This is a genomic window from Cryobacterium sp. M96 (genome assembly GCF_002929845.1).
Classification (GTDB): Bacteria; Actinomycetota; Actinomycetes; order Actinomycetales; family Microbacteriaceae; genus Cryobacterium; species Cryobacterium sandaracinum.
Genome location: NZ_PJJS01000035.1, coordinates 1 through 55500 on the forward strand (window position 1 = coordinate 1; position 55500 = coordinate 55500).

58 protein-coding genes, 1 tRNA gene and 3 pseudogenes are annotated in these 55500 nt (G+C 67.8%); 25 read left to right on the top strand and 37 right to left on the bottom strand.

Annotation, left to right across the window (positions count from 1 at the left end; all coding sequences use genetic code 11):
- Positions 1–385 precede the first annotated feature (385 nt).
- From CXY79_RS03225 to dnaK, 5 genes are read right to left on the bottom strand one after another with little or no spacing between them, the layout of a single operon-like run.
- Positions 386–1522, bottom strand: a complete 1137-nt coding sequence (locus CXY79_RS03225) for a class I SAM-dependent methyltransferase (RefSeq protein ID WP_104099723.1) — start codon at positions 1520–1522, stop codon at positions 386–388.
- A gap of 26 nt (positions 1523–1548) precedes the next feature.
- Positions 1549–1983 carry a heat shock protein transcriptional repressor HspR gene (locus CXY79_RS03230; protein ID WP_104099724.1) on the bottom strand — a complete coding sequence of 145 codons (435 nt, stop codon included), beginning with the start codon at positions 1981–1983 and terminating at the stop codon, positions 1549–1551.
- A gap of 2 nt (positions 1984–1985) precedes the next feature.
- Entirely contained in the window at positions 1986–2993 is a 1008-nt protein-coding gene (locus CXY79_RS03235; RefSeq protein WP_104099725.1) for a DnaJ C-terminal domain-containing protein, read from the bottom strand.
- Positions 2986–3606 (bottom strand): nucleotide exchange factor GrpE, encoded by a 621-nt coding sequence (locus tag CXY79_RS03240; RefSeq protein WP_104099726.1) that lies wholly within the window; start codon positions 3604–3606, stop codon positions 2986–2988. The genes CXY79_RS03235 and CXY79_RS03240 overlap by 8 nt, the downstream gene beginning before the upstream one ends.
- Positions 3606–5474 carry a molecular chaperone DnaK gene (gene dnaK, locus CXY79_RS03245; RefSeq protein ID WP_104099727.1) on the bottom strand — a complete coding sequence of 623 codons (1869 nt, stop codon included), beginning with the start codon at positions 5472–5474 and terminating at the stop codon, positions 3606–3608. Before dnaK ends, CXY79_RS03240 begins: the two co-directional genes overlap by 1 nt.
- A 187-nt stretch (positions 5475–5661) precedes the next feature.
- On the opposite strand from dnaK, the gene CXY79_RS03250 reads away from it, so the two are divergent.
- Positions 5662–6990 (top strand): MFS transporter, encoded by a 1329-nt coding sequence (locus tag CXY79_RS03250; protein WP_104099728.1) that lies wholly within the window; start codon positions 5662–5664, stop codon positions 6988–6990.
- On the opposite strand, the gene CXY79_RS03255 is transcribed toward CXY79_RS03250, so the two are convergent.
- Positions 6987–7508, bottom strand: a complete 522-nt coding sequence (locus CXY79_RS03255) for a hypothetical protein (RefSeq protein WP_104099729.1) — start codon at positions 7506–7508, stop codon at positions 6987–6989. The genes CXY79_RS03250 and CXY79_RS03255 overlap by 4 nt on opposite strands.
- A gap of 43 nt (positions 7509–7551) precedes the next feature.
- Positions 7552–8163 (bottom strand): dCTP deaminase, encoded by a 612-nt coding sequence (gene dcd / locus CXY79_RS03260; protein WP_104099730.1) that lies wholly within the window; start codon positions 8161–8163, stop codon positions 7552–7554.
- Between the two features lie 72 nt (positions 8164–8235).
- Between dcd and CXY79_RS03265 the strand changes: the two genes are divergently transcribed.
- The 5 genes and pseudogenes from CXY79_RS03265 to CXY79_RS03285 all read left to right on the top strand — a co-directional run bounded on the left by CXY79_RS03265 (position 8236) and on the right by CXY79_RS03285 (position 11966).
- A tRNA-Gly gene (locus CXY79_RS03265) sits at positions 8236–8306 on the top strand.
- An 89-nt stretch (positions 8307–8395) separates the two neighbouring features.
- Positions 8396–9160: a hypothetical protein gene (locus CXY79_RS03270; protein ID WP_104099731.1), complete on the top strand. Its 765-nt coding sequence runs from the start codon at positions 8396–8398 to the stop codon at positions 9158–9160.
- Between the two features lie 243 nt (positions 9161–9403).
- On the top strand, positions 9404–9982 hold the full coding sequence (locus CXY79_RS03275; RefSeq protein ID WP_104099732.1) for a hypothetical protein: 579 nt from the start codon (positions 9404–9406) through the stop codon (positions 9980–9982).
- Positions 9979–10659, top strand: a pseudogene (locus tag CXY79_RS03280) (ABC transporter ATP-binding protein). Before CXY79_RS03275 ends, CXY79_RS03280 begins: the two are co-directional and overlap by 4 nt.
- 8 nt (positions 10660–10667) lie before the next feature.
- Positions 10668–11966: an ABC transporter permease gene (locus tag CXY79_RS03285; RefSeq protein ID WP_199186714.1), complete on the top strand. Its 1299-nt coding sequence runs from the start codon at positions 10668–10670 to the stop codon at positions 11964–11966.
- Between the two features lie 25 nt (positions 11967–11991).
- On the opposite strand, the gene CXY79_RS03290 is transcribed toward CXY79_RS03285, so the two are convergent.
- A complete protein-coding gene (locus CXY79_RS03290) occupies positions 11992–12882 on the bottom strand; it encodes a LysR family transcriptional regulator (protein ID WP_104099734.1) in 891 nt (296 codons plus the stop codon).
- 118 nt (positions 12883–13000) lie between these two features.
- Here CXY79_RS03290 and alsS point away from each other — a divergent pair, with 118 nt between their 5' ends.
- The 3 genes and pseudogenes from alsS to CXY79_RS03305 form a co-directional block, all read left to right on the top strand.
- Complete coding sequence (alsS, locus tag CXY79_RS03295; RefSeq protein WP_104099778.1) at positions 13001–14743, top strand: acetolactate synthase AlsS; 1743 nt, start codon at positions 13001–13003, stop codon at positions 14741–14743.
- On the top strand, positions 14740–15471 hold the full coding sequence (gene budA / locus CXY79_RS03300; protein WP_104099735.1) for an acetolactate decarboxylase: 732 nt from the start codon (positions 14740–14742) through the stop codon (positions 15469–15471). Before alsS ends, budA begins: the two co-directional genes overlap by 4 nt.
- Positions 15472–15875: 404 nt before the next feature.
- Positions 15876–16037 (top strand): annotated as a pseudogene (locus tag CXY79_RS03305) (PhnA domain-containing protein); the annotation flags it as partial.
- A gap of 8 nt (positions 16038–16045) precedes the next feature.
- Here the strand turns inward: CXY79_RS03305 and CXY79_RS03310 are convergent.
- Positions 16046–16594: a hypothetical protein gene (locus tag CXY79_RS03310; RefSeq protein ID WP_104099736.1), complete on the bottom strand. Its 549-nt coding sequence runs from the start codon at positions 16592–16594 to the stop codon at positions 16046–16048.
- Between the two features lie 46 nt (positions 16595–16640).
- Between CXY79_RS03310 and CXY79_RS03315 the strand changes: the two are divergent.
- The 10 genes and pseudogenes from CXY79_RS03315 to CXY79_RS03355 all read left to right on the top strand — a co-directional run.
- Positions 16641–17969: pseudogene (locus tag CXY79_RS03315) on the top strand (AMP-binding protein); the annotation flags it as partial.
- 165 nt (positions 17970–18134) lie between these two features.
- Positions 18135–18248, top strand: a complete 114-nt coding sequence (locus tag CXY79_RS16850; RefSeq protein ID WP_347232698.1) for a hypothetical protein — start codon at positions 18135–18137, stop codon at positions 18246–18248.
- A gap of 129 nt (positions 18249–18377) precedes the next feature.
- A complete protein-coding gene (locus CXY79_RS03320) occupies positions 18378–19061 on the top strand; it encodes a thiamine pyrophosphate-dependent enzyme (protein WP_369827929.1) in 684 nt (227 codons plus the stop codon).
- A gap of 13 nt (positions 19062–19074) precedes the next feature.
- Positions 19075–19872: an alpha-ketoacid dehydrogenase subunit beta gene (locus CXY79_RS03325; RefSeq protein WP_104099737.1), complete on the top strand. Its 798-nt coding sequence runs from the start codon at positions 19075–19077 to the stop codon at positions 19870–19872.
- Positions 19865–21043: an E3 binding domain-containing protein gene (locus CXY79_RS03330; RefSeq protein WP_104099738.1), complete on the top strand. Its 1179-nt coding sequence runs from the start codon at positions 19865–19867 to the stop codon at positions 21041–21043. Before CXY79_RS03325 ends, CXY79_RS03330 begins: the two co-directional genes overlap by 8 nt.
- On the top strand, positions 21040–21291 hold the full coding sequence (locus CXY79_RS03335; RefSeq protein WP_104099739.1) for an acyl carrier protein: 252 nt from the start codon (positions 21040–21042) through the stop codon (positions 21289–21291). Before CXY79_RS03330 ends, CXY79_RS03335 begins: the two co-directional genes overlap by 4 nt.
- Before the next feature lie 105 nt (positions 21292–21396).
- Positions 21397–22335, top strand: coding sequence for an RNA polymerase sigma factor RpoD/SigA (locus CXY79_RS03340; RefSeq protein WP_104099779.1), 939 nt, complete (start codon positions 21397–21399; stop codon positions 22333–22335).
- A 196-nt stretch (positions 22336–22531) separates the two neighbouring features.
- Positions 22532–23425 carry a D-hexose-6-phosphate mutarotase gene (locus CXY79_RS03345; protein WP_104099740.1) on the top strand — a complete coding sequence of 298 codons (894 nt, stop codon included), beginning with the start codon at positions 22532–22534 and terminating at the stop codon, positions 23423–23425.
- A 114-nt stretch (positions 23426–23539) separates the two neighbouring features.
- Complete coding sequence (locus tag CXY79_RS03350) at positions 23540–23980, top strand: Asp23/Gls24 family envelope stress response protein (RefSeq protein WP_104099741.1); 441 nt, start codon at positions 23540–23542, stop codon at positions 23978–23980.
- A gap of 75 nt (positions 23981–24055) precedes the next feature.
- Positions 24056–24322, top strand: a complete 267-nt coding sequence (locus CXY79_RS03355; RefSeq protein ID WP_104099742.1) for a GlsB/YeaQ/YmgE family stress response membrane protein — start codon at positions 24056–24058, stop codon at positions 24320–24322.
- Positions 24323–24451: 129 nt separating this feature from the next.
- Here the strand turns inward: CXY79_RS03355 and CXY79_RS03360 are convergent, their stop codons facing one another.
- Positions 24452–24973, bottom strand: coding sequence for a DinB family protein (locus tag CXY79_RS03360; protein WP_104099743.1), 522 nt, complete (start codon positions 24971–24973; stop codon positions 24452–24454).
- A 118-nt stretch (positions 24974–25091) separates the two neighbouring features.
- On the opposite strand from CXY79_RS03360, the gene CXY79_RS03365 reads away from it, so the two are divergent.
- Together CXY79_RS03365 and CXY79_RS03370 are read left to right on the top strand one after the other, a co-directional pair.
- The gene (locus CXY79_RS03365) at positions 25092–25502 is read left to right on the top strand and encodes a DUF4383 domain-containing protein (RefSeq protein WP_104099744.1); all 411 of its coding nucleotides are present in this window, start codon (positions 25092–25094) and stop codon (positions 25500–25502) included.
- 36 nt (positions 25503–25538) lie between these two features.
- Positions 25539–26120 carry a hypothetical protein gene (locus CXY79_RS03370; protein WP_104099745.1) on the top strand — a complete coding sequence of 194 codons (582 nt, stop codon included), beginning with the start codon at positions 25539–25541 and terminating at the stop codon, positions 26118–26120.
- A gap of 52 nt (positions 26121–26172) precedes the next feature.
- Here CXY79_RS03370 and CXY79_RS03375 read toward each other — a convergent pair whose 3' ends face one another.
- Together CXY79_RS03375 and CXY79_RS03385 are read right to left on the bottom strand one after the other, a co-directional pair.
- A complete protein-coding gene (locus CXY79_RS03375; protein ID WP_158250214.1) occupies positions 26173–27408 on the bottom strand; it encodes a serine hydrolase in 1236 nt (411 codons plus the stop codon).
- A 399-nt stretch (positions 27409–27807) separates the two neighbouring features.
- Positions 27808–29121, bottom strand: coding sequence for an ATP-dependent RecD-like DNA helicase (locus CXY79_RS03385; protein WP_104099748.1), 1314 nt, complete (start codon positions 29119–29121; stop codon positions 27808–27810).
- Between the two features lie 111 nt (positions 29122–29232).
- Between CXY79_RS03385 and CXY79_RS03390 the strand changes: the two genes are divergently transcribed.
- Positions 29233–30276: a hypothetical protein gene (locus tag CXY79_RS03390; protein ID WP_104099749.1), complete on the top strand. Its 1044-nt coding sequence runs from the start codon at positions 29233–29235 to the stop codon at positions 30274–30276.
- 33 nt (positions 30277–30309) lie between these two features.
- On the opposite strand, the gene CXY79_RS03395 is transcribed toward CXY79_RS03390, so the two are convergent.
- The 14 genes from CXY79_RS03395 to CXY79_RS03460 form a co-directional block, all read right to left on the bottom strand.
- Positions 30310–32316 (bottom strand): cytochrome c oxidase assembly protein, encoded by a 2007-nt coding sequence (locus tag CXY79_RS03395; RefSeq protein ID WP_199186715.1) that lies wholly within the window; start codon positions 32314–32316, stop codon positions 30310–30312.
- 118 nt (positions 32317–32434) lie between these two features.
- Positions 32435–32722, bottom strand: a complete 288-nt coding sequence (locus tag CXY79_RS03400; protein WP_104099750.1) for an HU family DNA-binding protein — start codon at positions 32720–32722, stop codon at positions 32435–32437.
- Between the two features lie 272 nt (positions 32723–32994).
- Positions 32995–33300, bottom strand: a complete 306-nt coding sequence (gene rpsN, locus CXY79_RS03405; protein ID WP_104099751.1) for a 30S ribosomal protein S14 — start codon at positions 33298–33300, stop codon at positions 32995–32997.
- Positions 33301–33302: 2 nt separating this feature from the next.
- Positions 33303–33470 (bottom strand): 50S ribosomal protein L33, encoded by a 168-nt coding sequence (rpmG, locus tag CXY79_RS03410; RefSeq protein ID WP_104099752.1) that lies wholly within the window; start codon positions 33468–33470, stop codon positions 33303–33305.
- Positions 33470–33706: a 50S ribosomal protein L28 gene (gene rpmB / locus CXY79_RS03415; protein WP_104099753.1), complete on the bottom strand. Its 237-nt coding sequence runs from the start codon at positions 33704–33706 to the stop codon at positions 33470–33472. The genes rpmG and rpmB overlap by 1 nt, the downstream gene beginning before the upstream one ends.
- Before the next feature lie 295 nt (positions 33707–34001).
- Positions 34002–34397, bottom strand: coding sequence for a Fur family transcriptional regulator (locus CXY79_RS03420; protein WP_104099754.1), 396 nt, complete (start codon positions 34395–34397; stop codon positions 34002–34004).
- A complete protein-coding gene (locus tag CXY79_RS03425) occupies positions 34394–35200 on the bottom strand; it encodes a metal ABC transporter permease (protein ID WP_104099755.1) in 807 nt (268 codons plus the stop codon). The genes CXY79_RS03420 and CXY79_RS03425 overlap by 4 nt, the downstream gene beginning before the upstream one ends.
- Complete coding sequence (locus CXY79_RS03430; protein ID WP_104099756.1) at positions 35200–36159, bottom strand: metal ABC transporter permease; 960 nt, start codon at positions 36157–36159, stop codon at positions 35200–35202. Before CXY79_RS03430 ends, CXY79_RS03425 begins: the two co-directional genes overlap by 1 nt.
- 1 nt (position 36160) lies before the next feature.
- Complete coding sequence (locus CXY79_RS03435; protein WP_104099757.1) at positions 36161–36952, bottom strand: metal ABC transporter ATP-binding protein; 792 nt, start codon at positions 36950–36952, stop codon at positions 36161–36163.
- A gap of 7 nt (positions 36953–36959) precedes the next feature.
- Entirely contained in the window at positions 36960–37979 is a 1020-nt protein-coding gene (locus CXY79_RS03440) for a metal ABC transporter substrate-binding protein (RefSeq protein WP_198412275.1), read from the bottom strand.
- Positions 37980–38053: 74 nt separating this feature from the next.
- The gene (locus CXY79_RS03445; protein WP_104099758.1) at positions 38054–39430 is read right to left on the bottom strand and encodes a dihydrolipoamide acetyltransferase family protein; all 1377 of its coding nucleotides are present in this window, start codon (positions 39428–39430) and stop codon (positions 38054–38056) included.
- A gap of 51 nt (positions 39431–39481) precedes the next feature.
- Positions 39482–40441 (bottom strand): alpha-ketoacid dehydrogenase subunit beta, encoded by a 960-nt coding sequence (locus tag CXY79_RS03450; protein WP_233191201.1) that lies wholly within the window; start codon positions 40439–40441, stop codon positions 39482–39484.
- Positions 40442–40560: 119 nt separating this feature from the next.
- Positions 40561–41652 (bottom strand): thiamine pyrophosphate-dependent dehydrogenase E1 component subunit alpha, encoded by a 1092-nt coding sequence (locus tag CXY79_RS03455; RefSeq protein WP_104099759.1) that lies wholly within the window; start codon positions 41650–41652, stop codon positions 40561–40563.
- A 40-nt stretch (positions 41653–41692) separates the two neighbouring features.
- The gene (locus tag CXY79_RS03460) at positions 41693–42796 is read right to left on the bottom strand and encodes a histidinol-phosphate transaminase (RefSeq protein WP_104099760.1); all 1104 of its coding nucleotides are present in this window, start codon (positions 42794–42796) and stop codon (positions 41693–41695) included.
- 99 nt (positions 42797–42895) lie between these two features.
- Between CXY79_RS03460 and CXY79_RS03465 the strand changes: the two genes are divergently transcribed.
- The gene (locus tag CXY79_RS03465; protein WP_104099761.1) at positions 42896–43288 is read left to right on the top strand and encodes a phage holin family protein; all 393 of its coding nucleotides are present in this window, start codon (positions 42896–42898) and stop codon (positions 43286–43288) included.
- Positions 43289–43306: 18 nt separating this feature from the next.
- On the opposite strand, the gene CXY79_RS03470 is transcribed toward CXY79_RS03465, so the two are convergent.
- Both CXY79_RS03470 and CXY79_RS03475 read right to left on the bottom strand, forming a co-directional pair.
- A complete protein-coding gene (locus CXY79_RS03470; protein WP_104099762.1) occupies positions 43307–44809 on the bottom strand; it encodes a hypothetical protein in 1503 nt (500 codons plus the stop codon).
- Complete coding sequence (locus CXY79_RS03475) at positions 44806–45132, bottom strand: hypothetical protein (protein ID WP_134375323.1); 327 nt, start codon at positions 45130–45132, stop codon at positions 44806–44808. The genes CXY79_RS03470 and CXY79_RS03475 overlap by 4 nt, the downstream gene beginning before the upstream one ends.
- Positions 45133–45312: 180 nt before the next feature.
- Here CXY79_RS03475 and CXY79_RS03480 point away from each other — a divergent pair, with 180 nt between their 5' ends.
- Both CXY79_RS03480 and purB read left to right on the top strand, forming a co-directional pair.
- On the top strand, positions 45313–45840 hold the full coding sequence (locus CXY79_RS03480) for a low molecular weight protein-tyrosine-phosphatase (RefSeq protein WP_104099783.1): 528 nt from the start codon (positions 45313–45315) through the stop codon (positions 45838–45840).
- Positions 45837–47219 carry an adenylosuccinate lyase gene (gene purB / locus CXY79_RS03485; RefSeq protein WP_104099764.1) on the top strand — a complete coding sequence of 461 codons (1383 nt, stop codon included), beginning with the start codon at positions 45837–45839 and terminating at the stop codon, positions 47217–47219. Before CXY79_RS03480 ends, purB begins: the two co-directional genes overlap by 4 nt.
- Before the next feature lie 112 nt (positions 47220–47331).
- Here purB and CXY79_RS03490 read toward each other — a convergent pair whose 3' ends face one another.
- The 9 genes from CXY79_RS03490 to CXY79_RS03530 all read right to left on the bottom strand — a co-directional run bounded on the left by CXY79_RS03490 (position 47332) and on the right by CXY79_RS03530 (position 54538).
- Positions 47332–47586: a hypothetical protein gene (locus CXY79_RS03490; RefSeq protein ID WP_104099765.1), complete on the bottom strand. Its 255-nt coding sequence runs from the start codon at positions 47584–47586 to the stop codon at positions 47332–47334.
- Positions 47583–48182 (bottom strand): HdeD family acid-resistance protein, encoded by a 600-nt coding sequence (locus CXY79_RS03495; RefSeq protein ID WP_104099766.1) that lies wholly within the window; start codon positions 48180–48182, stop codon positions 47583–47585. Before CXY79_RS03495 ends, CXY79_RS03490 begins: the two co-directional genes overlap by 4 nt.
- Positions 48183–48269: 87 nt before the next feature.
- Positions 48270–49532: a Dyp-type peroxidase gene (locus CXY79_RS03500; protein WP_233191197.1), complete on the bottom strand. Its 1263-nt coding sequence runs from the start codon at positions 49530–49532 to the stop codon at positions 48270–48272.
- Positions 49529–50074, bottom strand: coding sequence for a copper chaperone PCu(A)C (locus CXY79_RS03505; protein WP_104099767.1), 546 nt, complete (start codon positions 50072–50074; stop codon positions 49529–49531). Before CXY79_RS03505 ends, CXY79_RS03500 begins: the two co-directional genes overlap by 4 nt.
- A gap of 97 nt (positions 50075–50171) precedes the next feature.
- Complete coding sequence (locus CXY79_RS03510; protein ID WP_104099768.1) at positions 50172–50765, bottom strand: copper resistance protein CopC; 594 nt, start codon at positions 50763–50765, stop codon at positions 50172–50174.
- Between the two features lie 207 nt (positions 50766–50972).
- Positions 50973–51584 (bottom strand): hypothetical protein, encoded by a 612-nt coding sequence (locus CXY79_RS03515; protein ID WP_104099769.1) that lies wholly within the window; start codon positions 51582–51584, stop codon positions 50973–50975.
- A 103-nt stretch (positions 51585–51687) separates the two neighbouring features.
- The gene (locus tag CXY79_RS03520) at positions 51688–53061 is read right to left on the bottom strand and encodes an NAD(P)(+) transhydrogenase (Re/Si-specific) subunit beta (protein WP_104099770.1); all 1374 of its coding nucleotides are present in this window, start codon (positions 53059–53061) and stop codon (positions 51688–51690) included.
- Positions 53058–53381, bottom strand: a complete 324-nt coding sequence (locus CXY79_RS03525) for an NAD(P) transhydrogenase subunit alpha (protein ID WP_104099771.1) — start codon at positions 53379–53381, stop codon at positions 53058–53060. Before CXY79_RS03525 ends, CXY79_RS03520 begins: the two co-directional genes overlap by 4 nt.
- The gene (locus CXY79_RS03530) at positions 53381–54538 is read right to left on the bottom strand and encodes an NAD(P) transhydrogenase subunit alpha (RefSeq protein ID WP_104099785.1); all 1158 of its coding nucleotides are present in this window, start codon (positions 54536–54538) and stop codon (positions 53381–53383) included. Before CXY79_RS03530 ends, CXY79_RS03525 begins: the two co-directional genes overlap by 1 nt.
- Positions 54539–55500: the final 962 nt, after the last annotated feature.

Consider the following 55500-nt stretch of genomic DNA (forward strand, 5'->3'; position numbering starts at 1 on the left):
ACCCACCAAGGGCTGTCGCTTCGAGGCAACTTATATAAGTTACCCACCCGACTAATCTCTGTCAAATCACGGAAAGCAGCCGATTCCAAGTGCGCCAAAGCGACTCGAAATCATCTACATACGCGACCTGACGACCAGCCGAAGAGAGATATTATTTTGGTTTGAACCCGAACACTCCCTGGTCGGGAGGATATTCGAGAAGAAACTAAATCTTCGTCCCACTTGAGGCCGGGAAGCTCTGCGGCTTTCCGCACCTGTGGGGTGACTAGAGAGACATTACGGTGAATTTTGGGGGTGCGCAACTCCCTCCCGCATCCCGGGCGTGTCGGCTCCGGCGCCCTGGCGGAAGCCCCCAGGTGCGGGCCTCACGGCGGTCCGGCGCGTCTCAGCGTCCGGTCGAGACCGTGACGGTGAACTTGGCGTTCCGACCGACCTGGTGTGTCGGCCCGACCAATCGCGTCAGCGCGGGGCGATAACCGAGGTGGGTGTTCCACACACTCCACAGTTCACCACCGGGCTGCAACACTCGTCCGGCATCCTCGAACAGTTTCAGGGCTATGCCGGCATGGACCGACGAGCCGATGTGAAAGGGCGGGTTCAGCACAATCAGTTCGGCCGAGGCATCCGGTTGGCTCTGGAGCGCGTCATCCCGCACGACCGTGACCCGGTCGGCGAGCGCATTGGCCACCATGGTGGCCCGCGCGGAGGCGACGGCCGCGGCCGACTGGTCGGTGGCGGTCACCCGCAGGGCGGGACGGCGTCGGGCGAGGGTGGCGGCGAGCACCCCGGTGCCGCAGCCGAGGTCGATGGCGCTCCGAGCATCCGTTTTCATCCGATCAAGGAACTCAAGCAGGTAGCGCGTTCCGATATCGACGGTCGCGCCGGCAAACGCAGCCCCGTGGGCGCAGATCGTGAGTCCCAGGTCGGCGTGCTCCACAGAATTCGGCCAGGTGGACACCGTCGGCTGAGTTGCGGAGGCAGTCGGAGCCGCTGCCCTGAGTACCCGCGACTTTTGCCGGGCCGACGAGACCTGCAGCTCGCCGAAGTGCCGGCGGAGCACCGCGTTCATGGTCGGCGTCATGTGCTTGATGCGTCCGCCGGCGATCACCACCACATCCGGTGCCGCGAAACGACGGATGGCGTCGGCGAACTCATCGAGCGCCGTCAGACTGCGCGGCAGCTGGATCAGTACCACCCGCGCGTTCGTCAGCAGTTCTTCGCCCAGGATGAGGGAGCGGTAGGAATCGGCGAGTCCGGCGTCGGCCGCATTCAGGGTGAGGGCCAACTCCCCAGAGAGGACATCCTGGTGCACCCGGATTCCCCGGGCCCCGGCCAGTGCGGCCGCGCCCAGGGTGAGAGCGCCATAGCGGTCCTCGATCACCACGACCTCGCCGGATCCTGCCTCGGCCAGCACGCCGGCCGCCTCGTCGAGGATCAGGCGGTCGCTCGCATCCACGGCGAAGAGATTGTCCGCTTCCACGTCGGGGAAACGCCTCAGGCGGTCAAAGGAAAAATCAGGCATTGCCTCAGGCTAGCCCGCAGGTGCGGCTACTTCTCGTCGCCGATCGGGCGGGAACCCAGGGGGCGCCAGATCACGATCTGGTTGGACCGGCGCGTGCGCGTACCGGCCCGCATCGAGATGACCTCACCGGCCGAGCCGGCCGCGAAGACGCGGCGGCCCGGACGGTTGAGCAGTTCATCGGCCAGCGCAGACTCCAATTCGCGCAGCCGCGATTCGAGCGTGCGCACGTGGTCCTCGAGGTCAATGATGCGACGGATCCCTTCCAGGCTCACACCCTCGGCACCGAGCTCCGCGATCTCGCGGAGCTTGGCCACATCCCGCATCGAGTACCGGCGAGACCGACCGGGGGTGCGGTCGGGACTCACCAGCCCCAGGCGATCGTATTGGCGCAGCGTTTGCGGGTGCATGCCCGCAAGCTCGGCGGCCATCGAGATTACGAAAACCCGGGTGTTCTCGTCCACCGTCAGTCTCTCGCCTTCGCGAGGAGTTCGTCGCGCGGATTCTCCTTCGGCAGTGCTTCCGCGAAGGCCGCGAGTTTCTCTTCGGCGTCCTTCGACAGATGAGACGGAACGGCAACCTGAACCTCCGCCAGCAGGTCCCCGGTGCCCTTGGGCGTCACGACGCCACGCCCCTTGACGCGCAGCACGCGCCCGCTCGGGGTGCCCGGGGCGATGCGCAGTTTGACCGGCGCTCCGCCCAACGTCGGCACCTCGATAGTGGCGCCGAGCGCGGCCTCGACGAACGTGACCGGAACGGAGACCCGCAGGTTCAGCCCATCGCGTTCGAAGACCGGGTGCTTGCGCACGTTCACCGTGAGTACGATGTCGCCGGACTCGCCGCCGTCAGGGCTGTGCTGCCCCTGGCCGCGGAGCTTGATCTTCTGCCCGTCGGCCACCCCGGCCGGGATCTTCACCTTGATGGCGCGGCCATCCTGCGTTTGCAGGGTGATCTGGTCACCGTGCGTGGCCGTGATGAAGTCGACCGTTGTCGACGCGATCACGTCGCGGCCGCGAGTCGGCCCGCCGTAGCCGCGGAACCCGCCGCTCGAGGTGCCGAAACCGCCGCCACCCTGACCGCGGCCGAACATGCCGCCGAGGAGGTCGTCGAAACCGCCCTGCTCATAGGAGTAGCCGGGCTGTTGTTGCCGCGCGCCCCCACCGAACATGCCTCCGAAGACATCATCGAAGCCTCCGGCCTGCCCGCCACCGGGGCGCGGGGCGGTGAAGCGGGCCCCACCGCCCATCGCGCGCACAGCATCGTATTCCTTGCGTTGGGCAGGGTCACCGATCACCGAGTGTGCCTCGCTGATCTCCTTGAACGTCGCCTCGGCCGCAGGGTTGCCCGGATTGGAGTCCGGGTGATACGTGCGGGCGAGCTTGCGATAGGCCTTCTTCAGCTCGGCCGGGGTGACGTCCTTTGACACACCCAGGACCTTGTAAAAGTCCTTATCGAACCAGTCCTGGCTAGCCATCGCTCGGTACCTGCACGACGACCTTGGCCACGCGCAGGAGCGACGAGCCGAGGAAGTAGCCGGTCTCGATCACGTCACCGACGGTCTCCGACTCGATGCCCGCGGTGGGCAGCTGGAAGATCGCCTCGTGGATGGTCGGATCGAACGGTTCGCCGACCGTGCCGAAGGACTTCACGCCCAGGCGCTCGACGCTCCCCCGCAGTTTCGCGGCGATCGTGCTGAACGCCGAGTCTTCGACCAGGTCGCCGTGCTTCTCAGCGCGGTCGAGATCGTCGAGCACGGGAATCAGGCCCTTTACGACATCCACGGTGACGCGCTCACGCTCGACCTCGCGGTTGGCCTCGGTGCGGCGACGGTAGTTGGCGTACTCCGCGGTGACCCGCTTGAGGTCGGCGAGGTGCTCGCTCGTGGGCTCGTCGACTTCCCGCGTGGCGGCGTCCAGGATGTCTTGGACCGTCAGCTCGTCCTCTTCGATACCCTCGGCGGACGCCTCGTCGATGTCCTCGACACTCACACCTTCGGCTTCCGCCTCGGCGTCGGTCCCGGGGGCACCCTCAGTGGATGCCCCCTCGTCAAACGGCTCGTCGCCAGGACGCTTGTTGTCGTCTGCCATTACTTCTTGGCCTCGTCTTCGTCGTCGACGACCTCGGCGTCAACCACGTCTTCGTCGGAGCCGGCCGCGTCGGCGGTCGGCTCGGAGTCGGTTGGGGCACCGGCCGCGGCATCCGCCTGGCTGGTCTTGTAGATGGCCTCGCCGAGCTTGCCCTGGCTCTCGTTGAGCTTGTCGAAGGCCGTCTTCACGGCCGCATCGTCGTCGCCGACGAGAGCGGCCTTGAGGGCGTCGACGTCGGCCTGAACCTCGGACTTCACGTCCTCGGGCAGCTTCTCGTCGTTCTCCTTGATCAGCTTCTCGATCGAGTAAGCGAGCTGCTCCGCCGTGTTGCGGGTCTCGGCTGCCTCGCGACGGCGCTTGTCCTCGGCGGCGTGCTCTTCGCCCTCGCGCACCATGCGCTCGATGTCTTCCTTCGCGAGCGAAGATCCGCCCGTGATGGTCATCGACTGTTCCTTGCCGGTGCCCTTGTCTTTGGCAGACACGTGCACGATGCCGTTGGCGTCGAGATCGAAGGTAACCTCAACCTGCGGGATGCCGCGCGGGGCCGGCGCGATGCCGGTCAGCTCGAACGTGCCGAGGTTCTTGTTGTCGCGGGTGAACTCGCGCTCGCCTTGGAAGACCTGGATCGCGACGGACGGCTGGTTGTCGTCGGCTGTGGTGAAGGTCTCGCTGCGCTTGGTCGGGATGGCCGTGTTGCGCTCGATCAGGCGCGTCATGATGCCGCCCTTGGTCTCGATGCCGAGGCTCAGCGGGGTGACGTCGATGAGCAGGACATCTTTGCGCTCACCCTTCAGCACGCCGGCCTGCAGTGCGGCGCCAACGGCGACGACCTCGTCCGGGTTGACGCCCTTGTTCGGGTCCTTGCCACCGGTCTCGGCCTTGACGAGCTCGTACACGGCGGGCATGCGGGTGGAGCCACCGACGAGAACGACGTGGGCGATATCTTCCACCTTGACCCCGGCTTCACGGATGACGTCCTGAAACGGCTTCTTCGTGCGGTCGAGCAGGTCTTCGGTCATCTTCTCGAACTGGGCGCGGGTGAGCGTCTCGTCGAGGTTGGCCGGGCCATTCTCGGTCAGGGAGAGGTACGGCAGCTGGATGCTCGTCGACATGCTGCTCGAGAGTTCCTTCTTGGCCTGCTCGGCGGCTTCCTTGAGGCGCTGCTTGGCGATCTTGTCCTTGGAGACGTCGACGCCGGTGGTTTCCTTGAACTTCTTGATCAGGTGATCGACGATGCGCTGATCCCAGTCGTCGCCGCCGAGGCGGTTGTCACCGGCAGTCGACCGCACCTGAATGGTGGAGAAGTCGTCGTCCTTGCCTACCTCGAGGAGGGAGACGTCGAAGGTTCCGCCGCCGAGGTCGAAGACCAGGATGAGCTCGTCTTCTTTGCCACGGTCGAGGCCGTAGGCGAGTGCGGCCGCGGTCGGCTCGTTGATAATACGCAGCACGTTGAGGCCGGAGATCTCGCCGGCCTCCTTGGTGGCCTGGCGCTCGGCATCGTTGAAGTACGCGGGAACGGTGATGACGGCATCCGTCACCTTGTCGCCCAGGTACGCCTCGGCATCGCGCTTGAGCTTGGCCAGGATGCGGGCCGAAACTTCCTGCGGGGTGAACTTCTTGTCGTCGATGGCGACATTCCAGTCGGTGCCCATATGGCGCTTGACCGACGCGATGGTGCGGTCGACGTTGGTGACGGCCTGGCGCTTGGCGGTCTCGCCGACCAGCACCTCGCCGTCTTTGGTGAAGGCGACGACGGACGGCGTGGTCCGGAAGCCTTCGGCGTTTGCGATGACGGTGGGTTCTCCACCTTCGAGGACGGCCACCACAGAGTTGGTGGTTCCGAGGTCGATGCCTACTGCACGGGCCATGTGTGCGTTCTCCTTTAAAGTATGTTCTCAGCTCGATTTCACAGAGTTGAGTGGTGCTGGCTCAAGTGTGCCAGTGTCCCAAATCGAAAGTCAAGCCACGCACCTGAGAGTTGAGCGTGAACGACTCAACTTTGAGATTTCGTGCAATCGATGGTCTCCGGCCACCCGCATCCACTAGCCTCAGCGCATGACCGGGATCGCGGAGCAGGGCAGCACGGATGCCCGGGAGCTGCCAGACAAAACGAGCAGACGCCGCGTAGTGGCTTGGAGCTTCTGGGACTGGGGCTCTGCCGCGTTTAATGCGGTGGTCACCACCTTCGTCTTCACCGTCTACATCACGGGCAGCTCGTTCGGCGACAAAGACGTCATTTCCGCCCAGCTCGGTTGGGCCCTCGCCATCGCCGGCTTGCTGGTAGCGGTGCTGGCCCCGATCACCGGACAGCGCTCGGACACCTCCGGGCGGCGCAAGCTGTGGCTCGGCGTCAACACGTTCATCGTGGTGGGCCTCACCGCGGCGATGTTCTTCGTGGAGGCTTCACCGAGCTTCCTGCTGCTCGGCCTCGTTCTGGTGGCCGCCGGCAACGTCTTCTTCGAGTTCGCCAGCGTCAACTACAACGCCATGTTGTCCCAGGTCTCGACCGCGCGCACCATCGGCAGGGTCAGCGGTTTCGGTTGGGGCATGGGCTACATCGGCGGCATCGTGCTGCTGCTCATCGTGTACTTCGGTTTCATCAGCCCCGACGTGGGTCTGTTCGGGGTGACCAGCGAGAACGGCCTCTCGGTGCGGGTCACGATGCTCATCGCGGCCGCCTGGTTCGGCCTGTTCGCCCTGCCGGTGCTGTTCTCGGTTCCCGAAAACCGTTCTCCCGTTGCGGTGCGCCGGCCCCGGGTGAGCTTCCTCCGTTCCTACGTCGTGCTCGGGCAGGACATCATTCGGCTCTGGAAGACCAGCCGCCAGACGGTGTACTTCCTGATCGCGAGCGCGATCTTCCGCGACGGCCTGGCCGGGGTTTTCACCTTCGGCGGGGTGCTCGCGGCATCCGTCTTCGGATTCTCACCCGGCGAGGTGATCATCTTCGCTATCGCCGCCAATGTCGTGGCGGGCGTGGCCACCATCATCGCCGGCGCGCTTGACGACCGGGTCGGCGCAAAGCCGATCATCGTGACCGCTCTGATCGGCCTGATCGTGTTCGGCAGCATCGTATTCCTGCTGCACGACGGCGGTCAGATCGTGTTCTGGACCGCCGGCCTCGCCTTGACGCTCTTCGTCGGGCCGGCCCAGTCGGCCAGCCGCACCTTCCTGGCACGCCTGATCCCGGCCGGCCGGGAGGGTGAGGTCTTCGGGCTCTACGCCACGACGGGCCGCGCGGTGAGCTTTCTGGCGCCGACCATGTTCGCCCTGACGGTGACGATCTTCGGCGAAACCTATTGGGGCATCCTCGGACTTATGTTGGTTTTGCTCGTGGGGCTGCTTCTCCTGCTGCCGGTGAAGGCACGCCAGGACCAGATCGGCTAACGGATGCGGGTGGCCTCGTTGTGCTCGACCAGCACCCAGGTGGAACCCTCGTCGTTGGAGACCCAGCCCTCCCAGGCGTAGGCGTCAGGTGTGATCGAGACGAAGTTCCAGCGGATCGGGCGGCCGTCGGTGCCCGTGCCGTCCTGGCGCAGGCCGTTGCGGTGGGGGGTCGCCACGAGGTGGCAGTACTCGCCGGATGCCGGGGCGAAATAGCTGACCCGCCACACGCCGGCGTAGGAATCATAGACTCGCACGGCCGTGGCGACGGTCTCGAAGCCGGTCGGGTGCGAGTCGCTCACGACGACCTCGACGTCTTGCACCGCACGCCCGTCGAGCACGAAGTCGACGATCCAGGTGAATTCGCGCACGGTCCATTCGCCGGTCGTCTCGTCGAGGCGGGACCCGGTGGCGGCCCAGGCGCCGACCAGCTGGCCGAAGCGGCGCATCCGCCCCGGGTAGTCGGGTGTCGGTCCCGGCGCGACGAGCGCCTCGGCAAAGCTGGGCACGGATGTGGTCATGGGCCGATTTTACCGGGCGCGTGTTGCATGCGTGTGAACCGGGCTACTCGGCTCCGGTGGTCGATCCCATCGAGGCCTCCCGCACATCCGTGCAGTGGAAGTTCTGGAACGACCGCGACGCGGTCGGCCCGCGCTGGCCCTGGTAGCGGGAGCTGTATTCGCTTGAGCCGTAGGGACGTTCGGCGGGCGAACTCAGCCGGAAGAAGCAGAGCTGACCGATCTTCATGCCGGGCCACAGCTTGATCGGCAGGGTGGCGACGTTGCTCAACTCGAGCGTCACGTGGCCGGTGAAACCGGGATCGATGAAGCCGGCGGTCGAGTGGGTGAGCAGGCCGAGCCGGCCGAGCGAGCTCTTGCCCTCCAGCCGCGCGGCGACGTCGTCGGGCAGGGTGACCTTCTCGTAGGTGGACCCGAGTACGAACTCACCGGGGTGCAGGATGAACGGTTCGCCCGCGGCGGTCTCGATCAACCGGGTCAGATCGGGCTGGTCTTCGGCCGGATCGATATAGGGGTACTTGTGGTTGTCGAAGAGGCGGAAGAAGCCGTCGAGTCGCACGTCGATACTCGACGGCTGGATCATGTCGGCCTGGTACGGCTCCAGACGGATTCGTTCCGCGTTGATTTCAGCCTTGATTTCGCGATCCGAGAGCAGCACGGTTCCAGCCTAACGGCGCGGACTTGATATGCTGGCACGGTTCCGTTCCGGGCTTGCCTGCGCGACGGACATGCGGATGTAGTTCAATGGTAGAACTTCAGCTTCCCAAGCTGATAGCGCGGGTTCGATTCCCGTCATCCGCTCACGTGTCATATTTCTCGGTCCTGTGATGCGGCTCGGTGATGCGGCTCTGTGCTGCCCCACGTCGGCGGCCTCCGGTATCGTCGAGACTATGACCGACCCGACACTGCGTATGCCGAACACCGTGCTGCGGGTGGTGCTCGACCTCGGCGTGCTGCCCCTGGACATCCCCCCGCTGCCCCCGCGTTTCCGGCACCCGGAATTCGACGCGGACTGGGACGACGAGGAGCAGGTCGCCGGCATCTTCCTCGGCTTCGACGACGGAGAGTTCCACCTGGACATCCTGGAAGAAGGAGTCGAGTACCACTTCCACAACGCGGACGGGTCTTCGAGCGATGACAGTCCGTGGCCGGCCGCCGACACCCAGGCCCTCGTCGACTGGGCGACCGGCTTCGTGCTGCACGTTGCACCGCGCCTCCCGGATCTGCTGGAAGACTCGGATGAGGCCGCCGAATGGCACCATGTGGGGCTGCCGGTGTACTCCCGCGATTACGGGCCGGTCCCGCTCGAAATCATCGACGTGGAGTTGGAGGGCGAGCAGCTGATGCTCCCCTGGCTCGGGTCCGGCCACATCGCCGACGATCACCTCGACGGACCTGACCACCCGATCGCGCTCCTCTGGAATCCGGAGCACGAAGATCCGGATATCCCGATCGCACGGGTGTGGCTGAACCCGAAGACCGGGGAACCGACAGCGCGCGCGGAAGCAGGGGTGGACTGGTCGGCCGTGGGGCTCACCAAAGCGGAAGTCCTGTCATGGGCGGAGAGCCTGTACCTGAACAATCACGTGATCGGCGATCCGGCCCAGATGATCATGCGAGCCGCACTGGAACGCATGGCAGGGCTCGACCGCTAGCTGAGTGAGTCCCAACCCGTTGGGTTGCATGACTCCCGATAGCTCCGATCCGACAGCCCCCGTGGACTTTGTTCCTCAGCGGCGGAGCGCCGGGTCCGTCGCCGCACCAATTCGACGGAGATTCTCGTATATGGGACCATTTTTTCGGGTTTCCGGGCCGTTTCGGGCAAAAACTCCGTCGAATTCGTTCGGGCCGGCGTTGCCGGCAGCGAGCGCGCCCTCGCCGCGGCGAACGAGGCCACCATGACCTATCTGGCGGCATGCGAAATCCTGTACCTGCCGGGTCTCCCCCGCCGGGTCGACGAGGTCACCGTATCCCGCGGCACCTCGATCACGGGCTCCGTGATGCGCGTCTCCGGTGCCACGATCCAGATCAGCGCCTCCGCCTCGGCGAGCGATGCCAAACTCATGAAGGTCGGCAACGCCGCCGTGCTCTCGATGCAGGACGATTCCGAGCACGGCGCCACCGTGACATCCGTCGCCGTGGCCGAGGCTAAAGAGGGAACGGATGCGGCGAGCGGACGCTTCACCATCCTGCTCACGCTCGACGACCTCACACCCGGGCAGCTCCAGAGCATCCAGGGCAGCAACCTGCGGGTCACCATCCCGGTCAGCTCCACCGACGGGGAGGTGCTCGCTGTGCCGTTGGCCGCGCTTACCGCCGGCCCGGGCGGGGTATCCCGGGTCGAGGTGTCGACCGGATACGGAAAAAAGACCGTGCTGGTCGAGGTGAGCGCCGGGCTCGCGGCTGACGGTTACGTCGAGGTGCAGGCGGTCGACGGTTCCCTCGAGGAAGGGGACCTCGTCGTGGCCGGGCGATGAGCCGACCGGCCGTCGTGGAGCTCATCGACGTCACCCGCTCCTTCCCCGGCCCGCCCGAGGTCCAGGCGCTCACATCAATCAACCTGCGGGTAGAGAAGCAGGACTACCTCTCGATCGTCGGGCCGAGCGGGTCGGGCAAGTCGACCATGCTCAACATCCTCGGCCTGCTCGACCGACCGAGCGTCGGCGAGTACTACCTCGACGGAGCGCTCACGGGTCTGGCCGGCGAGGCGGAACGCGCGGCGCTGCGGGGCGGCAAGATCGGCTTCGTGTTCCAGGCCTTCCACCTCATGCCGCACCGCTCGGTGTGCGACAATGTGCTGCTGGCCACGATCTACAGCAAAGTTCCGCGCGCCGACCGCGAATGACGGGCCCGCGCCGCCCTGCACCGGGTGCACCTGGACCACCGGATCGACTTCCTGCCCGGCACTCTCTTCGGCGGCGAGCGCCAGCGGGTCGCGGTCGCGCGGGCCGTGGTGGCCTCGCCCCAGCTGCTGTTGGCCGACGAGCCGACCGGCAACCTCGACGCCTCCACCTCCAGGGAGGTCATGGACCTGTTAGAGGAGCTGAACGCCGGCGGCCTCACGCTCATCGTCATCACCCACGACCGGGCCGTGGCGGATCGCGCCGGGCGCACCATCAGCATCACCGACGGCCGCGTGAGCGAAACAACATGAAATTGCGGATGCCGAACCGCCGTCGAGCGACCAGCGCTCCGGCCCCGGTAAGCGACGGTGACCGCGGGGCCGCGCCGGCCATCACCCGCGCCGACCGGTTCTCGGTGCAGGACCTCATCGTCGAGGCGGGCTATGGCATCGGGGCGCGCCCCACCCGCCTGATCATGACCACGCTCGGGACCACGATCAGAATCGCCTCCCTGGTGGTGACAATCGGATTCGCCCAGACGGCAGCCGGCCAGATCGCCCGCCAATTCGACGCGGTCGCGGCCACCCAGGTCGTGATCGAGCCGGGGAGCACCGACGGGATGAACGGCTCGGAGCGCGCGACCGGGCGACTGCCTTGGGATGCCCCGGACCGGGTCAGCCGCCTGGCCGGGGTGGAGCTGGCCGGCCTCGTCAGCGAGGTGCCCCTCGATGCCGTGACCATTACCGCGGTGCCGGTAGACGACCCGTCGGAACCGGCAACCCTGGGCCCATCGCTGATGGCCACCTTCCCCGGACTGCTCGACGCGGTTCGCGGCAACATCGTGACCGGCCGGTACTTCGACACCGGCCACGATGCCAGGGCCGATCGGGTGGCGGTGCTCGGTTCGCGCGCGGCTGAGCGCCTGGGCATCAACCGCGTCGACAGCCAGGCCTCCATCTTCATCGGCGACTCCTCATATACCGTGATCGGCATCATCGATGGGATGGAGCGACGCTCCGACCTGCTCGACGCGGTGGTCGTGCCGATGGGCACCTCGCGCGCCGACTTCGGCCTGACCGGCCCGGATGAACTGCAGATCCGGATCGCTCTCGGCGCCGGCAAAGTGGTCGCGGAACAGGCTCCGCTCGCCCTGGACCCCAACGCTGCGCAGAACTTCGAGGTACAGGCCCCGTCGGCTAGGTCCGCCCTGCGCGAGAACGTGCAGGCCGACGTGAACGTCATCTCCCTGATTCTCGGCGTGCTCGCACTCGTCGCGGGCGGACTGGGGATCGCGAACGTCACTCTGCTGTCGGTGATGGAAAGGGTGGGCGAGATCGGGCTGCGCCGGGCCTTGGGCGCCACCAAGCGCAACATCTCGAGCCAGTTCATGGTCGAATCCGTGGTCATCGGCCTACTCGGCGGCCTGATCGGAGCCGCACTCGGGGTCTTCGCGGTGGTGATCATGTCGCCTATTCAGCAGTGGGCGCCGGTCGTCGACCCCTGGCTCGCAGCCGGGTCGGCGCTGCTCGGGGCCGTCGTCGGCCTTGCCACCGGGGTCTACCCCGCCCTGAAGGCGTCGAATATCGAGCCGATCGTCGCCCTGCGCGGGGGCAACTGACGCACCCTGTCGACCCCGCCTCGCATCAGCCGCGCGCCTCGTCGGCGACGAGCGCGAGCTCCACGAACGCGCGCACGGCAGCCGACGCGCGCCGCTTGCGCGAGGCCGCCAGGTACACCGTGAAATCGGGCAGATTCGCCACGGGAAGCCGGTGCACGTCGAGCGCGTCGTGGGCGGTGAATTCGGGCAACAGGGCCACTCCGAGGCCGTTGGTCACGTATTCGGCGGCCGTTCCGATATCGGAGACCTCGATCATCACCCGCCGCTCGAGGCCGGCAGCGGTGAAGGCATCGTCCACGATCTGACGGCTGGCGTAGCCGGGCGGCAGATCGATGAACTCCTCCGGCACGAGGTCGCCCAGGCCCACGGCCGACGCGGAGGCGAGCCGGTGGCCTTTCGGCACCACCAGCACCATCGGCGACGAAGCGATCGGCACGGCTGAGAGCGCCGTCGGCGCCGGGCCGCTGAGGGCGAGGAAGGCCAGGTCGAGTTCGCCCGAGACGAGCTCGTCGACCAGCCCGGCCGACCCCCGCCGGGCCGCGCGCAGCCGCACGCCGACGCCCGGATGGCCGGCGCGGAAGAGACCGAGCAGCCGAGGCACATTGACGAGCGTGACCGAGGTCATCAGCCCGATCACGATGGACCCGGTGATGGCGCGGGTGGTGTCCTGGGCGGCGTCGCGCACCTCGTTCACGGCGTCGAGGGCGTCGCGCACCTTCGGAAGCAGCAGTTCGCCAGTCGTAGTGAGCCTGATCTGGCGGCGGCTGCGATCGAACAGTTCGACGCCCAATTCGCTTTCGAGCGATCGAATGCCGGCCGAGACGGCTGACTGGGCGATGGTGAGCCGGTCCCCGGCGCGCGTGAAGCTCAACTCACCGGCGACGGCGCTGAAGAATTCGAGCTGTCTCAATTCCATGGGCCTAAGCATCTCATTTTCAGATCGTTTGCATCGCTACTCGGCGTTGCTTGTTATTGAATGTGCAGCGACGATGGAGGGGAGGCCGATTCAGAACGGCGATCCGGGAGGCATCACAATGACCACTACTTCACCGCTCCAGAGCGACGACGACACAACCGAGACCACGCTCGTGCGCTCTGACGCCGGCACCCCCGCTCCGTCCACCCGCTCCGCCGAACGCGTGGTGGAATGCCTGAAGGCATACGGCGTGCAGTGGGTCTTCGGCGTTCCCGGCGCCAAGATCGACCCCGTCTATGACGCTCTCATCGACGACGGACCCGAGGTGATCGTGGTGCGTCACGAGCAGAATGCGGCCTTCATGGCCGCGGCCGTCGGGCGTCTGAGCGGCCAGCCGGGCGTCGTCCTGGTGACGAGCGGCCCAGGCACCTCCAACCTCGCGACGGGCCTGCTGACGGCGACGACCGAAGGCGACCCGGTGGTCGCCCTCTGCGGCGCGGTTCCGCGCGCAGACCGGTTGAAGCGTACCCACCAGACAATGGATGCCGTGGGCATGCTGTCCGCCGTGACCAAGTCCGCCGGCGAGGTGAGTGTCGCCGACAACGTGCCGGAAGCAATCGCGAACGCGTTCCGCGAGGCAACCCAGGAGCCCAAGGGCGCCGCAGCGGTTGTTCTCCCCTACGACGTGCTCACGGACTCGACGACCGTGTCGATGACGCATCCGCACTGGGTGCCGCAGCTGGGCGCCGCACCCTCCAAGAGCGTGCAGCGCGCTGCCGCCCTGCTGAAGGATGCGCAGTTCCCGGTCATCCTTGCCGGCGCGCGGTCCGGCTCGGACCAGGCCGTCGCGGCGCTGCACCGCCTGCTGGGCGTCGCCGGACTGCCCGTCGTTGAGACGTTCCAGGCCGCGGGAGTCATCTCGCACGAGCTCGAAGAGCATTACCTCGGACGCGTGGGCCTGTTCCGCAACCAGCCCGGGGACATCCTTCTGCACAAGGCCGACGTGATCCTGACCGTCGGCTACGACTTCGTCGAGTACGAACCGTCGAAGTGGAACAAAGACCACCTGCGCGTGATCATCCACCTGGACGAACTCTCCGCCGACCTCGACGACTACTACCGCCCCACGCTCGAACTGCGCGGCGACGTCGCCGAGACCCTCGACGCCCTCGCCCGCCAGATCAACGGGCTGTCGATGCCGGTCGCCGCCGCGGCCGAGGTAGCCGAGCAGCGCGCCCGCCTCGCGCACGCCGACCAGCCCACCGGTCGCCGGGACGAGTCCGAGGGCGTGCACCCGGCCGACCTCACCCTGATGATGCGCGAACTGCTCCCGGATGACACGACGGTGCTCTGCGACGTGGGCTCCCACTACATCTACATGGCCCGGCACTTCCGCACCTACCACCCGCGCACCCTGCTGTTCTCGAACGGCCAGCAGACCCTGGGCGTGGCCCTGCCCTGGGCGATCGCCGCGACCCTGGTGCGCCCGGGCACACCAGTCGTGTCCGTGTCGGGCGACGGCGGTTTTCTCTACTCCGCCATGGAGCTGGAGACGGCCGTGCGGCTCGGCTCGACGTTCACCCACATCATTTTCAACGACGGCACCTACGACATGGTGGCGTTCCAGCAGATGGGCAAATACGGGCGCACCTCCGGCGTGCAGCTGGGCGATTACGACGCCGTCGCCTATGCCGAATCATTCGGCGCCCACGGCCACCGGGTAACGCACCTCGACGACTTCGCCGGCATCCTGGCGCAGGCCCTTGCCGAACCCGGCCCGAGCATCATCGACGTGCACGTCGACTACCGCAACAATAGAGATGACCTGATGGCCGATCTGGAAAGCGATGTGCTGCAATGAGCAAATTCACTGTCACCCGACACGAAATTTTCCAGACGAGCCTGATGAGCGCGCTGCTCGACGGCGTCTACGAAGACGAGATGACCGTGCGCGACCTGCTCGGCCGCGGCAGTTTCGGACTCGGCACGTTCAACGGACTGGACGGTGAAATGCTGATCATCGACGGCATCTGCTACCAGCTGCGGGCCGACGGCGGGGTGTCGAAGGCCGACCTGGGCGCGCACACGCCCTACGCCGTCGTCACGAATTTCGTGCCTCATATCGAGAGCCAATTGCCGAAGAACATCGTGCGCGCGGAGGCGTCGACGTTCATCGACAAGCTGACGGCGTCGCAGAACTACATGTACGCCCTGCGCATCGACGGCGACTTCGAGTGGATCCGGATGCGCACGGTCGTCAAGCAGGAGAAGCCCTACCGCCCCATGGTGGAGGCAACCGACGAGGACGCGATCATTGAGTTGCACGACGTCTCGGGCGTCGTGGCTGGCTTCCGCACCCCGCTCTACGAGCAGGGGATCGGCGTGCCCGGCTGCCACACGCATTTCCTGACCGACGACCGCACGGCCGGCGGCCACGTGCTCGACTTCAAGCTGCGCTCCGGCACCGCTGCCCTGTGCCTCGGCACCGACCTGCGCTTGCAGCTGCCGCTGACGGATGCCTTCAAGAACGCCAACCTGTCCCCCGACGACCTCGAGTGGCAGATCCAGAAGACCGAAATGCACCGGTAGCCGAGCGATCCGAATCGGTTGGTTGTGTCGCTCTCGAAAGATCACAGCTCAGCGCACCGAGTGAATGCTGCTCATCACAGGTGACTCCCTGCCCGGCGTCCAGCCAATTCGACGGAGATTCTGGTGCAAATCGGCTTCTTCTCAGGATTTACGGCCATTTTTGGGCAAAATCTCGGCTCTCCGTCGAATTCGTCCGGGGTACGGGGTGGAGCGGCTGATGGAGGTGCGAAGCGCGCACGCGCTGCCGCTCATCCGGCGCGCGTTGTGGCCAATTCAGGAGATCCGTCCGGCCGGGCCGAACATCCGCCCCGGTTCCGCACTGGTCCGAGGCGGCCGATGGACTTGGCTGACGGATGTCCTGAGTTGGCCACAGGTGTCGGCTCGGCCGGGCCTAACCCACGCATGAGGGCAGCGCGACCGCCATCACGGTGAGCGCGAAGGTGCGGGGTATCCGTCTGCTGGATGGTGTGGGCGACCACGACATCGACTGCAAGGTGGACGGATTCGGCTCAATGCGGCTGAAGTCCAGCGTGGTGAAGAAGGTCCAGCCCCGAACCGCCCGCTAAGGGGACCGTCAGCGTCCGGAATCCAGCCCTGCCCGACGGTTCGACATCAGCGCCGCCAGATCGGTGTTCACCAGAACCCGCACCCGTTCCGCCCGCCGCTGCGCGTAGTCGGGCTCCCGGCGGTCGACAACCTGTTCGACCAGCCGGGCGGCGAGCGCGGCGCCGATTTCCTCGCTGGCGTCCGTGCGGGCCCGCTTAAGCAGGTCGGCGACCTGCTCGTCGTCGGCGGCCACGGCCCGTAGGGCACCGGCGAGCTTCAGGTGCACACTCCGTCGCAAGGCCAGCTGGCGCACGTGGAGCCTGTCATCGTCGGTGATCTCGAATGCGCTCCGCTGCCGGCCCAGGACTTTCCGCTGCCGGCCGACACGCTCGGCATCTTCCTCGTTCTGCGTCGCCAGCCGGACCAATTCGGAGCGGACGGCCGCGGTGTAATCGGCATCGGCGAAGTCGCGGTGCTCACGCAGCGCCCCCACGATGATGTGGTTCTTCACGGCCATGCGCGCCGCGGAGAGCCCGATGAGAACGCCCTCGTCGACAATCCGCTCAAAGGAGGCCATGGCGATACCCTACGCCCCACGCGCCCACGGGGGTCTCATGGGCTGCATGACGGCAGGAACCGAAGCCTCGACACGCTGGCCCACCATCCCCAAGAATGTTCGCGCCCTCACGGTACCGCCCAACCTCGTCAACTATGACGAGACCTGCGCCGCCTTCACCTGGGACGAGGCCCGCCACGCTCTTTCGGGGCTGCGCGGCGATCGGGGGCTCAACATCGCCTACGAGGCGGTTGACCGGCATGCCGCCGGTGCCAGGGCCGCTCACGAAGCCCTGTGCTTCGTGCGCGGCGACGGCAAGACCCACTCCCTGAGCCATGCAGAGCTCGCCGAGCAGACCGGCCGCTTCGCCAGCGTGCTGCGGGGCCTAGGCATCGGGCGGGGCGACCGGGTCTTCTCCCTCCTCGGCCGCGTTCCCGCGCTCTACGTCGCGGTGCTCGGCACGTTCAAGAATGCCAGCGTCTTCTGCCCGCTGTTCTCCGCCTTCGGGCCGGAGCCGGTACGCCCACGGCTCCAGCTCGGCGGCGGCCGGGCCCTGGTCACAACGCGGGCGCTGTACCGCAAGAAGGTGGCGCCGATCCGGGTCCAGCTGCCGGACCCGCGGCACGTGTTGCTGGTCGACGCCGACGGCCATCCGGACCCGGGCACGCTCGATCTGGCGGCCCTGCTGCGGGAGACCCCGCCCTACATCGAGATCGCCGCCACCCAGAGCTAGGACATGGCTCTGCTGCACTTCACGAGCGGCACCACCGGCACCCCGAAGGGTGCCATCCACGTGCACGACGCCGTGACCGCGCACGACGCGACCGGCCGGTTCGCCCTCGACCTGCACCCCGGTGATGTCTACTGGTGTACCGCCGACCCCGACTGGGTCACGGGCACCTCCTACGGCATCATCGCTCCGCTGGTGCACGGCGTGACCGCCATCGTCGACGAGGAGGAGCTGGACACGGACCGGTGGTACCGGGTGCTCGCCGAGCAGCGCGTGACCGTCTGGTACACGGCGCCGACCGCCCTGCGAATGCTTATGAAAGCCGGCTCAGACCGGGCCGCCGGCCACGACCTGTCCGCGCTGAGGTTCGTGGCCAGCGTGGGTGAGCCGCTCAACCCGGAGGTCGTGGTGTGGGGCCAGGAGACGTTCGGGCAACCCGTGCACGACAACTGGTGGCAGACCGAGACCGGCGGGATCATGATCGCGAACTGCGCGGCCACGCCCATCCACCCCGGCTCGATGGGGCGGCCTTTGCCCGGCGTCGAGGCAGCGCTGGGCGCCCGCGACCAGCAGGGCGCGCCGCTGATGCGGGGCGGCGAGGTCGTGCTGGTGACCGAAATGGATGCCCTGGGCGAGCTGGCACTGCGGCCCGGCTGGCCGTCGATGTTCCGCGGGTATTTGGGTGAGGAGGAACGTTACCGACGAACTTTCGTCGGCGTCGAGTACCTCAGCGGCGACCTCGCCCGGCGGGATTCCGACGGGTACTACTGGTTTGTCGGTCGCGGAGACGACGTCATCAAGTCGTCCGAGCACCTGATCGGGCCCTTCGAGATGGAGAGCTCGCTGATGGAGCACGAGGCGGTGGCGGAGGCCGGCGTGATCGGCATCCCGGATCCGGTTGACGGCGAGGTGGTCAAGGCCTTCGTGGCACTAAAGACAGGGTGAGAGCCCAGCGAGGCCCTGCAGCTGGACATTATCGGCTTCGCCCGCGGCCTGCTGCACCAGATGCTGCGGGTGCGGCGGTTCGAGGAGAAGTGCGCCGAGCTGTACAGCGCCGCATAGATCCGCGGGTTCATGCACGTCTGCATCGGCGAAGAGGCGGTGGCAGCCGGCGTTCTGGTGACGCTCGAACCGGAGGACGCCGTCGTGGCGACCAACCGCGAACACGGCCACGCGCTGCTGCGAGGGGTCGCCGCCGGCGCAATTCTGGCCGAGATGTACGGATTCGAACAGGGATGCTGCCGGGGCCGCAGCGGGTCCATGCACCTTTTCGACGCGGCCACCCGGTTCTTCGGGGGCAACGCCATCGTCGCCGGCGGTCTTCCTCTCGCCATCGGTCTGGCTCTGGCCGACAAGATGGCGGGCCGTTCCCGCGTCACCGCCTGCTTCTTCGGCGAGGGCGCCGTCGAGGAAGCCACTCGGCGCGCCGTCGCCGCCGTGAGAGCCGGAGCCGGACCGCACTTCCTCGAGCTCCGCACGTACCGCTTCCGGGCGCACACGATGATCGACCCCGAGCGCTACCGCGAGAAGGCCGAGGTGGCCCAGTGGCTGGAGCGCGACCCGATCGACCTGCTGCGCGCCGCGCTGGAGGCCGCCGGCGAGCTCCCCGAGCGCATGTGGGCCGACCTGCAGGCATCCGTGGACACCGAGGTGCAGGCCGCCGTCGACTTCGCCGAGGCAGGCACCGCGGAACCGGTCGAAAACCTCACCCGCCACGTGTATACCGAGAGAGACGTCACCGAGCAGGAACGATCATGAAACGGATGCCGAGATGAAAACCACCTATCGCGAGGCCATGCGGGCGGCCATCCGGGAGGCGATGGCGCGCGATGACCGGGTGTTCATGATGGGGGAAGACGTCGGGGCCTACGGCGGCTGCTTCGCGGTGAGCCTGGGTCTGCTAGAGGAATTCAGGCCCGAGCGCATCCGGGACACCCCGCTTTCGGAAACCGGGTTCGAGGCGGCCGGGATCGGCGCGGCCCTGGGCGGGATGCGCCCGATCGTCGAGATCATGACCGTCAACCCCAGTCTGCTCGCCCTCGGCCAGATCATGAACAACGCGGCGACCCTGTCCTACATGTCGGGCGGGCAGTTCAGTGTGCCCGTGGTGATCCGCATGACCACCGGCGCCGGGCGCCAGCTGGCCGCCCAACACTCGCACGGCCTCGAGAGCTGGTACGCACACATCCCGGGCCTGCGTATCCTCACCCCGTCGTCCCTGGCCGACGCCCGCGGGATGCTGTGGAGCGCCCTGCAAGACCCTGACCCGGTGCTGATCTTCGAGCATGGTTCGCTCTACAACACTGCCGGCGAGCTCGACGATGACGCCGGCGCGGTCGACATCGACACCGCAGTCGTGATCGACGAAGGTTGGCGCAGCGGCAGCATCTCGGCCGAGATCAGCGCCCGCATCACCGAAACAGCCTTCTTCGACCTGGATTCTCCGGTCGGCCGGGTCTGCAGCGCCGAGGTGCCGCTGCCCTACGCCCGGCACCTGGAGCAGGCCGCCCCGCCGTCGGCCGCACGCGTCATCGCCGCCGCCCGGGAGGCGGTGGGCACCCGTGGGTGAGTTCCGGATGCCGGCGCTCGGCGCGGACACGGAGCAGGGCAGCGTGGTGGAGTGGCTGGTCAAGCCGGGCGACTGCGTGCATCGCGGCGACATGGTCGCCGTCGTCGACACCGAGAAGGCGGACATCGACGTGGAGTCGTTCGAGGAGGGCGTGGTCGCCGAGCTGCTCGTCGAGGTCGGCACGACCGTTCTGGTCGGCGCACCACTCGCCCGGATCACCCAGACCCCGGCGGCCGAGGTCGAGCCCACGGTGCCGACCACGTCCGCGCCGGCCCCGGCGCTCGCCCGGGCGGTCCCGGTGCCGGGCTTCGTGTCTCCCCCTATGCGCCAGCTTGCACACCGGCTCGGCATCGACACCGACGCGTTGCACGGAACCGGGAAGCACGGCGCCCTCACCCGGGCCGACGTGGAGCAGGCCGCAGCCGCGCTGTCGACCGCCGAACAACCGCCTGCCCGGCACCGGCCGCCTGCCGAACAACCGTCTGCCCCGGCAGTAACCCCGCTGACGGTCCGCCGGGTGCGGTCCTCCCCGCTCGCGCGGCGCGTCGCCAAGAGTCTCGGCGTGGACCTGGCAGTCGTGCCGGGCACCGGCGCCGGGGGCGCCGTCACCGAGGCCGACGTGCGCAACGTCACCACCGCGCCACCCGTCGCAGAGCCGGCCGCCGCACCAGTGATCGCACCAACCGCCGGGCCAACCGCCGGGCCAACCGCCGCTCCAACGGATGCCGCCGAGCGGGCCGCGGGCCTGCTCCGCGCCATCGGGTCGCTGATGGCGCGCTCGAAGAAGACCATCCCGCACTACTACCTGAGCACCACCCTGGATTTGCGGGCGGCACTGGCCTGGATGGAGCAGTACAACTCCGCCCGCCCGATCGCTGAGCGGCTCGTGCCGGCCGCCCTGCTCCCGAAGGCCTCCGCGCTGGCCGCCAGGGACGTCCCCGAGGTCAACGACTTCTTCACCGAGGGTTCCTTCCAACCGAGCGCCGCAGTGCACCTGAGCGTAGCCGTGGCAGTGCGCCGGGGTGGCCTGGTTGCCCCCGCGCCGCACGACGCGGACACCCTGCCGCTGGAGGTGCTGATGAAACAGCTGCGGGACCTGGTGAGCCGGGCGCGCGGCGGGCGATTCCTCGCCCGGATCAACGAACTGTTGCAGAACCCGGAGGAGCTATGACCGAACAGACCGAACAGGAGGCCCGAGCGGCAGTGTATGCGGCCATCCGCCAGGTGGCGCCGGATGTCGACACCGACGATCTCGACGAGGGCGCGCGATTGCGCCAGGATCTGGAACTCGACTCGCTGGACTTCTTGCGGCTGATAAAGACGATCCACGAGGCGACAGGCGTTGACATCCCCGAGCGCGACTACGCGGTTGTCACAACGGTGCGAGTCCTGATCACCTATGTCGCCCTGCACGGTTGATTCAGTTCTCGAGCATTATTCGGTTTCTTCCCGGCCGAGTCAAGGCCCTCGACGCAGTCCCGCCCAGGATATGTACTGATGTTCCAGCCCGAACTGGAGGAACCCATGACCATTACCGCACATGCATCATCCGTTGCCACGTATAACCGTGCAGCGACGGACGCGTTCGGCGACTACCTGAGAAAAATTGGCAGCGTTTCGCTCCTCACCGCCGAGGACGAGGTCGACCTGGCCAGACGCATCGAAGTCGGCCTGTTCGCCGAGCAACGCAGCGAGCAGGGCGAAATTGAACCCTCTCTCCTCCGCGAGCTGGCCTGGCTTGCCCATGACGGCCGCCGCGCGAAGAACCACTTCATCGAAGCGAATCTGCGCCTGGTGGTCAGCATCGCCAAGCACTACTCCGGACGCGGAATGCCCATCATGGACCTCGTGCAGGACGGCAACATCGGCCTCGTCCGCGCCGTCGAAAAATACGACTTCATGACCGGCTACAAATTCTCCACCTACGCCACCTGGTGGATCCGCCAAGCCATCCACCGCGGCATGGCCGACAAATCCCGCATGATCCGCATCCCCGTGCACACCGCGGAGAAGCTCAACAAGATCAAGCGCATCCGCCGAGACCTCACCAGCACCCTCGACCGCGAACCCACCGTGGCGGAGCTCTCCGAGGCCTCGCAGATCCTGCCGGCCGATGTGATGCGCCTGCTGCGCTATGACAACGAGCCGATGTCCCTGCAGTCGCCGGTGGGCGATGGTCTCGGCGACATCTCCGAGCTGATCATCGACGACGACCTCCCCCAGCCCGAGGAGCATGCCGTGCTCACCATGCGGGCTTCGGACATCGTTTTCTACATGAGTGCCCTGCCGCCGCGGGAGCGGTCGATCCTGATGTCCCGGTTCGGTCTCGACGGGGGCGCGCCCCAGACGCTGGACCAGATCGCCGTCGTTCAGGGCGTGACCCGGGAACGGGTGCGCCAGATCGAGAAGCGCGCACTGGCCCTGCTGAAGGTGCCGTGCCTGGAACAGTACCTGCACGATTGACCGCCTCTGGGCGGGGACCCGACCGGCTGACGCAGCGGCCGACGCGACTCGAGAAGTCACGTCAGCCGCTGTGGTCACTCCCCCTGCTCATCCATGGCGCCCAGTGGTTCCGGTCGAAGGCGATTTCACTGACCCGGCCCAGCGGCGCGTCGATCGGCATTAGGCGCTCGGTCGCGGGAAGCGCGAAAATGGGCTCATGTCCTCCGTAAGCGCTGCACCCAGGTCTCTGCCCGCATCCGTTCGAATCGGAGAGGGCCGCGGTGGCCTCACCGTGGTGAGAGTGGTCGGTCGCGCCGGCTCCGCCGAAATCTACCTGCACGGCGCGCACGTCACCGACTTCACCCCGGCCGGCGGCCGGCCGGTGCTTTTCCTGAGCGACCTGAGCCGGTTCGAGGCCACCGCCGCGATCCGCGGCGGCGTGCCGATCTGCTTCCCCTGGTTCGGTGCGAATGCGCTCGATCCGGCCGCGCCGTCGCACGGTTTCGCCCGCCTGATCGAGTGGGAGCTCGTGGACGCCCACGAATCCGACGACGACGTCGTGCTCACCTTCAGCCTCACCGACACTCCCGCCACACGCACCTCGGCTTGGCCCCACCGTTTCGAGGCCCGCTACACGGTCACCGTCGGCGCCCGCCTGACCCTCGCCCTCCGGGTGACCAACCGGGAGACGGATGCGCTCAGCTACGAAGAAGCGCTGCACACCTATCTGCGAGTGAGCAATGTGCGCGGCACGACGGTCTCGGGGCTGCAGGGCACTGCGTTCCTGAACCAGCTGACCGCTCTGACCGAGCCCGCGGAGAACAATCCCCTGGGCTTCGGCACCGAGACGGACCGCCTCTATCTGGGCAGCCGCGGCAGCGCCACCGTCGCCGACCCGGACGGCCGCACCGTCACGATCGAATCCGACGGATCCGACAGCACCGTGGTCTGGAACCCCTGGGCCGACAAGGCCGCCCGGATGAGCGACTTCGGCGACGACGAGTGGCCCGGCATGGTCTGCGTGGAAACCGCGAACGTGCGCCGGGACCAGGTACGTCTGGACGCTGGCCAGAGCCACACGACGACCGTCGAGTTCGCGGTTTCGGCCTGAGAATCGACCTTCGGGACTGCCCCGCAAAAACTTTCTTTCGGCGCTAGCGTGACGAATTCCCGTCGACCCACGTCATACTAGTGTCGCCCGGCTCGTGCCACGCGCCGCGACAGATTGGAGCTTGCCATCGTTGTACAGACGACCTCCGCACGACCAGCCGTCCCCCCAACCGGACCAGGGACGACTGTCATCGCCGATGGCGTCGTCGCGAAGGTAGCCGGCATCGCCGCACGCGAGGTGCCGGGCGTTCACGCGCTCGGCGGAAGCGCGGCCCGGGCTCTCGGCGCCATCCGGGAAGCCCTCAGCGTCGCCGACCTCTCCCCCGGGGTGAGCGTCACCACCGAGGGCGCCGCGGCATCCATCGCGATCTCCATCGTCGTCGAGTACCCGCACGAACTGCAAAAGGTCGCGGGCGCAGTGCGCAACGCGGTCGAGACGGCGATCGAGACAATCGTCGGCATGCAGGTCACCTCGGTCGATGTGACCGTCAAGGACGTGCACCAGGCGTCAGATGACACGGTCGCGGACGTCGACGAGGCAGACACCCCGGACTAGTCCGGCTCTTTTCCCCACTTCACCAGAACTGACCTTCATCAGTTCGCAAACAACAGAGAGACGCAAGGACAAATTATGGGCTTCATCGGATTCCTTATTCTCGGACTCATCGCCGGCGCAATCGCCAAGGCAATCCTGCCGGGCAACCAGGGCGGCGGCTGGGTCATCACCCTCATCCTCGGCGTGCTCGGCGCGTTCCTCGGTGGTTTCCTCGGCTCGGTCATCTTCGGCACGGGTCTGGAGAACTTCTTCGACATCTCGACCTGGCTTCTCGCCATCGCCGGCTCCGTCATCGTTCTCGTGATCTACGGCGCACTCACGGGGCGTCGCCGCCGGGCCTAAGTCACGGCAGCGCGACAAGCGCGAACGAACGGGCGCACTATTAGGGGGTGCTCCGGTTCGTTCGCGCTTATTTTTTGTTGATTCGTGCCTGCTGGCGTCCGATTGCCGGCATTCTGCGTGCCGGTGGCGTCAGCCGCCGGCGACGTCGTGCAGGTGGTGCACCGGATCGTGCACAAAATATTGCCCCATCGTGGTGACGGTGAACCGGGCACCGTCGCTGCGGCGACCGGTTCGGCCGTGGTCTGCGGGCGAAACGGCGGCGAAAGAGCCGGCGACGGATGCCGCGGCTTCGGCGAGTTCGCGGGCCACGACCGCCGGCTCCTGCTCGTTATAGCGCTCCATCACCGCGGTGGCGTCCTGGTCCCAGTTCGGGAAAGCCGGGTCGTCCTCGGCGAGCATGAGGGTGAGACGCTCGTCGAAGATGCGGAACACGTCGCGAACATGGGCCGCGTATTCCAGGGCAGACCAGGTCTGCTCGTCGGGGCGCGACGCGACATCCGTTCGCTGCAGCACCGGCTGCCAGCGGGCCGCGTTCTCGCGCACCAGCCGCGGAATGTGCGCGAAATCGACGTCGGCGGCGGAGAAACCGCACTCCGGGCAGGGGCGCTCCAGCACCCAGGTCCAATCTTTTGTATCCGCGCTGATTCCCATCCGGTGATCCTATCCGGTGGTCACGGCTACGCACCGGTGTCCGGCCAAACCGAACCGTCGTTGATTCCGAACAATGGGCGAGCACGGATGCACCGTGACATCTACTGGAGGTCTTCTCATGCGTACATCCCCCAACCGCATCATTGCCACTGTTTTCGGTGCCGTCTACGTTCTGGTCGGCGTGCTCGGTTTCTTCGTGACCGGCGGCGTCGACTTCTTCGCCACCGATGGCGGCCTGCTTCTCGGCATCTTCGCGGTCAACCCTCTCCACAACACGGCCCACCTCCTGATCGGCGCAGCACTGTTGATCGCCGGCCTGGCCACGGCCCCCGCCGCAAAGGCCGTCAACACCACGGTCGGTGCGGTGTACCTGCTCCTCGGAATTGTCGGTTTCTTCATCGCCGACACCGCGCTCAACATCCTCGCCCTCAACACGGCCGACCACTTCCTACATCTGACCAGCGCCATCGTGCTGCTTGGAGCCGGTCTCGCAGCCGACAAGACGGTACCGCGCACGGTCACCGTCTAGCCCACGCGCGCCACCCACACCGCGGACAGGAATCCCATGACGCAGATCACGCGCCTCTGGATCGCTTTCGCCGCCCTCGGGGCAGGGATTATTCACCTGGCCGTGGGCGCCGGCGCTCCAGCCCTGCTCGCCGTCACCTTCGTCGGGCTCGGCGTCGCCGAGCTCTGCTGGGGTGTGGCGACGCTCGTGCGAGGAAGGCATCTTTGGCCGAACCAGGCCCTCGTCGCCGCCCTTCTCCCTGGCGTCATTTGGGCTGCAATGGTGGCGCTCCGCAGCACCTCGGCGGTGCCGGCCGACGCCACAGTGCTGCCGGTCTTCCCGATGACCATCGCCACCCTGTTCGGCGTGTTCGTGGCCGTCTCCCTTGCCCTCACCCGGCGGCGTGCCAGATGCCGGACGGCGGCATCCGACACCCCTGCCGGGGTGACCGGGGCGACCGAACCCGCACCGCAGGGCTGGCGTTTCCTGGCCGCGCTGACGCTCGGCGGCCTGCTGGTTTCCGGCCTGACCACTCCGGCCCTGGCCGCGACGGATGCCGGCACTCAGGCGGTCCCGCACGGGTCCCACGGTCACTCGGGCCCCGCCGTTCTGCCCGACGCACCGCACTCCCACCACTGACCGGCTGCGGGCCAAAGATAATTCCCGGGTCTCGCTGGACCCGGCAGCCCTTCTAGTCCGGCTGCTGCGATCCGCAGACGGCGACAGCCCGGATTTCGCCGGCGACTTGGTTTTCGGTCCAGGGCAGGTTCAGCTGGGGTGCCGGCACCTCTCCGGACGCGGGCGCAGCGCCGGCGACCGCGGCAAGTCGGCGGGCGACCGCCTCGGCGAACCCGCGGCCGGAGGTCGAATTATTGAAGGAGACCACTACCGTGAGTCCGCTGACCGGGTCGGCCATCGCCGCCGAAATGAAACCGGGGATCTCCCCGGACTGACCGAGCAGCGGGCCGAACCGCTCGACCCCGAGGCCGTGTTGATGCCAGGAGAGGGCTCCGGCACCCGGCAGAACCGGCGCCCACTGCGCATCCGTCGATGTTTTCGACAGGAGGGTCCCCGCGGCCAGCGCCTGCGCCCAGATCTTCAGGTCGTCGAGGTTCGAGACCGCCCCCGCCGCCACTCCGCCCACCGAGGGCGACAGCTGCGTTACATCGAGCACGCTCCCACAGCGGGCCCTGCCGACCGGATCAAGGGCCGCGGCATAGCCGCGGGGACTCGGCCCCGGGATCGCAAGCTCGCCCGGCGATGGCAGGCTGGTGTTCGTCATGCCCAGCGGTTCGAACACGTAGTGCCGGTAGAGCCATGGCCAGTCGCGTCGGGTTGCCTGCTGCAGGGCGAGACCGAGCAGCACGACCCCGGTATCCGACGCGGACCAGGTTCCGCCGGGCAGCGCCACCCGAGGTGCGCCCGTGCCGCTCGCGATGACTTCACGTGTCGACCATTTGCGACTGGGGTTGGCCATAATCTGCGGAGCCATCAGGGAGGCGTGATCGGCCAGGCCGGACGTGTTGCGGCAAAGCTGCCCGAGGGTGATTTTGTCCAGCCCCACCACCCGGGGCACGTAGTCGGACACCGGATCCTCCAAGCGCACCCGCCCCTCCTCGACGAGCCGGAGCAGCACCGTGCAGGTCAGCGCCGTCGTGTTGGTGCCGATCCGGAATCGCATCTCCGGGGTGAGGGCACCCGGTGTCGTCCTCGAGACGGACCCGGGCGACGCGACCCAGGTGCCGGCCCACGGCGCCCAGACACCGGCAATGGCCCCCGAGGAACCGGACAGGGTCTTCGCCTCGGCGAGCACGTCATCCAGCCGGGACGTGACCTCGGACGAGAACGGGGCCGCCGCCTGCGCGCGGGCCTCCGGGGACGCATCCGTCGCCGCGGTGCACGCCGTCAGCACGAGGGCGGCACTCACGACGAGAGCCGGCACGCGGTGGTGGCGTGTGTGGGGGCTCGCGTGACGAGGTGCGGAGCCGGCTGGTACAAGGCCGGCTGCGGCTTGGCTGATCGGTGCCTGTCCGAGCTTCATCGCCTGACCCCCGTCGCGTCGCGGCCCACACAGGAGCGCCCCTGCACGACGGAGTGTACCCACGCCGCCGTCCGGCCGCACCGTATTGCTGCCGGCGGCCCCTCGGCTCTCGCTCTTGCCCCTACTGCCGCCCTCGTCCCTAACGAATTCGACGGAGATTTTGGGCTAGAGACTCAGTTTTGCGCTGTTCTGCACCGTTTTCGGCAAAATCTCCGTCGAATTGGTTCGTAGGCAGCGGCGGGAGAGGCAGCCGCGAGAAGGGCAGCCGCGGCGGTAAACACGGGGCTAGTCGGCGGGGGTGACCGGGCAGGGGGTCTCGGTAGGGTGCGGGCCGCGCATGAACCGCTGCACGTTCTCGTCCACGATCATGTCGCTCGGGCGCAGCGGACGGGTCAGATAAAGGCCGTCCAGGCTGGTCAGCCGACTGAGGGCCACATAGGTCTGGCCGGGGCTGAACACGCGCGCGCCGAGGTCGACGACCGCGCGTTCATAGGTGGCGCCCTGCGATTTGTGGATGGTGACCGCCCACGCCAGCCGCAACGGGAACTGCGTGAACTCGGCGACGACGTCTTTGCGCAGCTTCTTCGTGGTCGGGTTGTAGGTGTACTTGAACTTCTCCCACACCGCCGGTTCGACCTCGTGCGTTTCGCCGTCGATGTCCACGTACACCGTCGAATCGACCCGAGTGACGGTGCCGATGCTGCCGTTCACCCAGCGCGGGCCGCCGTCCTGGTTGGAGTCGTTGCGCAGAAACATGACCTGCGCCCCGACCTTCAGCTCGAGCACCTCATCGGCGGGGAATGTGCGCCCACCGAAGTCGCCGGTGACGTCGGCCTTGGCGGTCAGCGCCTTGCCGGGGAGGCGTTTGAGAGCGGATGCGTTGATCCGGTTCACGGAATCGTTGCGGGTGGCCAGCGTGATCACGCCCTCCCTCGGCGGGGTGCGGGCACCCGCGGCGTTGAGCGCGCCGCCGATCTCGGCCGTGACCTGCCCGTGCCGCACCGCGTTGAGCATGTGTTTGAAGTCGGCGTCGCGCTGCCGGTGCACCTCGGTGAGCTCGAAGATGCGCAGGTCGGCGACCTGCCAGACCTTCGCGTCGAAGAACCACATCGACCGGTAGGTGTCCGCGAAGTAGGCACGCTCGTCGGAATCCCCCGGCACCGGGGCCAGCTGGTACGGGTCGCCGAAGAGCACGATCTGCGCGCCGCCGAACGTGTCGTTCGGCCGTTGCCGCGCCTGACGCAGGCTGCGGTCGATCGCATCCATCAGGTCGGCGTTGACCATCGACACCTCGTCGATGACGACCGTGTCGATCGTGTTGAGCAGTTTGCGTACCTGGTCGGACTGGTCGATCGCGTTGTCGGCGATCACGCCGATCGGCAGGCGGAACAGGGAGTGGATGGTCTGGCCGCCCACGTTCAAGGCCGCCACCCCGGTGGGAGCGGCAATCACGATCTGCTTGCTCGTGTTCCAGGCGAGGTGATTGAGCAGCGTCGACTTGCCGGTGCCGGCGCGCCCGGTCACGAACACGTTCTGCCGGGTTCCCTCGATGGCCTCGAACACTTCGGCCTGCTCGCGCGACAGCGGAATCTCAGACACGGGGGCGCTTTCGATGGGGTGCGGACGGGACACACCACTGTATCCGGCCCGGCTGCACGAGTCGGCCCCGGTCTACGGGTTGGCGGAGAACCGGCCCCGTAGGATGTGGGGGTGAGCAACCGGGACGGCAGGCGCCGGCGTAACGAGCGGCGCGCCATCGTGGCCGTGGTCATCGTTGCCGCCCTCCTTGGCGCAGGCCTGGTCGCGACGATCGGGTCGCTCAACCGCGACCTCTACAGCGCCGGCAGCTTCGTGGGGCAGTATCTCGACGCCCTGGCCCGCAAAGACACCGCCAGTGCGCTGCTGCTTCCCGGGGTCAAACCCACGGCTGCGGAGCTCGAAGCGGCCGCGCTGCCGAAGGACCTGCCGGACACCCTGCTGCGGAACTCCGTGCTGGGGGAGCTCACCGACATCCGTCTGACCGCTGACGACGAGTCGGCCGACGGACGGCACACGGTCGACTACGAGTTCCGGCTGAACGGCACACCCGCGGCGATGACCTTCCAGGTGGAGAGCGCCGGCACGTTCTTCGGCGTTTTCGACAGCTGGCGCTTCACCACCAGCCCGCTGGCCGTGCTGCGAGTGAACGTGCTGCAGCAGGCCACGTTCTCGGTGAACAGGCTGACCCTCGACACGCGTGCGCACGCCGCCGATGGCGCGCCGGAAATGTTCTCGAACCAGGCGGCCTACCTGGCCTTCGCACCAGCCCTCTACTCGTTCGAGCACACCTCCACCCTGCTCGACGCGGCCTCGCAGGCGGTGCCGGTCGTCGCGTCCGGGGTGACGGATGTCACGGTCGACGCCCAGCCCAACGCCCAATTCATCGGTCAGGTCCAGGCCGAGCTGGACCGTTTCCTCGACGATTGCACCACGCAACAGGTGTTGCAGCCCACGAACTGCCCATTCGGCATCGAGATCAACGACCGGGTGCGAGACGACCCGATCTGGTCGATCGCCCAGTATCCCCCAGTCACCCTCGTGGCCGGCGACTCCACCTTCGAGATGCCCGACACCGAGGGGCAGGCGCACATTGTGGTGGAGGTGCAGTCGCTTTTCGACGGCGATGTCGAGGTGCGGGATGAGGACGTGGCCTTTGCGGTCGCGATCAGCGTGACCGTGAACCCGGACGGGTCGCTCGCTCTTCAGCTGCGCTGACCGGCAGCGGCTGCCCTGCTGAACGCTTTCTTGCTACTCCGAGCGGTCGTGCGCGGCGAGGCGGGCCAGGCCTGCGTTGTACTGGAGCAGTTCGGCGTCGCCCGTGCGGGCGGCGTTTCGGTCCTTGCGGCGGGTTTCCTTCTCGTCGCTGCGGCTCCATTGGATGGCCACCGCAATGGCCAGGGCGATCGTTGGGATCTCGCCGACGCTCCAGGCGATGCCACCGCCCATCTGCTGGTCCTCGATGCCGCTGAGCCCCCAATCGCGCCCCATGGCCCCGTACCAGTCGGCGAGGAGCAGCCCGGTGCCCGTCATCATGGTGACACCGAAGAAGGCGTGGAAGGCCATCGTGCCCAGAAGAAGCAGCAGGCGGCCGGCGTAGGGCAGGCGGTAGGGCACCGGGTCGATGCCGATCAGCGACTGCACGAACAGGTAGCCGGTGATCAGGAAGTGCACGATCATCCACTCGTGGCCGATGTGGTCGGTCGTCGCCCAGCTGAATAGCGAGGAGTAATAGAACACCCAGAGTGAACCGGCGAAGAGCACGGCTGCGACCAGCGGATTGGCCAGGAACCCCGCGTACGCCGAGTGCACGGCCAACAGGATCCACTCGCGGGCGCCGCGGCTGCCATCCTGCCGCTTGCGGATGGCCCGGGCGGCGAGAGTGACCGGCGCCCCGGGCACCAGAAAGACGGGCACGAGCATGGTCAGGGCCATGTGCATGAGCATGTGGGAGGAGAAGAGGTACTTCGCGTAGAGGTTCACGCCGCCGTTGGTGATGTAGAACAGGATCAGCATGCCGGTCACCCAGAGCACGGTGCGGAAGACGGGCCACTTATCGCCGCGGCGGGCCAGGCGGCGCACCCCGGCCACGTAGAAGAAGATGCCGAACGCGCAGAACAGCACCCAGGCCAGGTCGAAGTTCCACTCGGTGAAGTAGCGGCTGAAAGTGAGCGGCGGTGGCAGGAGCTCGCCGGTCAGGATCTGGGCGGGCGTCGAGGTGGGGATCTTGGTCGCCGTGATCTGCTCGACCGGCGTCGCGGTCTTGGCGAGGGCGGCGGCAGCCCCGGAGGCGAGCCCCATGAACGCCAGTTCCGTGACGATGAGCCACCAAAACCAGACGTTCCGGCGGGGTGCGGGGGTCTGGGCGTCTGCGGAAGTGCTCCGCAGCATCCGCCCGATCACGTACCGGCGTTGCAGCACGCCGAACACGCCGAGCACGGTGAGGGCGAAGACCTTGACCAGAACGAGGATGCCATAGGGCGAGAGCAGCCGGTCCCAGGCACCCAACCGCAGTTCGGCGCCGACGTAGCCGGACGCAGCGACGACGATGAAGGAAACGAGGGCGAGCGAGGAGTAGCGCGCGATGACCGGATCGAGGCGGCCGCCGGCCAACTGCTTGCGCAGCACGATGATGGTCAGCAGCCCGCCCAGCCAGACCGCGGCGAAGACCAGGTGCAGACCCAGGGCGGTGATGGCCACGTCGTGCCCCTCGGCGCCGGCCGCGTGCCCCTGTAGTGCAATCGGCACCAGGGCAGCCACGGCGAGGACCGTGACGAAGACGAGCCCGGTCAGTGAACGCACCGCGAAACACAAGACGGTGACGAAGGCCGCGATCAGGGTGGTGATCAGCCAGGCCTGGCCGATCTCGATGTCGCTGAAGAACTGTCCGGCGGTGGCGCTGAACCGGTCATCGAAGCTGAGCGGAATGGTCGTCACCTGCAGGAAGGTGAAGAAACCGGTGAGGGCGGATGCCACGGTGAAGACGGCGGCGGACCCGGCGGCGAAATCGAGGGCCGCGTTGTATTCGGGTTCCCGAGGGCTCAGGGCGAAAAGGGTGAGCACGAGGGCGCCGATGGTGCCGGCGGCGCTGAGGTTGACGAGGAGCTTGGCCAGCGGGAGACCCCACCGCACGACTGGTCCCGGATCGGCCAGCAGTTGCGCCGAAGCGCCGCCACCGTAGGCTAGCGCGACGAGCGTCGCCAGCGTCGCGACCAGCAGAAGCACTGCCGGACCGGAGATACGCACGAGACGAGGCACTGACTCAGCCTAACCGTGCCCGGTGGACGCACGCTCCACGAGGCACGCTGACGTGTGACGTCACAGACGAAAGCAGGGCGCCGACCGAAGGCGACGCCCTGCTTTCTTGGTTCGCGACCTACTTGGCGGCAGCCTTGAGCTTGCTACCAGCGGTCAGCTTGACGCGGTGGCCCGCGGCGATGGCGATCTCTTCGCCGGTCTGCGGGTTGCGGCCGGTGCGCGCTGCGGTAGCGGTGCGCTCGACTCCGAGCCAGCCCGGGATCGTGACCTTGCCGTCGTTCGCGACGGTGTCGGCGAGAGTTGCAAAGAAAGCGTTCAGAACGCTGTCAACTGCAGCCTGGCTCTGGCCAGAGTCTGCGGCAACCTTGGCAACGAGCTCGGTCTTGTTCAGCGACTTGTCAGCCATTGAGTGTCCTCCTCGGACCTTTGTCTGTAAAAACAGGGATTCACGTATTGCGGGCGACGCTCCGAGGAGCGACTCCGTTTGGCCGGTTGGACCGGGTTGAATCTAGCAGACAACCGCGGAATTCCGCGGATTTGCGGCGTTTCCAGCCGGTTTGGCTGCCGTAACGGCTTCATTTTCGCTGTGGGCGAAAAAAGAGGATGCCGACCGGAGTCGACATCCTCTCGCTTCAGAACCGAGGTTCCGAATGACCGGCTAAGCGGCTTGGTGCGTTGTTACCAGCTGGACTTGGTGATGCCGGGCAGTTCGCCGCGGTGAGCCATGTCGCGGAAACGCACGCGCGAGATTCCGAACTTGCTGAGGTGTCCACGGGGACGACCGTCGACCGCGTCGCGGTTGCGCAGGCGAACCGGCGACGCGTTGCGGGGAAGCTTCTGCAGGCCGAGGCGAGCAGCTTCACGGGACTCATCGGTGCCGGCCGGGTTGACGAGGGCCTTCTTGAGCTCAAGGCGCTTCGCGGCGTAGCGCTCGACGATAACCTTGCGCTGGTTGTTCTTGGCAATCATGCTCTTCTTCGCCATTTTTAGCGCTCCTCACGGAAGTCAACGTGCTTGCGCACTACGGGGTCGTACTTCTTGAGTACGAGACGGTCGGGGTCGTTGCGACGGTTCTTCTTGGTCACGTAGGTGTAACCGGTGCCGGCCGTCGAACGGAGCTTGATGATCGGGCGGACGTCATGCTGCTTGGCCATTAGATTTTCTCCCCACGAGCGAGAAGGTCCTTGACGACCGATTCAATGCCACGAGCGTCGATCACCTTGATGCCCTTGACGGACAAGGTCAGCGTGACGTTGCGGCGAAGCGACGGTACGTAGTACTTCTTGGTCTGAACGTTCGGGTCGAAGCGACGCTTAGTGCGTCGGTGCGAGTGCGAAATGTTGTGTCCGAAGCCGGGAACGGCTCCGGTCACCTGGCAAGTAGCTGCCATGGTTCTCCTCCAATACCGAAGGGCGAATGCCCTTCCCAAGATCTCTTGTCGGCTGGCATGACTACACTCCCGCGAAGCGAAAGCGAGCGAACCAGCAGTGCACGCACAGATATGCGCAGCAGCATGCAACATTACGCGGTGCTCTCCCCCAGCGCAAACTGAACCAATTCGACGGAGATTTTGCCGATTCAGGCCCTAAAACCGGCAAAACCGGGTTGTGGGGGCAGAATCTCCGTCGAATTCGTTCGGGGCGAGGACGAGTCCGGCGGGCGGCGGTGGGCGCGCGGCGGTGGGCCTAGTCCACGGATGTGGCGGAGCAGGCCGCGCAGAGACCGAACACGTCGACCACGTGGGCGGCCTGGCTGAAGCCGTGCTCGGCGGCCACGTTCTTGGCCCAGTTTTCCACGGCGTCCGCTTCGATCTCGACGGTGAGTCCGCAGTTGCGGCAGATCAGGTGGTGGTGGTGGTCGGTCGTGCTGCAGGCGCGGTAGAGCGCCTCACCATCGGGCGACTGCAGCGAGTCGGCCTCGCCCTCGCCGGCCAGGTCGGCCAGGGCCCGGTACACCGTGGCCAGGCCGATGGGCGAACCGGTGGCGTGCAGGCTGGCGTGCAGACCCTGGGCGCTGACGAATCCCTCGGCGTCGCTGAGTGCGGTGCGCACGGCCTCGCGCTGCCAGGTGTTTCGCTTCATGCTTTCAACCGTAACCGCGCCCGGACCAGCCGGCGACCGCCCAAGGCCACCAGGAAGAAGACGGCCGCGGTGAGGGCGATCGCCGGCCCGGCGGCCACGTCGATCGCCCGGGACAGGAGCACTCCGACCAGGCCGGCGGCCGCGCCCAGCACCGGAGCGAGAACCAGGATCTGGGTGGCGGTGCGCGTGACCAGGCGCGCGGCGGCGGCCGGGGCCGCGATCAGCGCGATCGCGAGGATCGCCCCGACGGCCGGCATTGCGGTGACCACGGTGGCGGTGATCAGGGCGAGGGTGAGCAGCTCGATCGGCCATTCCCGGAATCCGGCGGCGCGGAATCCGCTCGGGTCGAAGGTAGAGAACAGGATCTCCTTGCCCAGCAGCACCATCACGGCCACGGCCACCCCGAGCACGCCGACGGCCAGCCAGACGTCACCGGTCGTGACGGTGAGGATCGACCCGACCAAATAGGAGTCGACCTGCACCGGCAGCGACGGGTTGAGGGCCTGCAGAAGCACGCCGAGCGCGAAGCCCGCGGTGAGCAGGATGCCGGACGCCACCTGGGTGCCCTGCCGCTTCACCCGGCCGATCAGGGTCATGATGCCGACGATGAGGATGCTCGCCAGGGCCGCCCCGAGTGGGATGCTCACGCCGACGATCGTGGCGGTCACGGCGCCCGGGAAGGTGGCGTGGGTGAGGGCCTGGGCGAAGAAAGTGCGGCGGCGCAATACGACGAGGGATCCGACCAGCCCGCTGAGGGCGCCGATCACGGCGGCCGCGAGGAGTGCCTTCTCGAAGTAGCCCATCACGTCACCAGCTGTTCGTGCGGCGGCGGGGTGTGCGGCTGCGGGGTGTGCGGCTGCGGGGACAGCGGCGGCGGGGTGCGCTGCGGCCGAAGACGGGGCGAACCCAGCCGCCGAAGACCGTCGATGGACAGGCGCAACAGCAGCACCACGGCGTAGCCGGCGACCAGCACCAGCACCACGGTCGCGCCGCTGGGCAGGTCGAGACCGGCCTGCACGGATGCCTGGAAACCGAGCACGAGCCCAAGCCAGGCACCGAGGGCCGCGAAACAGGCCGCGATCGGGAACAGCAGCCAGAGCCGGTCAGTGATGAGCCGGGCCACGGCGCCGGGCACGATCAACACGGCCAGGACGAGGAGGTTGCCGACGGCGCTGGAGGCCGCGACGACCACGAGGGCGATGGCCACGTTGAGCACGAGGTCGAGCGCGAGCGTGCGGTAGCCGGCCGCGGCGAAGCCGACCCGGTCGAAGGCGCGGAACACCTCCTCCTTGAGCGTGAACCCGATCAGGACCAGCGCCACGAGGCAGATGGCGACGGTCTGCACGACCTCATTCGGGCTGACCGTGAGGAGGCGGCCGAAGAGAAGCTGCTCCAGCTGGCCGACGTAGTTCGTCTCGCGGGAGACCAGGATGATGCCCACGCTGAACATGGCGGTGAAGACGATGGCGATCGCGGCATCCGAGGACACGGACTGGCGCACGATCAGGGTGAGGGTGACCGCCGCGAACAGGGCGGCGACCATCGCGCCGGCGAACAGCCCCTCGCGCCCACCCCAGACGAAGCCGATCGCGATGCCGGGGAAGACCGCGTGGGTGAGACCGTCGCTGATGAACTCGAGGCCCCGCAGATTGACCAGCACCCCGACGACGCCGGCTACCAGGCTGAGCGCACCCAGCACGAAGAGGGCCCGGGTCATGAACGGCAGGGCAAAGGCGTCGATCAGCGGGCTGAGGAAGTCCATCTCAGTGACCGGTGTGCCCGGGCACAACCACGGTGTGCTCGTCGATCTCCACGCCGACCTCTCGGAACGTGCGCTGCACGTTCTCCAGGATCAGCACCGACTCGCGCGGCCCGAACGCCACCTGGGCGCCATTGAGCAGCAACACCTGTTCGCAGACCTCGCGGGCGAGCTGGAGGTCGTGGGTGGAGACGACCACGGCCACCCCCTCCTCCTTCAAACGCTTGACGGTGCCCACGAGCGCGTCCCGATTCTGCTGGTCGAGGCCGTTGAACGGCTCGTCGAGCAGCAGCAGGCGGGGCCCCGCGGCCACGGCCCGTGCGAGCAGTCCGCGCTGCTGCTGGCCGCCGGAGAGTTCCCCGAAGCGGGTTTTCGCGCGATGCGCGAGGCCCACCGCGTCGAGTGCACGGGCCACGGCCTGACGGTCGCGCTTACCGGGCAGGCGCAGCCAGCCTAGCGAGCGGTAGCGCCCCATCATGACGACCTGCTCGAGCGTGACCGGGAACTGCTGGTCGATCTCGTCGGCCTGCGGCACGTAACCGATGGATCCGGCCGGGGCCGCTGCAGCTCCCAGCACCTCGACGGTACCGCTCACGCGCTGGATCAGGCCGAGGATGCCCTTGAGCAGCGTGGACTTGCCGGACCCGTTGGGCCCGATCAGCGCCACGGCCTCGCCGGCGTGCACCTCGAAGTCGATGTCGGCCAGGGCAGGGCTCTGGCCGTAGGAAAAGGAGGCGCCCGCCACCTTGAGCGCGACAGGCGCGCTCGGCCGTACTTGAGAAGGGTTCTCGATCACTGACTAACTATCGCAGGTCTGCGGGCACCGCGGTGGGCTCGGCTCCCCAGGATTCGAGGATCAGGCCGACGTTGTGCAGCTGCGAACTGATGTAGGTGGCGCCGTCACTGTGCCGCGCACCGAGGGAGTCGCTGTAGAGCGCGTCCTCCCCCGAGTACACGCTGACGCCGGCCTCGCCGGCGATGGTGTCGGCGGCCTTCGGGCTGATCGAGGCCTCGGAGAAGACCGCCTTGACCCCGGTGGCCGTGATGGCGTCGACGAGTTCGTCGATCGCGGCGGCGCTGGGCTCGGCGTTGTCATCGAAGCTCGGGATGATGGAGCCGACGTAGGTGATGCCGTAGGCCTCGGTGAAGTAGCCGAATGCGTCGTGGTTGCTCACGAGCAGGCGCTGCTCGGCGGGCACGGCGTCGATGTTGGTACGGATCCAGTCGTCGAGCTCGGCCAGCCGGCCGGTGTAGGCGGTCGCGTTGGCCTCGACGTCCGGGGCCAGGTCCGGCTGGGCATCACTGAGGCCCGTGGCAATGGTGACGGCCATGGTCTCGGCATTGGACACGTCGGTCCAGATGTGCGGGTTGCCGCCCTGGTGGGAGTGCTCGGCGTCATCCGTCGCGGCCTTGTCGTCGGCGTGGTCCTCTTCGCCGGCTGCGATGTCCTGGATCTCGATGCCCTCGTCGGAGTCGATCGTCACGCCGTCGAAACCGCTGGCGCTGATTGCGTCGTCGAGCCACTCCTCGAGGCCGACCCCATTGATCACGAGCACATCGGCCTCACCGAGGGCTGTCAAGTCGGCCACGGACGGATCATAGCTGTGCGCGCTCTGGTTGGGCTGGATGAGCTGGGTCACTACTACGCCCGCGGTGTCGCCGACGACGTTGCGGGTGAGGTCCGCCACCTGGGTGGTCGTCGCGACCACCTTGAGGTCGCCGGCGGCGGCGCCATCCGCCGAACCGCCGGTCGGAGTGCAGCCGACCATGGTCAGCGAGGCAACGGCGGCCAGGGCGGTGAGGACGAATCGATTGTTGATCACAGGGCCGACGTTACGCCTAATGATAATGATTGTCAACACCAATAAGGGCCGCCGCCGGGATCTCCTCCGGGACCTTACTCGAGCAGCAGCGCGGGCTCCTCGATGATGCTCGCGACATCCGCCAGGAAGCGGCTCGCGACATCCCCATCGACCACGCGATGGTCGAAGCTCGCGCCGATGGTCGTCACCTGACGCACCCGCACCTCGCCGTCGACGACCCACGGTTTGGGCTTGATCGTTCCGAGGGCCACGATGCCGGCCTCGCCGGAGTTGAGGATGGGCGTGCCGGTATCCATGCCGAAGACACCGATATTGGTGATCGTGATCGTGCCGTTCGACATCTCCGCCGGCGAGGTCTTGCCGTCCCGCGCGGTGAGCGTGAGCTTCTCAAGGGCGCGGGCCAGTTCAAGCAGGCTCATGTCCTGCGCTTCCTTCACATTGGGCACGATGAGCCCACGGGGGGTGGCCGCGGCGATGCCCAGGTTCACGTAGTGCTTGATCACGATTTCCTCGTCGGTGAAAACCGAGTTGACCGTGGGGTTGCGCCGCACGGCCCAGATCATGGCTTTGGCCATGATCAGCATCGGGGACACGCGCACGCCCGCGAAGTCGGTGGACGCCTTGAGCCGCTTGACGAACTCCATGGTGCGGGTGGCGTCCACGTCGACGAAGAGGCTCACGTGCGGTGCGGTGAAGGCGCTGGAGGCCATGGCCTGGGCGATGGCCTTGCGCACGCCTTTGACCGGGACGCGCTCCTCACGGTCGCTGGGCCATTCCGGCGTCTGGATGTTGCGGAACACGCTGGCCTGGGTGGCCTCCCGCAGCACGTCCTCGCGGGTGACGTCGCCGACCGGGCCGGTCGCCTCGACCAGGGACAAGTCCACACCGAGGTCCTTGGCCAGCTTGCGGATCGGCGGCTTGGCGACGACGGGGCCCGCGGATGCCGCGCGCGGCAGCTGCGGGAGCTGCGAAGTGGCCGGGCGCGTGGGGTGCACGGGCGGCGGCGCGATCGACTCGTGGGCGACGGGGGTGACCCCGTGGCGCTTGCGCCGGGTGGGCATGGTCGCCGCGGCGCCGCGCCCGACCAGGACCGCGCCCGGCGTCTCGGCCGGCTCGTCCGTGATGGTGGAGCCGGCATCCGCTGCCGCGCTGGCCAGCTCGCCCGCGCCGTTCGCGATCGCACTGCTCGACGCAGACGCGACGGCGACGGTCTCGGCCACGATGGTGATGATGACCGTTCCGACGTCGACGGTCGTGCCGGGTTTCACCAGGATCTCCCCGACCACGCCGACGTACGGCGACGGCAGCTCGACGAGCGACTTCGCGGTCTCGATCTCGACCAGCACCTGGTTGATCGACACGGTGTCGCCGGGCGCCACCTTCCACTCCACGATTTCGGCCTCGGTGAGACCCTCGCCGACGTCGGGCAGTGTGAATTTCGACACGCTCATCGAGTACGCTCCTTGCGATTGGTGAGGCGAGAAGCCCTGGTACGACTCATATCAGTAGGAGAGGGCGCGGTCGACGGCCTCGAGCACGCGGTCCGGGCTGGGCAGGAAGTGCGTCTCGACGGCGGCCGGCGGGAACGGGGTGTCGAAACCGGAGACGCGCAGCACGGGAGCCTCGAGCAGGTAGAAGGCCTTCTCCATGACGGTCGCGGCGATCTCCGATCCGACGCTGACGAAGCCGTGGGCCTCCTGGGCGACGACCAGATGCCCGGTCTTCTCGACCGACGCGAGGATGGGACCGTAGTCGATCGGCGAGATTGAACGCAGGTCGATGACCTCGACGCTGGTTCCCTCCGCCGCCGCGAGATCCGCCGCCTGCAGCAGGACGCTGACCATGGCGCCGTGGCCGACGACCGTCGCATCCGTGCCGCTGCGTACCACGCGGCTGGCGTGCAGGGGCGTGCCGCTCTCGGCAAGGTTCACCTCACCCTTGGGCCAGTAGCGGCTCTTGGGCTCGAAGAAGATGACCGGGTCGTCGGAGGCGATGGCCTCCTGCAACATCCAGTAGGCGTCGTGCGGGTTCGACGGGCTGACCACGCGCAGGCCCGGCGTGTGCGCGAAGTACGTCTCCGGGCTCTCCTGGTGGTGCTCGATCGACCCGATGTGGCCGCCGTAGGGGATGCGGATCACGACGGGCATGGAGACCTCACCCTCGTGCCGGTTGCGCATCCGCGCCAGCTGGCTGGTGATCTGGTCAAAGCCGGGGAAGACGAACCCGTCGAACTGGATCTCGCAGACCGGGCGGTAGCCGCGCAGGGCCAGGCCGATGGCCGTACCGATGATGCCGGACTCGGCCAGCGGGGTGTCGAGCACGCGCTTGTCGCCGAATTCGGCGATCAGACCCTCGGTGACGCGGAAGACCCCGCCCAGCGGGCCGATGTCCTCGCCCATCATCAGCACCCGGGGGTTGTCGCGCATGGCCTGACGCAGGCCCGCGTTGAGGGCCTTCGTCATGGGCAGGTTCGCCGTTCCGGTGCCGGGAATGGCCCGCTTGGCGGCGGCCGGGTGTCCCGGGGTCGGCATCGCGGTGGTCGGTGTGGCGAGGCCGGTGGTGCTCGTCACGATCGTGTCGCTCACGCGTCGCCTCCTTCGAAGGATGCCTCGTAGTGGTCGAGCCAGGCCTTCTGTTCCTGGATCAGCGGGTGGGGTTCGGCGTAGACGTTGTCGAAGATGACAGCCTTCTCCGGGGAGTGGATGTCGAGGGCCCGGCGGCGCACATCCGCGGCGTAGTCGTCGGCCTCCTCGTCGACGGCGTCGAGGAACTCCGGCTCGACGCCCAGGCCCTGCAGGTAGCTGCGGAAGCGCACGATCGGGTCGCGGGCCACCCAGTAGGCCAACTGTTCCGGGTCGCGGTACTTGGTGGGGTCGTCGGCCGTGGTGTGGGCACCGACTCGGTAGGTCAGGGCCTCGATCAGGGCGGGGCCGTGGCCGGCGCGGGCGTCGTCGAGGTGCTTGGCCGTCACCGCGAAACTGGCGAGCACGTCGTTGCCGTCGATCTGGGTGCCGGGCATGCCGAAGCCGGCGGCACGCAGGTAGAGCGGAGTGCGGGACTGCCGGGTCACAGGCACCGAGATGGCCCAGTGGTTGTTCTGCAGGAAGAAGACCTGCGGGGTCTGGTAGCTGGCGGCGAAGACGAGCGCCTCGTTGGCGTCGCCCTGCGACGAAGCTCCATCGCCGTAGTACACGATGACGGCCTGGTCGGTCTCGGGATTGCCGGTCGCGGTCGCGCCGTCGAGCTGCATGCCCATCGCGTAGCCCGTGGCGTGCAGGGTCTGCGAGGCCAGCACCAGGGTGTACAGGTGGAAGTTGCCGTGGTCCTCGGGGGTCCAGCCGCCGAGGGTGACACCGCGCAGCATCCGCAGGATATCGACGGGGTCGAGTCCGCGGATCATGCCGACGACGTGCTCGCGATAGGACGGGAACACGTGGTCCTGCGGCCGGGTTGCGTAGGCGGAGCCGACCTGGGCGGCCTCCTGGCCGTGGCTGGGCACCCAGAGGGCCAGCTGGCCCTGCCGCTGCAGGTTCGCGGCCTCGGTGTCGAACCGGCGCACCACCACCATGTCGCGGTAGAACCGCCGATGGTCGGCCTCGGTCAGTCGATCGAGGTAGGGCAGGAACTCGGCCGCGGAATCGCTCGGGGCGAAGACACCCTCCGGGGAGAGCATTCGCACCGTGGGAGAGGCACTCGGGGTCGCTGACACCGTACTAACCTAGCCCTCGGGCTGGGTGCCCCGTTGGTAGATCGTCAACAATGTCGGCGCAAATACCCAGGAGCTTCTCCACGGATTCTTCCTCACCGATCGAAATTCGGATGCCCTCGGGGAACGGGCGCACGATCAGGCCGACGGCCGACAGGACATCGGCGATGTCGGCGGTGTCCTCGGCGGTGGGCAGCCAGATGAAGTTTCCCTGAGGCACCGGAATGTTCCAGCCCTGCTCGCTCAGCAGGCGCCAGACCCGGTCGCGCCGCTCGGTCAGGGCACGCACCCGCCGCAGCAGCTGGTCGGCGGCGTCGAGAGAGGCAATCGCGGCCGCGCTGGCAACACCTGTGACCGAGAGCGGGATCGCGGTGGACCTCGCCGCATCGAGCACGGCGACGGGACCGAGGGCGTAGCCGACGCGCAGGCCGGCCAGGCCGTAGGCCTTGGAGAAAGTGCGCAGCACGACCAGGTTCGGGAACCGGGACAGCAGTGGCAGGCCGGTGACCGCCTCGGGGTCGGTGACGAACTCGCAGTAGGCCTCATCGAGGATGACGAGGAGGTCCGGCGGGACGACGGCCATGAACGATTCGAACTCGTCGCCCGTGACGGCAGTCCCGGTCGGATTGTTCGGGCTGCAGATGATGACGACGCGGGTATGGTCCGTGATGCGGGTGGCCATCTCGGGCAGGTCGTGGCCATGGTCGGCCCGGTTCGGAACCTGCACGCTCGTGGCACCGGCGACGGTGACCAGACCGGGGTAGGCCTCGAAGGAGCGCCACGAGTAGAGCACCTCGTCACCCGGTCCCGCGGCGGCGAGGATGAGCTGGGCCAGGAGGGCCACGGAGCCGGCACCGATGTGCACCTCGTCGACGCTCAGGCCGAACTGCGTGGCCAGCCGTTCGCGCAGGGCCAGCGCCGAGGCATCCGGGTACCGGTTGTACGCGGTCTCGGCGTTCACGGCGGCGATGACGCCGGGCAGCGGATCGAAGGGGTTCTCGTTGCTCGAGAGTTTGAACGCACTGGCTGCGGCAGCTTGACCCTGCCGATAGGCCGGGAGGGCGACAATCTCGGGGCGCAGGCGGACCGAGGGCGGGTCTGATGGGCTCACTCGGCGATTCTACGCCGCGGCATATTCACGTGGCCGCATGGTTAGGCCCGGGGCTGGCCCATCCGTGCGACCAGTCACCGGCGATGCCATAGTGGAGTCATGGCCAGATTCCTGATCAAGCTGATCCTCAACTCCGTCGCCCTGTGGCTCACGACCCTGCTCGTCAGCGGGGTGCGGGTCGATCCGTTCGCCGAGGGCACGACCGCCCTGATCGCCACCTATCTGTTGGTCGCGCTGGTCTTCGGCCTCGTCAACAGTGTGATCGGCGGCTTCGTGCGGGTTGTCGCGTTCCCGGTCTACATCCTCACGCTCGGCCTGATTTCCTTGATCGTGAATGGTTTCCTGCTGATGATCGTGGCCTGGTTCTCGGGCCTGGTCGGCTTCGGGCTCGTGGTGGACGATTTCTGGTGGGGTGTGCTCGGCGCACTCGTGCTGGGCATCATCAGCTGGATTCTCGGCGTGCTGATCCGACCGGTCACCCCCCGCTCGTAGCGATCTCCAGCCGTCGGGTCAGCCGTCGGCCAGGCGGAAGCCCCGCCACCGGGAGGACTCGCCAGCTTCCGTGCCGAGGATCTTCCCGAGGGTCTCCCGGAACTCCTGTAATCGTGGTTCCTCGGAGCCGTCCATGAGCCGCCCGGTCTCCCGGTAGGCGGTGAGGGCGTGAGCCGGCAGCGGCCGGTCGACCGGCACCTCCGTCTCAGCGAACACCTCGCGGCGCACCACCAGGCGCTCATCGTCGCCGGTGGCCGTTCCCCCCAGGGCAGGGACAAGGTCGTCGGTGTGCTCGACCATGACGGCCTCCACGTCTGCGGGCAGGGCCACTTGGGCGGTGAGTCCCCCAAAGGTCGCCACCGCGACGGTGTTGAAGTCCCCGGACGCCGCGAGCTGCGCCGCGACCAACCCGCCCTGCGAGTGACCCACCGGAACCACCGGGTCGCCCGGCGCCACCCCGGCCTCCCGCAGGGCATCGACGACCGCCCGATAGGAGCCGGAGCCCTGGTCGGCGAGGGCGACGAGGTTGGAGGTGAGGTCCCACGGTTGTTCACCGGCGACCGGACTCCACGCCGCGGTGCCGCCGATGTAGACCACCCAGGATGCGTCGTCCGGACCGCCATAACGCTCGATGCGCACCTGCGGGGCGTCCTCCGACACCGAGGGGATGCGGGCAGCCAGGTCCTCGAAGCCGGCCGGCGGAGCGACGGGTCGGCCGGGGAGAGCGGCGCCGGGCCGCGCGGCACCCGCAGGCGGCGGGCCGAGGGGGCGGGTCCCACCGTCGAGCCGCTCCACCGACACGGGAGTCTCGCGCAGCAGGCCGAGGGGGCGGGCGAGCCCGACCAGGCCCGCCGCGGTCGTCGTGACACCGAGCAGGCCGAGGCCCTCGTCGCCGAGGGCCAGTGACACCGGGAACGGCACCCCGGCACGACCGGTGGCCGCGTCGTCGGCCGAGGAGACGATCACCCGCACCGCCTCGACCAGGACCGGGTTGGTCAGGGCCCGCGGATGCGCGTGGACCCAGGCGCCGATCTCGGCGGGCGCGTCTCCCGGACGCCGGCCGGTGAGCAGACCGCCGAGCACCAACCCCACCACGCCGACCGTGAGGCCGGGCACGGCCGCCAAGGCCAGAAGAGGTGCCAGCAGCCCGAGGGTGGAGCCCAGCCAGGCCCCGGAGAGGCTTGCTCCCCAGTCCCGCAGGCGCTCGGCCCTGCCGTAGCCCTCCGCCGCCGCGATGAGAGCGTCGGCGAGGGTCTGGCTGCGCTCCGCGACTCGCTCCAGGGCGGAGCGGGCCGCGAACACGTTCATCCCGGCGTTGGGCAGGCTCATCACCGGACCGAGGGGCTGGTCGGAATCCAGTGCCTGGATGCGCGCCACCCGCACCAGCCAGTCCTCGGCGTCACCCTGAAGCAGCCGCAGCCGCGCCGCCTCGGCCAGCAGCGTGTCGGTGGCGACGAGCGTGCTCCCGCCGCCGGACACGATCAGGGTGTCGCCGGGGCCGCCAGGCTGCTCCCCCGTCATCGCACCGCCCGGGCTGGAGCCGGGCCGGGTGCCAGGGTCGGGATCGGCGCCCGGGCCTCGGCCAGAGCAGCCCCGCCCTGATCGATCGCGGCCACCACCTCGGTGAGGGCGGCGTCGAGGAGCCCGGCGGCTCGGCGGAGTTCGCCGGCGAGGTCGCTGCGCTGACGGTCGTAGTTCCGCTGGGCCTCTGAGCGCCACGAGCCGGTCAGGTCGCCGGCCGTGAGCCGGCCCGCCGCCATGTCGACGTCGTCGCGCAGCAGGCGCAGCAGCATCCGTCGCTGCCGAAGTTCGTCGAGGCGCGCCTCCAGCGCGTAATGAGTCACGATCGTGCAAGTCGAGCTGGTGCCGCCCGGAATCTCCATCTCCGCCCTTCTGCGCGCTGCGGATTCGCTGCCAGTGAGCGTGCCACCCCCGGCAGACGTGGTCGCTATGAATCCGAGAGTTCACGGAACATGCCGCACGACGGCGGCTGGGGAGGGGGCCGGGTGCAACACAATGGGGAGATGGACATTGTGTCGATCACACCCGATGAGTCGACACCGTTCCGCATTATTTTCGTCTGCACCGGGAACATCTGCCGTTCGCCGATGGCCGAAGTCATGCTTCGCGATCTGATCACGCGCTCCGGCCTGGGTCGTTTGATCACCACCAGCTCCGCCGGCACCGGCGACTGGCATGTCGGCGAGCAGGCGGATCAGCGCACGATCGCCGCCCTGGCCACCCGCGGCTACGACGGCAGGCATCATCGGGCCCGCCAGTTCGACCCCGAGTGGTTTGCCGACCTCGACCTCGTCGTGGTGCTCGACCGCGCGCAGGAACGCATCCTGCGCAACTGGGCCACGACCGAGCGTGACCGCAGCAAGGTGCGCCTGCTGCTCAGTTTCGATGCGGCCCAGGCTGCCCTGCTGGACGTTCCCGACCCCTACTATTCCGACGATGCTTTCTTTGACACGGTTCTTGGCATGATTGAAAGCGCAAATGAAGCGCTCTTCGCGCAACTTGCACCCGCAATCCGACAGGGAGTCCGATGAGTCCGTTACCGCCCCAGGTCCTCAGCCCACTCGATGGCCGCTACCGCGCCGCCGTCACCGAACTGGGCGAGTACCTATCCGAGGCAGGCCTCAATCGGGCCCGGGTGCAGGTCGAGGTGGAATGGCTGATCACCCTCACCGACCGCAGCCTGTTCGGCTCCGTACCGCTGAACGCGGAGCAGAAGCTCGGCCTGCGCGCTCTGGTCACCGACTTCGGCCAGACCGAGATCGACGAGTTGGCCGTGCTGGAAGCCACCACCCGGCACGACGTGAAAGCCGTCGAGTACCTCGTGCGCCGCCGCCTGAGCACGCTGGGCCTCGACCACATCAGCGAGCTCACCCACTTCGCCGCCACCAGCGAGGACATAAACAACCTGTCCTACGCGCTGACCGTGAGCGACGCTGTGCGCGAGGTCTGGCTGCCCAAATTCCGCGCCGTCATCGGCGCCCTGCGCCTACGCGCCCTCGAATACCGCGCCGACTCCATGCTGGCCCGCACACACGGCCAGCCGGCGACACCCACCACGGTGGGCAAGGAGCTCGCGGTCTTCGTCTACCGGCTCGAGCGCCTGGCCCAGCAGGTCGAGGACAGCGAGTACCTGGGCAAATTCAGCGGTGCCACCGGCACCTTCGCCGCCCACGTCACGGCCGATCCCGCCGTCGACTGGCCGGCCGTGTCGCGCGGCTTCGTCGAGGGCCTCGGGCTCACCTGGAACCCGCTGACCACCCAGATCGAGCCCCACGACTGGCAGGCCGAGCTCTACTCGCGCGTCTCCCACGCGAACCGGGTGCTGCACAACCTGGCGACGGATGTCTGGACCTACATCTCGCTCGGCTACTTCCGCCAGATCCCGCAGGTCGGGGCCACCGGCTCATCGACCATGCCGCACAAGATCAACCCCATCCGCTTCGAGAACGCGGAGGCCAACCTCGAGCTGTCCAGCGCGATCCTCGACTCGCTCGCGGCGACACTGGTGACCTCGCGGCTGCAGCGCGACCTGACCGACTCCACCACGCAGCGCAACATCGGCGTGGGCTTCGGACACTCCCTGCTCGCCCTCGACAACATCCTGCGCGGCCTCGGCGAAATCGACATCGACCGCGCCATGCTCGCCCGCGACCTCGACGCCAACTGGGAGATCCTCGGCGAGGCGATCCAGACCGTGATCCGCGCCGAGGTGTCGGCGGGGCGCTCTACGATCGAGGACCCCTACGCCCTGCTCAAGGAACTCACCCGGGGCAAGCGGATCAACCGGCACGATCTGGTGGCCTTCGTCACCGAACTGGAGATCGGCGACGCCGCCAAGGCGCGGCTGCTCGAGCTGACCCCGGGCAGCTACGTGGGTCTCGCGGACCCGCTTCTCGACTACCTGACCTAGCGGCTGCGCGGGTGCTGCGCCGTTCCGCTGGTGGCGTGCCACGTGCGCAGCGGCGCACCCCACGCGCGGCGTCAGAATGCTCGTGGCGTCGGAGTACGCACGGCGCCTCCGTTCAGAGGCCGCGGTCCTGCTCGTCGAGGTCGGACCTCTCGGCCGGGTTCGGCTTCATGCCGAGCACGAGCATCGCGATCACGACGAGCACGAGGATGAACGTGCCGCCGAAGCCGATCAACGCCAGCACCACGTCCCGGGTGCTCATCAGCACGACCAGGCCGAGGAACACGGCCATCACGGCCGAGAAGCCGACGAGTTCGATCGGCTTGAGCTTCTCGGAACGGCTGGGCGTGCGCGGGGTGTTCTGGGTCACAGGGTGTCCGAATCGTTGGGTGAGGCCGTGAGGGCGCGGGCGGCATCCGTGCCGGACCACTTGAGGGAGAACCCGGCGATGGCGAGGTAGACGCCGAGCATCACGAGGTAGGCGCCGAACAGGCCGACCGACACCACTGCGTTGGGCGGCAGCAGCAGGAAGATCACGGCCAGCAGGGCGGTGACGGCGCCGACCAGCAGCCAGTCACGGTCGGCCGGGTCGCGCCGACGCGCACGGATGCCGCTGTACAGCTCGAGAAAACCGGTCACCGCCGCCCAGACCGAGACCAGGAGGAGGAAGAAACCGAGCCCGCCCGCGTGGAAGAGCAGCGCGAGGAGGCCGGCGGCGACACCAACGGCGCCCTGCACCACAAAGAGGGACCGCTCCCGCGGATCGGCCAGCGTGCGCCGGCTGAGCAGACCCACCGTGAGGCCGCTGAGAAGCGCGAAGACGCCGAACACGAGAAGGCCGAATTCCGCCGAATGATCGGCGTTGAAGGTAATCGCGGCCGCCGGCACAAGGGTGAGGGCGGCCCGCAGCACCGGCACCGGCCAGTACCGGCCGGTGGTGGAGTGTGGAGCCTGGGCGTTCGCCACGCGACGACCTCTTTCATTGCGGGTTGAGACGGATACAGTCTACGCGGGCGGTCCTGGCCGCCCGCTGGGCCCCGGTGCGCAGATCGGTCAGAACAGGGTGTCGCCGATGTAGCCGTCCGTTGCGCATCCCGGCGGAATCGCGAACACCGCGGAACCGATCGGGGTGGTCCACTGGTTGAGCAGGTCGAGGGTGTCGAGGCGCTGCTGGATGGGCACGAACTGCGCGTCGACATCCGCCTGGAAAGACGCGAACAGCAGTCCGGAGTTGGAGACGCCGGAACCCTGAGGCGCGTCGTCATAATTGTAGCCGCGGCGGTGGATGCGCTGGGACCGGTCCTCCGACCGGGCGCGACGCAGGTGGGAGTACTCGGGGATGACCGGGAACCCGAGCGCGTTCGTCGCCGTGAAGTCGGGCTCGTCGCGCTCCTTCGTGCCCGTGAGCGGCGCCCCGACGGCGAGAGTGCGTCCGACCGCGGACTCGCGGCCCGAGCGGTCGAGCCCGTCCCACGTGTCGAGGTTCATGCTGATCCGGCGCAGGACGAGGCTGGTTCCACCCACCAGCCAGCCGGGACCGGAGGCCGTGCCCCAGACCAGGGCATTGAAGTCGGCCGTTCCGGCGGCCGGGTTCGCGGTGCCGTCCACCTGGCCGAACAGGTTGCGCATGGTGGTGCCGGGCTTCTCCGAACCGGCTGCTCGGCGGAAGCCGGACTGAACCCACCGCACCGACGCGAAGGAGCGCAGGTCCTTCAGAAGCATCCGGGTGGCATGGGCGACCGTCATCGGGTCGTCGGCGGCGATCTGCAGCAGCAGGTCACCGTCGTTCCACTCCGGCTGGAGCCGGTCGATCGTGAATGCGGGCAGGGGCCTCAGCCAGCCGGGAGCCTCTCCCCCGGCGACGGCGACGAGGCCGGGCCCGAAGCCGAAGGTGACCGTCAGCCGGGCCGGCACGACGGCCAGCTCGGGTTCCGAGTCGGCCAGGGCGCCCCCGCCCTGGGTGAGCCGGGCGGCATCGTCGGTCAGGATGCGCATCATCCGCCGCAGCGCGGCCCGGTCGATCTGCGCGGGCAGGTTGAGCGCCACGAACGTGACCCGGGCCTGCGGGTCGGTGTCCACCCCGGCCTGGTGCACCCCGAAGAAGGGAACGGCGTCGGTGCCGCGAAAGAGCGGTACCGATGGAGCCGCAGAGCCGCCGATCCCGGCCTTGGCCACGAGGTCGATGCCCATGGCTCCGGCCGCACCGATCCCGGCGGCGGCACCACCCAGAAGAAGGTGGCGCCGGCTGAGCCGGCGGCCCGACTGCACGGACGATTCGGGCGGTCCACTCCGTTCATTCTCTGTGAGGGAACTCACTGGCTGTCGGTATCCATGTCCATTTCGGTGTCGCCCTCGTATGTTTCGTTGGCCCCGGTGTAGTCCTTCACCGGGGCTGAGAAGTCCAGGCTCGACCCGTCGGCGAGGTCGAGGGTGAAGGCGGCCGCATCGCCGGCGGCGAGCGGGCCGGTGAGCCCCATCAGCATGATGTGGCGGCCGCCAGGGATGAGTTCGATGGAGCCGCCGGCCGGCACCACGAAGCCATCCGGATTCTCCTGCATGACCATGTCGCCGGCGTCGTTGGCCACGGTTTCGTGAAGTTCGATCATCGAGGCTGCGGATGTCTCGGCTGAGACGACCGTGATGTCGTCGGGTCCGGAGTTCTCGAGCAGGCCGAAGGCGCCGGTCATGCCGGACTCGCTCGCCTTGACCCAGGCATCCGTCATGGCCAGGGTGTCGGCCGAGGTGGCGCTGTCGGTCGTCGCCGCGGGTGCCTCGGTCGCGCCGGCGCAGCCCGAGAGGGCCAGCATCAGAGCGGCGGCGGCAACGACGAATCGGGTGGGAACGGTGTTGAGCTTCATGAGGGGTTCTCCTGGTCTGGTGCGTTGGGTGCTCGGGAAACGATGCGGCGTGTCAGGTGCTTCAGGTGCTTCAGGTGCTTCAAGTGCTTCAGGTGCTTCACGGGTTGCCGCGGCGCCTGGCTCGCCAGGCAATGAACAGGGCGACGGCGGCCAGTCCACCGAAGGCACCGAAGAGCCCCACCGCGACCACCGAGAGTCCCGTTCCGTCGGCGGGCTCTTCCGAGGCGGCGGATGTCGCGTCGCCGGACGGGTCCGGCGCCGCGGTTGCACCCGCAGTCGACTGTGATCGAGGCTGGGCCGCGGCGCCCACGGTGAAGGCGAAGGCGCCAGAGACCGGGTGACCGTCGGCGGACACGACCCGCCAGCGCACGTCGTAGGCACCGTCGGGCAGGTCGGCCGCCACCGGCTGGGTGGCCTGCGGCCCGTCGAGCCGCATGTCGCCCTCTGCCCAGTTCTTCTCCTCGGTATCGACAACCATGACGATGGCGCCGACCTCGAGGATGTCGTCCGTGAACGTGATGGCGATCTCGGCGGGAGCGAGGTCGACGTTCGCACCGTCGGCCGGCACGGTCAACGCCACCTGGTCGTGGGCGTCGGCCGCCGGAGCCACCGGGCTGAATATGGACAGAGCGATCACGGCCAGGGTCAGGAAAACGGCGGCTGCCGGGCGTCGCGGTTGGGCAGAAATCATTGAAATCTCCGATTCGTGGAGGGAAGAGATGGGGCGGTGCGACGGCAGATTCACCGGGCACAGACGTGCCGGTGGCCGGGTGCGCAGACGCCGTCGACCTCACCGAGGTCGAACGGAATCACTCGGGCCAGGTGTCAGCGGGTCAGCGGGTCGCGCGCAGGGTGCAGCGCATCGGGATCAGAGCGCACGAGTGAGAAGGTCAGAGCCTCACGGTGCCAGGGCGCGCGGGGGCGGACCGCGGCGTAGCGCACTGGAGAGCAGCACGCCGAGATCGGCAGGAACGAAGACCCGGCGGAAAGCAGGGCGCAGCGTCGCCGCATCCGTTCCGATCTGCGCCGGAGCGAGGCGTTCGATCAGGACCGCGATGAGACGGATCGTCGTCTCCTCGAGCAGCGCCCAGAACGTCTTCTCGCCGCGGTACAGGGCGGCGATGGTGACGAGGGCGGCCAAGGCGTGTGCCACCCACATCCAGCCACCAGGCAGGGCGCCGACCGCGTGCATCAGGTGGGGGGTCGCGTCCGCCAGGGTGACGGCTCCGTGATGGGAGGTGCTCGTCATCGTCGTGCTCGAGGCCCCGCCGAGGCCGAACAGAACGTGCAGCAGAAGCTGGCTGACCCCGACGGAGAGGGAGAGACGCAATAGCGACAAGCTTGTGCCGGCCAACAGTACGGACGCTATCCCCGCGAAGGCGAGGGCCAGACCCACGCTGAGCCAGCCGGGAGCGTTGCCGCCGCCGGCGATGTGCGAGAGGGCGGCGACGAAGACGGCGACGGATGCGGTCAGCCATCCGCGACCGAATCGCGCCCACCTGCTCGTCATGGCCCTCCCTCGCACCGGAACCGCCCCGATCGGGATCAGGGTCGGATCCCTGACTGAACCCTACCGCCCTGACCTGTGCGCCGGGGCCGGGCGGGCACCGAACTCAGAGCGCGTTGACCGCGCCGAGCACCTTCGTCAGAGAGTCCTTGGCGTCGCCGAACAGCAGCGTCGTCTTCGGGTCGTAGAGCAGCTCGTTCTCGATGCCGGCGAAACCGGGACGCATCGACCGTTTGAGGAACACCACCTGCCGGGCATCACCGACGTCGAGGATCGGCATGCCGTAGATCGGCGAGCCGGGCGACGTCTTCGCGGCCGGGTTGACCACGTCGTTGGCGCCGACGACGAGGGCGACATCCGTGTTCTTGAACTCGGGGTTGACCTCGGCCATCTCCTTGAGCGCCTCATAGGGCACATTCGCCTCGGCGAGAAGCACGTTCATGTGCCCGGGCATGCGCCCGGCCACCGGGTGGATGGCGAAGACGACCTCGATGCCGCGCGCCTCGAGGGTGGTGGCGAGTTCGGCGATGGTGTGCTGGCCCTGCGCCACGGCGAGGCCGTAGCCGGGCACGATGACCACGCGCTGGGCGTAGTTGAGCAGCACCGCGACGTCTTCCGCATTGGAGCTGCGCACGGGCCGGTCGCTCTGGGCGGTCGACCCGGCGGTGGAACCGCCCTTGAACGCCCCGAACAGGATTCCGTTCACGCCGCGACCCATGGCGGATGCCATCGCCCGGGTCAGGATCGTGCCGCTGGCGCCCACGAGGGTGCCGGCCACCACAAGGAGCAGGTTGCCGAGAACGATGCCGGAGGCCGCGACGGCCAGTCCGGTGAAGGCGTTGAGCAGGGAAATCACGATCGGCACGTCGGCCCCGCCGACGGGGAGCACGAGCAGTGCCCCGACGAGCAGTCCCAGCACGAGCAGACCGATAGCCCAACCGGCCGCACCGGTGGCGACGACAAAGCCTCCGGCCACAAGGGCGGCCAGCACGATGCCGCCCATCACGATCGCGAGGCCCGGGAAGATGAGAGGCCTGGAGCTGATCAGACCCTGCAGCTTGCCGACGGTGACCGCGGAGCCGGAGAACGAGACGGCGCCGATGAGCATCGTGAAGACCACGGCCACCTTGCTCCACGGGCTGTCGGTGCTGCCGAGCTCCAGCATGGCGACCAGTGCCGCGGCACCGCCGCCGACGCCGTTGAACAGCGCGACGAGCTGGGGCATCTGCGTCATCTCCACGCGCCGCGAGATGGGGGCGGCGATCGCCGACCCCACCGCGATGGCGATGAGGATGGCCGGGATGTTCTCGATCCGGGCGGAGAGGAAGACGGTGATCACGGCCAGCAGCGCGCCGGCGGCCCCGATCAGGTTGCCGCGGCGGGCGGTCTTCGGCGAGGAGAGCCCGCGCAGGGCCAAGATGAAACAGACCGCGGCGATCAGGTAGAGCAGGCTGGTCCACTCGGGGCTGAGCAGGCTCATTTCGTCGCGTCCTTCGGATCGGTCTTCGGGCCGGCGCCGGCCGGTTTGCGGGGGGCGAACATTTTGAGCATCCGGTCGGTCACGACGAAGCCACCGACGAGATTCGCGGTGGCCATCACCACGGCGAGCAGGGCGACCGCGAGCAGCCACGGCTCCAGGGTCTGCCCGGCGACGATGATGGCTCCGATCAGGATGATGCCGTGGATGGCGTTCGCCCCGCTCATCAGTGGGGTGTGCAGGGTGCTCGAGACCTTCGAGACGACCTCGAAGCCGACGAAAACCGCCAGCACGACGACGGTCAGCAGGGTGATTGGATCCATCAGTGTTCTCCTGTCGCGGCGGCGGCCACGGCGGCGGCCGTGGGTTCGTGCCGGATGGTGCCGTCATGCGTCAGGCAGGCCCCGGCGACGACCTCGTCCGTGAAGTCGGGCGTCACCGTGCCGTCGACGGTCATCAAAGCGAGCAGGTTGGCCACGTTCTTGGCGAAAAGCCGCGAGGCGTCCGCCGGCATCGTGGAGGGGGCGTCCTTCATGCCCACGAGCGTGACGGAGCCGTCACCGACCTGGGTGGGCACCAGGGTGTCCACACCGGCGAGAACACCCTCGACGTTCCCGCCGGTCTCGGCGGCCAGGTCGATCACGACCGAGCCTGGACGCATCGCGGCCACCATCTCGTGCGTGACGAGCAGCGGGGCCGCGCGACCGGGGATGGCCGCCGTGGTGATCATGACGTCGGCTGCGGCCACGTAGGGTGCAAGCAGTTCGCGCTGGCGCACGGCACGGTCTACGCTCAGCTCCCGGGCGTAGCCACCCGTACCCTCGACGGCGTCCAGGTCGAGGTCGACGAAGGTGCCACCCATGGAGGTGACCTCATCGGCCGAGGCCGGGCGCACGTCGTAGGCCGAGACCCGGGCACCAAGGCGCTTGGCCGTGGCGATTGCCTGCAGTCCGGCCACGCCGGCCCCGAGCACGAGCACTCGAGCCGGCGGAATCGTACCGGCCGCGGTCATGTAGAGCGGGAAGAAGCGGGGGAATCGGATGGCCGCCTCGAGCACTACGCGATAGCCGGAGACCAGCGATTGGCTAGTGAGCGCGTCCATCGACTGGGCGCGCGAGATGCGCGGAACCAGCTCGAGGGCAAAGGCCGTCGCGCCGGCCGCGGCCAGGGCGGCGACGGTGGCCAGCTCGGAGGCCGGCGACGCCAGGCCGACCGTAATCGTGCCGGGGCGGAGAGCAGCCGCGAACTCCGGGGCGAGGGGGCGCACGTGGCAGTAGACATCGAGGTCGCCCGGGGTGAGGTGCGGCACAACGGCGGCACCGGCATCCGTGTAGGCGGCGTCGCCGTGACCGGAAGGGGCGCCCGCACCGGACTCAACCAGGACCTCGAGTCCAAGGGTTGTGAGCTGGGTCACTGTCTCGGGGGTCGCCGCGACGCGGCGCTCACCCTGCAGGCGTTCTCGTCCGATGCCGACTCTCACGCGCGTCTCCTTCGTGGCGAACGGCCACGAGCGAGAACGGACCGATCCGAACGCTTGCACGGCACTTTCGTCCCCGTTCGTAGCGTAGTGGGATTCGCGTGCCCCCGGAGAATATGACCGCGTTGCGGCGGGTGTGTAGGTTCCTGACTCAGTTGTCATTGGCTACTGCCGAAATCACGGCGAATTCTGTGCACCTGTCACCGCGCCAAGCCCCGTCTACCTGTCACTATCCTCGACCGTGTCTCAACCTTGTCCTGCAGGTGGTCAAGGGGTGAGATCACCCGGCAATACCCTTATGGCATGTCAGCAGTTGAGGAAATTCCGAGCATCGTGGCTTCAATCACAGCCGCCGTCGCGATAGGCGTCTCAGTCAGTGGCGCCTTCATGCCGAACGTCGGTCTAGGTCGAATTGAACGACTCACGTCTGCGATTGAGAAGCTCTCTGGTCCAGACCAAGCGCCCTCAGCGAAGTGAGATCGCAGCTGATCAGAAACTATGTCAAAGCATCTTCTTCATGGACATTAACTGCTGACCGGATTCAAGTTGGCGTGCTAACGGCCGGTGGAACTCTGATGTTCGTTTCGCTGGGCGCGAGCTTCATCGCGGCTGCGTCAACTTCACCGGGATCGGAGGACCAGTCGAGCGCCTGGTGGATCCCTGGCTATGTCATTGGCCTGGGCACGGTGGTTGTCAACTCAATCATCTTGTTGTGTCGGAGAGCTCGTGCCAAGAAGGATCCGGAAGGACACACAACTCGATCCATCGTGACCGTTCCACAGCCGCCAGTCGGCACACCGGCTAATGCAACATCCACTGCAGCAGAAACTTGTAAGAAGCTAGACCCGCTGCATCGTTAGCGCTTGGACGCTCCATGCCTGCTACGAAATGCGTCATCTCTCGATGCCAGAATCGAGAGTGGCGCGTGTCACGACCAACTTTTCGGCGGAAGGCGAGTCCACCCG

Bases quoted from the DNA above. Each gene is read 5' to 3' on its own strand.
- CXY79_RS03225 (WP_104099723.1), bottom strand. From the start codon at position 1,522: ATGCCTGATTTTTCCTTTGACCGCCTGAGGCGTTTCCCCGACGTGGAA.
- CXY79_RS03235 (WP_104099725.1), bottom strand. From the start codon at position 2,993: ATGGCTAGCCAGGACTGGTTCGATAAGGACTTTTACAAGGTCCTGGGT.
- CXY79_RS03240 (WP_104099726.1), bottom strand. From the start codon at position 3,606: ATGGCAGACGACAACAAGCGTCCTGGCGACGAGCCGTTTGACGAGGGG.
- dnaK (WP_104099727.1), bottom strand. From the start codon at position 5,474: ATGGCCCGTGCAGTAGGCATCGACCTCGGAACCACCAACTCTGTGGTG.
- CXY79_RS03250 (WP_104099728.1), top strand. From the start codon at position 5,662: ATGACCGGGATCGCGGAGCAGGGCAGCACGGATGCCCGGGAGCTGCCA.
- CXY79_RS03255 (WP_104099729.1), bottom strand. From the start codon at position 7,508: ATGACCACATCCGTGCCCAGCTTTGCCGAGGCGCTCGTCGCGCCGGGA.
- CXY79_RS03270 (WP_104099731.1), top strand. From the start codon at position 8,396: ATGACCGACCCGACACTGCGTATGCCGAACACCGTGCTGCGGGTGGTG.
- CXY79_RS03275 (WP_104099732.1), top strand. From the start codon at position 9,404: ATGACCTATCTGGCGGCATGCGAAATCCTGTACCTGCCGGGTCTCCCC.
- CXY79_RS03285 (WP_199186714.1), top strand. From the start codon at position 10,668: ATGCCGAACCGCCGTCGAGCGACCAGCGCTCCGGCCCCGGTAAGCGAC.
- CXY79_RS03290 (WP_104099734.1), bottom strand. From the start codon at position 12,882: ATGGAATTGAGACAGCTCGAATTCTTCAGCGCCGTCGCCGGTGAGTTG.
- alsS (WP_104099778.1), top strand. From the start codon at position 13,001: ATGACCACTACTTCACCGCTCCAGAGCGACGACGACACAACCGAGACC.
- budA (WP_104099735.1), top strand. From the start codon at position 14,740: ATGAGCAAATTCACTGTCACCCGACACGAAATTTTCCAGACGAGCCTG.
- CXY79_RS03310 (WP_104099736.1), bottom strand. From the start codon at position 16,594: ATGGCCTCCTTTGAGCGGATTGTCGACGAGGGCGTTCTCATCGGGCTC.
- CXY79_RS16850 (WP_347232698.1), top strand. From the start codon at position 18,135: ATGGAGAGCTCGCTGATGGAGCACGAGGCGGTGGCGGAGGCCGGCGTG.
- CXY79_RS03320 (WP_369827929.1), top strand. From the start codon at position 18,378: ATGCACGTCTGCATCGGCGAAGAGGCGGTGGCAGCCGGCGTTCTGGTG.
- CXY79_RS03325 (WP_104099737.1), top strand. From the start codon at position 19,075: ATGAAAACCACCTATCGCGAGGCCATGCGGGCGGCCATCCGGGAGGCG.
- CXY79_RS03335 (WP_104099739.1), top strand. From the start codon at position 21,040: ATGACCGAACAGACCGAACAGGAGGCCCGAGCGGCAGTGTATGCGGCC.
- CXY79_RS03340 (WP_104099779.1), top strand. From the start codon at position 21,397: ATGACCATTACCGCACATGCATCATCCGTTGCCACGTATAACCGTGCA.
- CXY79_RS03345 (WP_104099740.1), top strand. From the start codon at position 22,532: ATGTCCTCCGTAAGCGCTGCACCCAGGTCTCTGCCCGCATCCGTTCGA.
- CXY79_RS03355 (WP_104099742.1), top strand. From the start codon at position 24,056: ATGGGCTTCATCGGATTCCTTATTCTCGGACTCATCGCCGGCGCAATC.
- CXY79_RS03360 (WP_104099743.1), bottom strand. From the start codon at position 24,973: ATGGGAATCAGCGCGGATACAAAAGATTGGACCTGGGTGCTGGAGCGC.
- CXY79_RS03365 (WP_104099744.1), top strand. From the start codon at position 25,092: ATGCGTACATCCCCCAACCGCATCATTGCCACTGTTTTCGGTGCCGTC.
- CXY79_RS03370 (WP_104099745.1), top strand. From the start codon at position 25,539: ATGACGCAGATCACGCGCCTCTGGATCGCTTTCGCCGCCCTCGGGGCA.
- CXY79_RS03400 (WP_104099750.1), bottom strand. From the start codon at position 32,722: ATGGCTGACAAGTCGCTGAACAAGACCGAGCTCGTTGCCAAGGTTGCC.
- rpsN (WP_104099751.1), bottom strand. From the start codon at position 33,300: ATGGCGAAGAAGAGCATGATTGCCAAGAACAACCAGCGCAAGGTTATC.
- rpmG (WP_104099752.1), bottom strand. From the start codon at position 33,470: ATGGCCAAGCAGCATGACGTCCGCCCGATCATCAAGCTCCGTTCGACG.
- rpmB (WP_104099753.1), bottom strand. From the start codon at position 33,706: ATGGCAGCTACTTGCCAGGTGACCGGAGCCGTTCCCGGCTTCGGACAC.
- CXY79_RS03420 (WP_104099754.1), bottom strand. From the start codon at position 34,397: ATGAAGCGAAACACCTGGCAGCGCGAGGCCGTGCGCACCGCACTCAGC.
- CXY79_RS03425 (WP_104099755.1), bottom strand. From the start codon at position 35,200: ATGGGCTACTTCGAGAAGGCACTCCTCGCGGCCGCCGTGATCGGCGCC.
- CXY79_RS03430 (WP_104099756.1), bottom strand. From the start codon at position 36,159: ATGGACTTCCTCAGCCCGCTGATCGACGCCTTTGCCCTGCCGTTCATG.
- CXY79_RS03445 (WP_104099758.1), bottom strand. From the start codon at position 39,430: ATGAGCGTGTCGAAATTCACACTGCCCGACGTCGGCGAGGGTCTCACC.
- CXY79_RS03450 (WP_233191201.1), bottom strand. From the start codon at position 40,441: ATGACGAAGGCCCTCAACGCGGGCCTGCGTCAGGCCATGCGCGACAAC.
- CXY79_RS03455 (WP_104099759.1), bottom strand. From the start codon at position 41,652: ATGCTCTCCCCGGAGGGTGTCTTCGCCCCGAGCGATTCCGCGGCCGAG.
- CXY79_RS03465 (WP_104099761.1), top strand. From the start codon at position 42,896: ATGGCCAGATTCCTGATCAAGCTGATCCTCAACTCCGTCGCCCTGTGG.
- CXY79_RS03470 (WP_104099762.1), bottom strand. From the start codon at position 44,809: ATGACGGGGGAGCAGCCTGGCGGCCCCGGCGACACCCTGATCGTGTCC.
- CXY79_RS03480 (WP_104099783.1), top strand. From the start codon at position 45,313: ATGGACATTGTGTCGATCACACCCGATGAGTCGACACCGTTCCGCATT.
- purB (WP_104099764.1), top strand. From the start codon at position 45,837: ATGAGTCCGTTACCGCCCCAGGTCCTCAGCCCACTCGATGGCCGCTAC.
- CXY79_RS03505 (WP_104099767.1), bottom strand. From the start codon at position 50,074: ATGAAGCTCAACACCGTTCCCACCCGATTCGTCGTTGCCGCCGCCGCT.
- CXY79_RS03510 (WP_104099768.1), bottom strand. From the start codon at position 50,765: ATGATTTCTGCCCAACCGCGACGCCCGGCAGCCGCCGTTTTCCTGACC.
- CXY79_RS03515 (WP_104099769.1), bottom strand. From the start codon at position 51,584: ATGACGAGCAGGTGGGCGCGATTCGGTCGCGGATGGCTGACCGCATCC.
- CXY79_RS03520 (WP_104099770.1), bottom strand. From the start codon at position 53,061: ATGAGCCTGCTCAGCCCCGAGTGGACCAGCCTGCTCTACCTGATCGCC.
- CXY79_RS03525 (WP_104099771.1), bottom strand. From the start codon at position 53,381: ATGGATCCAATCACCCTGCTGACCGTCGTCGTGCTGGCGGTTTTCGTC.